56 protein-coding genes and 1 pseudogene (1 of these 57 cut by a window edge) are annotated in these 54799 nt (G+C 62.4%); 31 read left to right on the top strand and 26 right to left on the bottom strand.

Annotation, left to right across the window (positions count from 1 at the left end):
- The coding region (locus B5E41_RS17050; RefSeq protein WP_141098777.1) for a methyl-accepting chemotaxis protein at nucleotides 1-1520 on the top strand (1520 nt) is incomplete at its 5' end.
- A gap of 19 nt (nucleotides 1521-1539) precedes the next feature.
- Here B5E41_RS17050 and B5E41_RS17055 read toward each other — a convergent pair.
- Entirely contained in the window at nucleotides 1540-2511 is a 972-nt protein-coding gene (locus B5E41_RS17055; protein ID WP_088395328.1) for a glycerophosphodiester phosphodiesterase family protein, read from the bottom strand.
- A 119-nt stretch (nucleotides 2512-2630) separates the two neighbouring features.
- Here B5E41_RS17055 and B5E41_RS17060 point away from each other — a divergent pair, with 119 nt between their 5' ends.
- From B5E41_RS17060 to B5E41_RS17115, 12 genes are all read left to right on the top strand, one after another.
- Nucleotides 2631-3434, top strand: coding sequence for an alpha/beta fold hydrolase (locus B5E41_RS17060; protein ID WP_088395329.1), 804 nt, complete (start codon nucleotides 2631-2633; stop codon nucleotides 3432-3434).
- Between the two features lie 51 nt (nucleotides 3435-3485).
- Entirely contained in the window at nucleotides 3486-4496 is a 1011-nt protein-coding gene (locus B5E41_RS17065; protein ID WP_088395330.1) for a ligase-associated DNA damage response exonuclease, read from the top strand.
- Nucleotides 4497-4754: 258 nt separating this feature from the next.
- Nucleotides 4755-6380, top strand: coding sequence for a cisplatin damage response ATP-dependent DNA ligase (locus B5E41_RS17070; protein ID WP_088395331.1), 1626 nt, complete (start codon nucleotides 4755-4757; stop codon nucleotides 6378-6380).
- 119 nt (nucleotides 6381-6499) lie between these two features.
- Nucleotides 6500-7423, top strand: coding sequence for an alpha/beta hydrolase family protein (locus B5E41_RS17075; RefSeq protein WP_088395332.1), 924 nt, complete (start codon nucleotides 6500-6502; stop codon nucleotides 7421-7423).
- A 70-nt stretch (nucleotides 7424-7493) separates the two neighbouring features.
- Nucleotides 7494-7697, top strand: coding sequence for a hypothetical protein (locus B5E41_RS17080; protein ID WP_244425776.1), 204 nt, complete (start codon nucleotides 7494-7496; stop codon nucleotides 7695-7697).
- 55 nt (nucleotides 7698-7752) lie between these two features.
- Entirely contained in the window at nucleotides 7753-8451 is a 699-nt protein-coding gene (locus B5E41_RS17085; RefSeq protein ID WP_088395333.1) for a nucleotidyl transferase AbiEii/AbiGii toxin family protein, read from the top strand.
- A 98-nt stretch (nucleotides 8452-8549) separates the two neighbouring features.
- Nucleotides 8550-9356: a L,D-transpeptidase gene (locus B5E41_RS17090; protein WP_088395334.1), complete on the top strand. Its 807-nt coding sequence runs from the start codon at nucleotides 8550-8552 to the stop codon at nucleotides 9354-9356.
- 137 nt (nucleotides 9357-9493) lie between these two features.
- Nucleotides 9494-10228 carry a L,D-transpeptidase family protein gene (locus B5E41_RS17095; RefSeq protein WP_088395335.1) on the top strand — a complete coding sequence of 245 codons (735 nt, stop codon included), beginning with the start codon at nucleotides 9494-9496 and terminating at the stop codon, nucleotides 10226-10228.
- A 249-nt stretch (nucleotides 10229-10477) separates the two neighbouring features.
- Nucleotides 10478-10687, top strand: coding sequence for a cold-shock protein (locus B5E41_RS17100; RefSeq protein ID WP_011424508.1), 210 nt, complete (start codon nucleotides 10478-10480; stop codon nucleotides 10685-10687).
- Between the two features lie 168 nt (nucleotides 10688-10855).
- Entirely contained in the window at nucleotides 10856-11140 is a 285-nt protein-coding gene (locus B5E41_RS17105) for a cold-shock protein (protein ID WP_088395336.1), read from the top strand.
- Between the two features lie 55 nt (nucleotides 11141-11195).
- Entirely contained in the window at nucleotides 11196-11432 is a 237-nt protein-coding gene (rpsU, locus tag B5E41_RS17110; protein WP_011424510.1) for a 30S ribosomal protein S21, read from the top strand.
- Between the two features lie 140 nt (nucleotides 11433-11572).
- On the top strand, nucleotides 11573-11809 hold the full coding sequence (locus B5E41_RS17115; protein ID WP_088395337.1) for a hypothetical protein: 237 nt from the start codon (nucleotides 11573-11575) through the stop codon (nucleotides 11807-11809).
- A gap of 39 nt (nucleotides 11810-11848) precedes the next feature.
- Here B5E41_RS17115 and B5E41_RS17120 read toward each other — a convergent pair whose 3' ends face one another.
- The gene (locus B5E41_RS17120) at nucleotides 11849-12331 is read right to left on the bottom strand and encodes a MarR family winged helix-turn-helix transcriptional regulator (protein ID WP_088395338.1); all 483 of its coding nucleotides are present in this window, start codon (nucleotides 12329-12331) and stop codon (nucleotides 11849-11851) included.
- A 125-nt stretch (nucleotides 12332-12456) separates the two neighbouring features.
- Between B5E41_RS17120 and B5E41_RS17125 the strand changes: the two genes are divergently transcribed.
- Nucleotides 12457-12879 (top strand): organic hydroperoxide resistance protein, encoded by a 423-nt coding sequence (locus B5E41_RS17125; RefSeq protein WP_088395339.1) that lies wholly within the window; start codon nucleotides 12457-12459, stop codon nucleotides 12877-12879.
- 161 nt (nucleotides 12880-13040) lie between these two features.
- Here the strand turns inward: B5E41_RS17125 and B5E41_RS17130 are convergent, their stop codons facing one another.
- Nucleotides 13041-13556 carry a MarR family winged helix-turn-helix transcriptional regulator gene (locus tag B5E41_RS17130; protein ID WP_088395340.1) on the bottom strand — a complete coding sequence of 172 codons (516 nt, stop codon included), beginning with the start codon at nucleotides 13554-13556 and terminating at the stop codon, nucleotides 13041-13043.
- An 88-nt stretch (nucleotides 13557-13644) separates the two neighbouring features.
- Here B5E41_RS17130 and B5E41_RS17135 point away from each other — a divergent pair, with 88 nt between their 5' ends.
- Genes B5E41_RS17135 through B5E41_RS17145 form a run of 3 tightly spaced genes read left to right on the top strand, consistent with a single transcriptional unit; the run spans nucleotide 13645 to nucleotide 15715 of the window.
- Nucleotides 13645-14373, top strand: a complete 729-nt coding sequence (locus B5E41_RS17135; protein ID WP_088395341.1) for a DUF899 domain-containing protein — start codon at nucleotides 13645-13647, stop codon at nucleotides 14371-14373.
- Nucleotides 14374-14416: 43 nt separating this feature from the next.
- Nucleotides 14417-14884, top strand: a complete 468-nt coding sequence (locus B5E41_RS17140) for a DUF1579 domain-containing protein (RefSeq protein ID WP_088395342.1) — start codon at nucleotides 14417-14419, stop codon at nucleotides 14882-14884.
- Nucleotides 14885-14935: 51 nt separating this feature from the next.
- Entirely contained in the window at nucleotides 14936-15715 is a 780-nt protein-coding gene (locus B5E41_RS17145) for a VOC family protein (protein ID WP_088395343.1), read from the top strand.
- Between the two features lie 245 nt (nucleotides 15716-15960).
- Here B5E41_RS17145 and B5E41_RS17150 read toward each other — a convergent pair whose 3' ends face one another.
- The 3 genes from B5E41_RS17150 to B5E41_RS17165 all read right to left on the bottom strand — a co-directional run bounded on the left by B5E41_RS17150 (nucleotide 15961) and on the right by B5E41_RS17165 (nucleotide 21611).
- Nucleotides 15961-17481 carry an ABC-F family ATP-binding cassette domain-containing protein gene (locus tag B5E41_RS17150; RefSeq protein ID WP_088395344.1) on the bottom strand — a complete coding sequence of 507 codons (1521 nt, stop codon included), beginning with the start codon at nucleotides 17479-17481 and terminating at the stop codon, nucleotides 15961-15963.
- Between the two features lie 577 nt (nucleotides 17482-18058).
- Nucleotides 18059-19651 (bottom strand): ABC-F family ATP-binding cassette domain-containing protein, encoded by a 1593-nt coding sequence (locus B5E41_RS17160; RefSeq protein WP_088395345.1) that lies wholly within the window; start codon nucleotides 19649-19651, stop codon nucleotides 18059-18061.
- A gap of 403 nt (nucleotides 19652-20054) precedes the next feature.
- Nucleotides 20055-21611, bottom strand: coding sequence for a helicase HerA-like C-terminal domain-containing protein (locus tag B5E41_RS17165; RefSeq protein WP_088395346.1), 1557 nt, complete (start codon nucleotides 21609-21611; stop codon nucleotides 20055-20057).
- Between the two features lie 199 nt (nucleotides 21612-21810).
- Between B5E41_RS17165 and B5E41_RS17170 the strand changes: the two genes are divergently transcribed.
- The 3 genes from B5E41_RS17170 (at nucleotide 21811) to B5E41_RS17180 (ending at nucleotide 23174) form a co-directional block, all read left to right on the top strand.
- Nucleotides 21811-22203, top strand: a complete 393-nt coding sequence (locus B5E41_RS17170) for a DUF937 domain-containing protein (protein WP_088395347.1) — start codon at nucleotides 21811-21813, stop codon at nucleotides 22201-22203.
- 77 nt (nucleotides 22204-22280) lie between these two features.
- Nucleotides 22281-22736, top strand: coding sequence for an NUDIX domain-containing protein (locus B5E41_RS17175; protein ID WP_064801190.1), 456 nt, complete (start codon nucleotides 22281-22283; stop codon nucleotides 22734-22736).
- 120 nt (nucleotides 22737-22856) lie between these two features.
- Nucleotides 22857-23174, top strand: a complete 318-nt coding sequence (locus B5E41_RS17180) for a hypothetical protein (protein ID WP_064801192.1) — start codon at nucleotides 22857-22859, stop codon at nucleotides 23172-23174.
- Here the strand turns inward: B5E41_RS17180 and zwf are convergent, their stop codons facing one another.
- The 5 genes and pseudogenes from zwf to B5E41_RS17210 form a co-directional block, all read right to left on the bottom strand.
- Nucleotides 23175-24704 (bottom strand): glucose-6-phosphate dehydrogenase, encoded by a 1530-nt coding sequence (gene zwf / locus B5E41_RS17185; RefSeq protein ID WP_088395348.1) that lies wholly within the window; start codon nucleotides 24702-24704, stop codon nucleotides 23175-23177.
- 324 nt (nucleotides 24705-25028) lie between these two features.
- Complete coding sequence (gene tam / locus B5E41_RS17190) at nucleotides 25029-25799, bottom strand: trans-aconitate 2-methyltransferase (RefSeq protein WP_088395349.1); 771 nt, start codon at nucleotides 25797-25799, stop codon at nucleotides 25029-25031.
- 76 nt (nucleotides 25800-25875) lie between these two features.
- Nucleotides 25876-27156, bottom strand: a complete 1281-nt coding sequence (locus B5E41_RS17195; protein WP_088395350.1) for a hemolysin family protein — start codon at nucleotides 27154-27156, stop codon at nucleotides 25876-25878.
- 413 nt (nucleotides 27157-27569) lie between these two features.
- Nucleotides 27570-28035: pseudogene (locus tag B5E41_RS17200) on the bottom strand (cupin domain-containing protein).
- A gap of 290 nt (nucleotides 28036-28325) precedes the next feature.
- Nucleotides 28326-29369: a zinc-dependent alcohol dehydrogenase family protein gene (locus B5E41_RS17210; RefSeq protein ID WP_088395352.1), complete on the bottom strand. Its 1044-nt coding sequence runs from the start codon at nucleotides 29367-29369 to the stop codon at nucleotides 28326-28328.
- A 250-nt stretch (nucleotides 29370-29619) separates the two neighbouring features.
- Between B5E41_RS17210 and B5E41_RS17215 the strand changes: the two genes are divergently transcribed.
- Nucleotides 29620-30507, top strand: a complete 888-nt coding sequence (locus B5E41_RS17215) for a branched-chain amino acid aminotransferase (RefSeq protein WP_088395353.1) — start codon at nucleotides 29620-29622, stop codon at nucleotides 30505-30507.
- A gap of 304 nt (nucleotides 30508-30811) precedes the next feature.
- On the opposite strand, the gene B5E41_RS17225 is transcribed toward B5E41_RS17215, so the two are convergent.
- Complete coding sequence (locus B5E41_RS17225) at nucleotides 30812-31711, bottom strand: LysR family transcriptional regulator (RefSeq protein WP_088395354.1); 900 nt, start codon at nucleotides 31709-31711, stop codon at nucleotides 30812-30814.
- A 137-nt stretch (nucleotides 31712-31848) separates the two neighbouring features.
- On the opposite strand from B5E41_RS17225, the gene B5E41_RS17230 reads away from it, so the two are divergent.
- The 4 genes from B5E41_RS17230 to nadE all read left to right on the top strand — a co-directional run bounded on the left by B5E41_RS17230 (nucleotide 31849) and on the right by nadE (nucleotide 37168).
- Entirely contained in the window at nucleotides 31849-33075 is a 1227-nt protein-coding gene (locus B5E41_RS17230; protein WP_088395355.1) for an HlyD family secretion protein, read from the top strand.
- 99 nt (nucleotides 33076-33174) lie between these two features.
- Nucleotides 33175-34794 carry a DHA2 family efflux MFS transporter permease subunit gene (locus B5E41_RS17235; RefSeq protein ID WP_088395356.1) on the top strand — a complete coding sequence of 540 codons (1620 nt, stop codon included), beginning with the start codon at nucleotides 33175-33177 and terminating at the stop codon, nucleotides 34792-34794.
- A gap of 20 nt (nucleotides 34795-34814) precedes the next feature.
- A complete protein-coding gene (locus B5E41_RS17240; RefSeq protein WP_088395357.1) occupies nucleotides 34815-36020 on the top strand; it encodes an adenylate/guanylate cyclase domain-containing protein in 1206 nt (401 codons plus the stop codon).
- A gap of 314 nt (nucleotides 36021-36334) precedes the next feature.
- Complete coding sequence (gene nadE / locus B5E41_RS17250; protein ID WP_088395359.1) at nucleotides 36335-37168, top strand: ammonia-dependent NAD(+) synthetase; 834 nt, start codon at nucleotides 36335-36337, stop codon at nucleotides 37166-37168.
- A 9-nt stretch (nucleotides 37169-37177) separates the two neighbouring features.
- Here nadE and gstA read toward each other — a convergent pair whose 3' ends face one another.
- Nucleotides 37178-37861 (bottom strand): glutathione transferase GstA, encoded by a 684-nt coding sequence (gene gstA / locus B5E41_RS17255; RefSeq protein WP_088395503.1) that lies wholly within the window; start codon nucleotides 37859-37861, stop codon nucleotides 37178-37180.
- 116 nt (nucleotides 37862-37977) lie between these two features.
- On the opposite strand from gstA, the gene B5E41_RS17260 reads away from it, so the two are divergent.
- Nucleotides 37978-38589: a TetR/AcrR family transcriptional regulator gene (locus B5E41_RS17260; protein ID WP_088395360.1), complete on the top strand. Its 612-nt coding sequence runs from the start codon at nucleotides 37978-37980 to the stop codon at nucleotides 38587-38589.
- Here the strand turns inward: B5E41_RS17260 and B5E41_RS17265 are convergent.
- Nucleotides 38586-39827 (bottom strand): multidrug efflux MFS transporter, encoded by a 1242-nt coding sequence (locus B5E41_RS17265; RefSeq protein ID WP_088395504.1) that lies wholly within the window; start codon nucleotides 39825-39827, stop codon nucleotides 38586-38588. The genes B5E41_RS17260 and B5E41_RS17265 overlap by 4 nt on opposite strands.
- Nucleotides 39828-39940: 113 nt before the next feature.
- On the opposite strand from B5E41_RS17265, the gene B5E41_RS17270 reads away from it, so the two are divergent.
- The gene (locus B5E41_RS17270) at nucleotides 39941-40282 is read left to right on the top strand and encodes a nuclear transport factor 2 family protein (RefSeq protein WP_088395361.1); all 342 of its coding nucleotides are present in this window, start codon (nucleotides 39941-39943) and stop codon (nucleotides 40280-40282) included.
- On the opposite strand, the gene B5E41_RS17275 is transcribed toward B5E41_RS17270, so the two are convergent.
- From B5E41_RS17275 to B5E41_RS17285, 3 genes are all read right to left on the bottom strand, one after another.
- Nucleotides 40283-41014 (bottom strand): sulfite exporter TauE/SafE family protein, encoded by a 732-nt coding sequence (locus B5E41_RS17275; protein WP_088395362.1) that lies wholly within the window; start codon nucleotides 41012-41014, stop codon nucleotides 40283-40285.
- A gap of 59 nt (nucleotides 41015-41073) precedes the next feature.
- Entirely contained in the window at nucleotides 41074-41727 is a 654-nt protein-coding gene (locus B5E41_RS17280) for a class I SAM-dependent methyltransferase (protein WP_088395363.1), read from the bottom strand.
- 197 nt (nucleotides 41728-41924) lie between these two features.
- Nucleotides 41925-42251, bottom strand: coding sequence for a hypothetical protein (locus B5E41_RS17285; protein WP_088395364.1), 327 nt, complete (start codon nucleotides 42249-42251; stop codon nucleotides 41925-41927).
- Nucleotides 42252-42464: 213 nt separating this feature from the next.
- On the opposite strand from B5E41_RS17285, the gene B5E41_RS17290 reads away from it, so the two are divergent.
- Nucleotides 42465-43067 (top strand): superoxide dismutase, encoded by a 603-nt coding sequence (locus tag B5E41_RS17290; RefSeq protein ID WP_064801230.1) that lies wholly within the window; start codon nucleotides 42465-42467, stop codon nucleotides 43065-43067.
- Between the two features lie 135 nt (nucleotides 43068-43202).
- Nucleotides 43203-44048 (top strand): metallophosphoesterase, encoded by an 846-nt coding sequence (locus tag B5E41_RS17295; RefSeq protein WP_088395365.1) that lies wholly within the window; start codon nucleotides 43203-43205, stop codon nucleotides 44046-44048.
- 314 nt (nucleotides 44049-44362) lie between these two features.
- Here the strand turns inward: B5E41_RS17295 and B5E41_RS17300 are convergent, their stop codons facing one another.
- On the bottom strand, nucleotides 44363-45055 hold the full coding sequence (locus B5E41_RS17300) for a helix-turn-helix transcriptional regulator (protein WP_088395366.1): 693 nt from the start codon (nucleotides 45053-45055) through the stop codon (nucleotides 44363-44365).
- Nucleotides 45056-45185: 130 nt separating this feature from the next.
- Here B5E41_RS17300 and B5E41_RS17305 point away from each other — a divergent pair, with 130 nt between their 5' ends.
- Entirely contained in the window at nucleotides 45186-45821 is a 636-nt protein-coding gene (locus tag B5E41_RS17305; protein ID WP_088395367.1) for a LysE family translocator, read from the top strand.
- A 92-nt stretch (nucleotides 45822-45913) separates the two neighbouring features.
- Here B5E41_RS17305 and B5E41_RS17310 read toward each other — a convergent pair whose 3' ends face one another.
- The 6 genes from B5E41_RS17310 to B5E41_RS17335 form a co-directional block, all read right to left on the bottom strand.
- Complete coding sequence (locus B5E41_RS17310) at nucleotides 45914-46201, bottom strand: MurR/RpiR family transcriptional regulator (protein ID WP_088395368.1); 288 nt, start codon at nucleotides 46199-46201, stop codon at nucleotides 45914-45916.
- 103 nt (nucleotides 46202-46304) lie between these two features.
- The gene (locus tag B5E41_RS17315; RefSeq protein ID WP_088395369.1) at nucleotides 46305-47264 is read right to left on the bottom strand and encodes a sugar phosphate isomerase/epimerase family protein; all 960 of its coding nucleotides are present in this window, start codon (nucleotides 47262-47264) and stop codon (nucleotides 46305-46307) included.
- Nucleotides 47261-48265, bottom strand: a complete 1005-nt coding sequence (locus B5E41_RS17320) for a Gfo/Idh/MocA family oxidoreductase (RefSeq protein ID WP_088395370.1) — start codon at nucleotides 48263-48265, stop codon at nucleotides 47261-47263. The genes B5E41_RS17315 and B5E41_RS17320 overlap by 4 nt, the downstream gene beginning before the upstream one ends.
- Before the next feature lie 108 nt (nucleotides 48266-48373).
- The gene (locus B5E41_RS17325; protein ID WP_088395371.1) at nucleotides 48374-49297 is read right to left on the bottom strand and encodes a sugar ABC transporter substrate-binding protein; all 924 of its coding nucleotides are present in this window, start codon (nucleotides 49295-49297) and stop codon (nucleotides 48374-48376) included.
- 102 nt (nucleotides 49298-49399) lie between these two features.
- Nucleotides 49400-50410, bottom strand: a complete 1011-nt coding sequence (locus B5E41_RS17330; protein WP_088395372.1) for an ABC transporter permease — start codon at nucleotides 50408-50410, stop codon at nucleotides 49400-49402.
- The gene (locus B5E41_RS17335; RefSeq protein WP_088395373.1) at nucleotides 50410-51984 is read right to left on the bottom strand and encodes a sugar ABC transporter ATP-binding protein; all 1575 of its coding nucleotides are present in this window, start codon (nucleotides 51982-51984) and stop codon (nucleotides 50410-50412) included. The genes B5E41_RS17330 and B5E41_RS17335 overlap by 1 nt, the downstream gene beginning before the upstream one ends.
- Nucleotides 51985-52144: 160 nt before the next feature.
- Between B5E41_RS17335 and B5E41_RS17340 the strand changes: the two genes are divergently transcribed.
- Nucleotides 52145-53179: a LacI family DNA-binding transcriptional regulator gene (locus tag B5E41_RS17340; RefSeq protein WP_088395374.1), complete on the top strand. Its 1035-nt coding sequence runs from the start codon at nucleotides 52145-52147 to the stop codon at nucleotides 53177-53179.
- A 98-nt stretch (nucleotides 53180-53277) separates the two neighbouring features.
- On the opposite strand, the gene B5E41_RS17345 is transcribed toward B5E41_RS17340, so the two are convergent.
- Both B5E41_RS17345 and B5E41_RS17350 read right to left on the bottom strand, forming a co-directional pair.
- Complete coding sequence (locus B5E41_RS17345) at nucleotides 53278-54183, bottom strand: MBL fold metallo-hydrolase (protein ID WP_088395375.1); 906 nt, start codon at nucleotides 54181-54183, stop codon at nucleotides 53278-53280.
- A 118-nt stretch (nucleotides 54184-54301) separates the two neighbouring features.
- Nucleotides 54302-54799, bottom strand: the 3' portion of a protein-coding gene (locus B5E41_RS17350) for an NAD(P)-dependent oxidoreductase (RefSeq protein ID WP_088395505.1). The gene runs 111 nt beyond the window's last position; only the last 498 of its 609 coding nucleotides appear in the window; its start codon lies off the right edge, out of view — the gene reads right to left on this strand; the stop codon is at nucleotides 54302-54304.

Genomic DNA, 54799 nt, shown 5'->3' on the forward strand with positions numbered 1-54799 from the left:
TCGGCAAGGGCGGCAGGGAAATCTGGATCGAAGCCTCCTACAATCCCGTCTTCAGTGGCGGAAAGCCGTATAAGGTGGTGAAATTCGCGACCGATATCACCAGGCAGAAAATGCAAAGCGCCGAAGATGCCGGCAAGATAAGCGCGCTGTCGCGCGCCCAGGCGGTTATCGAATTCACGCCGAAAGGAGAGATTCTGACGGCGAACGAAAATTTCCTGTCGGCGCTCGGCTATCAGCTTGCCGAGATCCAGGGCCGCCACCATTCCATGTTCTGCGAAAGCGCCTACGTCAACAGTGAGGATTATCGACGCTTCTGGGAGCGCCTGTCAGCTGGCGAATTCGTGGCTGATGAATTTCTGCGCCTCGGCAAGGGCGGCAAAAGGCTCTATATCCAGGCCACCTACAATCCAATCCTCGACATGAACGGCAAGGTGTTCAAGGTCGTCAAATTCGCGACCGACGTTACCGCCCGCGTCAACAATGTCGATCAGCTGGCGTCGTCCTTGATGGCGCTGTCCGGCGGCGATTTGACCCAGGAAGTCGCAACACCATTCATTCCGACACTGGAAAAGCTCCGCACCGATTTCAACGCTGCGGTCAGCAAGCTGCGCACAGCGATGCAGGTTGTGGCGCAAAACGCAACGGGCATCGCTGCCGGAGCCCAGCAGGTTCGCGCCGCTTCGGACGATTTGTCGAAGCGTACGGAACAGCAGGCGGCTTCCGTCGAGGAAACCGCAGCCGCCCTCGAAGAGATCACCACGACGGTCTCCGATTCCAGCAACCGCGCCCAGGAGGCCGGTCAACTGGTGCGAAGGACGCGCGAGAACGCCGAGCGTTCCGGGGAGGTGGTCCGCAGCGCCGTCGATGCGATGGGCAAGATCGAGTCATCGTCGGCCGAGATCGGCAATATCATCGGCGTTATCGACGAAATCGCCTTTCAGACCAATCTCCTGGCGCTTAACGCGGGCGTCGAGGCGGCGCGCGCGGGCGATGCCGGCAAGGGTTTTGCGGTGGTCGCGCAGGAAGTGCGCGAGCTTGCACAGCGGTCGGCCAAAGCGGCAAAGGAGATCAAGGAACTCATCAGCGCCTCGAACGAGCATGTGAAGAGCGGGGTGACGCTGGTCGGCCAAACCGGCAAGGCGCTGGAAGAGATCGTCGCCCAGGTTCAGCAGGTCAACGGCAATGTTCTTGCAATTGTCGAAAGCTCGAAGGAGCAGGCGACGGGCTTGAAGGAAATCAATACCGCCGTCAACACCATGGACCAAGGCACGCAGCAGAATGCCGCCATGGTCGAAGAATCGACGGCTGCCGCCCATAGTCTCGCCAAGGAGGCTGACGCGCTATTCCAGCTGCTGGGGCAGTTCAATATCGGCAACGTGGCCTCGCGGCAATCGCGCCCCGCCGCGGCAACCGGCGCTTCCAGGCCCGTCGCCTCGGAACCGCGGGCAATGGCTGCGAAGGTGAGCGCTGCCTTCCATGGCAATGCGGCAGTCGCCGGCGGTAGCTGGGAGGAGTTCTGAGGCACGCTGCGGCGGCGCCTCATTTCATCAGCCGGCCGATCGCCTCGATCTCGTTTGTCCATATGCCTGCCGCATAGTTCTGCGGCAGGCGCGCCAGTTGCGCGGCATCGTCGATGCCGGTCGAAAAATCGCCGCCGCGATAGGGACCGAGCACGAAGACCTCCGTTCCCGCATCTTCCATCCGGTTGAGGAAGCGGTCCGGCCAGCCCCATAGCCACGGCGCGATATTAATTGGCACCAGCATCATCCGATGTTTGCAGGCTTCGGGCAGGAGGCCGGTCCAGCCATAGCCGAGATAGCCGAACAGGCAGCCCTTCAGGCTTTTGCGCGAGGCGGTTTTGACATCGGGTGTCAGCCGGCCGAGCACGTCGATCGGCTCGTCGCCGCCATGGACGATGATGCCGGCCCGCCGTGCGGCCGGAAGCCCGTTCAGCACGGCGGCGAGCTTTTCCCCCTCGTACGGATCGCGGCTCTTGATGTTGATGAGGAAGCGCCGATCCGGAAAGGTCGAAAGCACTTGCGCCAGCGTCGGCATCATGCCGACGCCCCGGCCGCGAAAGGGAAAGGTCTTGCCGCCGTCCGCGGTATAGCCGTAGCCGATGTCGAGCCTCCTCATCTCAGCCATCGAATGCTCGCGCGTCACGCCATGTCCGTCGGTGCGGCAGTCGAGCGTCCAGTCGTGAAAGACCGCGAATTCGCCGTCCGTCGTCGGATGCACGTCGATCTCGACGATATCGGCGCCGGCGGCGAAGCCCGCCTCCATCGAGGGTATAGTGTTTTCCAGATAGTTGTGTTTCGGCGCCAGCATGCGGCTCGCCGTGCACGTGTCGTTCTTCAGATCGGTCTCGTCGAAGCGCTGGGCGATGCCGCGATGGGCGAGCAGCACCGGCTTTCCCGGCCGATGCTCGGCAATGAGGCTGGTATTGTTGAGATAGATGCCGGCGGCTGCGAGCGCGATCGCCGCCGCGCAATAGAAAAGCTTCCTGCCCATCTCCGCTCCTCCTGATTGCATCGACGAAGGCAACAGCTAGAAAGCGATTCTGGTTGTTCTTGGGCTGTTTTCCGGCTTTTCTATGCGCGGGTTATTCGCTGGAAAGGATTGGCATTGTGGTGGAACGACAGGACGACGAACTCATCCATTTCGAAGCGCAAGGGGCCGCGCCGTTGCCGCCGGCTGCTGTCGAAGGCCATGTCGGGCGGGAGGGCGCCCGCATCTGGTATGCGAGCTACGGGACAGGCCCTGCCGTCATTCTGCTGCATGGCGGCCTCGGCCATAGCGGCAACTGGGGCTACCAGGTCCCGGCGCTGCTCGGCCGCGGCCGCCGCGTCGTACTGATCGACAGCCGCGGCCATGGCCGAAGCACCCGCGATGACCGTCCCTACACCTATGAGCTGATGGCTGCCGACGTGCTGGCGGTGATGGACGAACTGCGGCTGGAAACGGCGGCGTTCGTCGGCTGGAGCGACGGCGCCTGCATCGCGCTGATCCTCGCCATGACGGCGCCGTCGCGTGTCGAGGGCGTCTTCTTCTTCGCCTGCAACATGGATCCGAGCGGCACGCTGGAATTCGTTCCGACCGCGGTCATCGACCGATGTTTCGCTCGCCACGCCAAGGATTATGCGGCATTGTCCGCCACGCCGGACGATTTCAATTCGTTCGTCGAGGCGGTCGGCCTGATGATGCGAACCGAGCCGAATTATGGGGCGGAGGACCTCGGCCGCATCGGCATTCCGGTCGCGATCGTGCTCGGCGAATACGACGAATTCATCAAAGCCGAACATGCCGAATATCTTGCCGGCAGCATCCCGGACGCTCAGATGATCTACCTGCCCGGCGTCGGCCATTTCGCGCCGCTGCAGCGGCCGGCGCAGTTCAACGCCGCGATCTTATCCTTTCTCGACGGGATCAGGTGATGACGGTCACTTCCTCTGGCCTCGCGGCCATTTCCCGCTATCTCTTGGTCCATGAGAGCTGATGTGCTGCTTTATCCTACCCCGGAAGGGCTCTATTGCCCGGAAGGCGGCTTTTATGTCGATCCGGTGCGGCCTGTCGAACGGGCGCTCGTGACCCATGGACATTCCGATCACGCAAGACCGGGCCATGTGAACGTGCTCGCCACCCGCCAGACGCTCGACATCATGCGCCTGCGTTACGGCGAGGGCTTCTGCGCCAGCGAGCAGGTTGCCGGTTTCGGCGAGGAGCTGCTCATCAATGGCGTCAAGGTGAGTTTTCACCCCGCCGGCCATGTGCTCGGCTCGGCCCAGATCGCCATCGAGAAGAACGGCACCCGCATCGTTGTCTCCGGCGATTACAAGCGCCGCCCCGACCCGACCTGCGCACCCTATGTGCCGGTCGCCTGCGATGTCTTCATCACCGAGGCGACCTTCGGCCTGCCGGTCTTCCATCATCCAGATCCGATCGACGAGACCGGCAAGCTGCTGGCCTCGCTCCGGCAATTTCCCGAACGCACTCATCTGGTTGGCGCCTATGCGCTCGGCAAGGCCCAGCGCGTCATCCGACTGCTGCGCGATGCCGGTTATGCCGAGCCGATCTATATCCACGGCGCCATGGAAAAGCTCTGCGACTATTATGTCGGCCAAGGCATCGATCTCGGCGAGTTGCTGCCCGCGACGATCGAAAGCCGCGACAAATCCACCTTCCGGGGCGCCGTCGTCATCGGCCCGTCCTCGGCCTTTGCCGACCGCTGGGCCCGGCGCTTCAACGAGCCGCTGCCGGCCTTCGCCTCCGGCTGGATGATGGTGCGCCAGCGCGCTAAACAGCTCGGCGTCGAACTGCCGCTCGTCATCTCCGACCATTGCGACTGGCCGGAACTCACCGAAACGATCCGCGAACTGCGCCCGGCCGAGGTCTGGGTGACCCATGGCCGCGAAGAGGCGCTGGTGCGCTGGTGCCAGCTGCAGGGCATCAAGGCGAAACCGTTGCATCTGGTGGGCTATGAGGATGAGGCGGATTGAGATGAGCTGGAGCGTGCGTCAAAACCCCTCCCCAACCCCTCCCCACAAGGGGGAGGGGCTACCGCGCCGCGCTCGTCGCATTTTACGTCTGACGGCCCCGCATGCAGCGACGACACTTTGGGGCAAGCCGCGGCCACGGGTTAGTCCCTCCACCTTGTGGGGAGGGGTTGGGGAGGGGTGTTCTTCTCGCCAAGTTGGGGAGGGGCGTTCTTCTCGCCAAGTTGGGGAGTGGTTTTCCCCCGGAATACGGAGGCCCGCATGAAAGCCTTCGCCGACCTCCTCGACCGCCTGGTCCTGACCCCCAGCCGCAACGGCAAACTCAAGCTGCTGACCGATTATTTCCGCGACACGCCCGATCCGGATCGCGGTTACGGCCTTGCCGCCATCGCCGGCACGCTTGACGTGCGCAATGTCAAGCCCGCCATGCTGCGCGACCTGGCGCTGGAGCGCATAGACGAGGTGCTGTTCCATTATTCCTACGATTATGTCGGCGATCTCGCCGAAACCATTTCGCTTGTCTGGGACAATGAGCGGGATATCGACCGCTCGGCCCTGGCTCAGCCGCGCCTGGGTGAGGTCGTCACCCGCATGAACGGTCTCGGCCGTACCGAAGTGCGCGGCTATGTCCGCGATCTGCTCGACCGGCTGGATTCCTCCGGCCGTTTCGCCTTCATCAAGCTTGCGACCGGCGCGCTTAGAATCGGCGTTTCCGCCCGTCTTGCCAAGCAGGCGCTGGCCGATCTCGGCGGCAAGGACGTCACCGAGATCGAGACCCTCTGGCACGGCCTGCAGCCGCCTTACGAGACGCTGTTCCAGTGGCTGGCGGGCGGCGGCGACAAACCGGCCCTGGCTTCACCGGCGATCTTCCATTCCGTCATGCTCGCCAATGCGGTGGAGGAGGGGGACCTGACAGGTCTCGACCCGGCCGACTACGCCGCCGAATGGAAATGGGACGGCATTCGCGTTCAGCTTTCCCGCTCCGGCGACAGGCGCAAGATCTATTCGCGCTCCGGCGACGACATATCGGGCGCCTTTCCCGATATTCTCGAGGCGATCAATTTTTCCGGCGTCGTCGACGGTGAGTTGCTGGTCGGCGGCACCGCCCGCTCCAACAGCCCGACGCGCACCTTCTCCGACCTGCAGCAGCGCCTGAACCGTAAGACGGTGACGGCGAAGATGCTCGACGATTACCCCGCCTTTATCCGTGCCTACGACATGCTTTTCGACGGCGAGGAGGATATTCGCGGCCGCACCTATGTCGATCGCCGCGAGCGTCTTTCCGAGATCATCGACCGCGCGCCCCATGACCGGTTCGACCTTTCGCCGCTCGTGCCTTTCTCCTCATGGGAGGAGCTCGACGCTCTGCGCGCCGCCCCGCCCGATCCGGTCATCGAGGGCGTGATGATCAAGCGGCGCGACAGCATCTACCAAGCCGGCCGCATGAAAGGCCCCTGGTTCAAGTGGAAGCGCAACCCCTATAATGTCGATGCGGTGCTGATGTATGCCCAGCGCGGTCACGGCAAGCGCTCCAGCTATTATTCCGATTTCACCTTCGGCGTCTGGGCCGACGACGAGGACGGCGAACAGCTGGTGCCGGTGGGAAAGGCCTATTTCGGCTTCACCGATGCCGAACTCGAGCTGCTCGACAAGTTCGTGCGCAACAACACGACCGAGCGTTTCGGCCCGGTGCGCGCCGTGCGGGCCGACAGGGATTTCGGCTTCGTCGTCGAGGTGGCCTTCGAGGGCATCAACCGCTCGACGCGGCACAAATCGGGGGTCGCCATGCGCTTCCCCCGCATCGCCCGCCTTCGCCCCGACAAGCCACCTTACGAGGCCGACCGCCTGCGCACGCTGGTCGCCATGATCGATGCAAAGCCGGGTTGAGCATTGCGCTCCTGTGCAACAATGACGCAGGGCAATATTTTCAACATCATGTGTATTGGCGGCGCCGATTTTCCGATGCAAATCTGGCGTGCCGGGGGAAATGATTTAGGTGCTGCGTCATGAGCTCGCATGAACAAAATTCCTTTTTCCGCCAACGCCGCGCCGTCCTGGCGGGGCTTGCCGGCGCACTCGTCCTGCCGCGCATGGCGGCCGCCTTCGATGTCCCGGACGAGCCCCGCCTTGCCAAGCACGACTATGCCGCCGTCCGCCGCCGGTTCCGCACGAAACTCCTGCAGAAGGGGCCGGCGCCGGACAAATACGAACCGTTGACCGCGCCTGCCGACGCCGAGAAGATCTTCTACCGCTCCGGCTATGGCGGCGAACTGGAACTGGCGGCCTGGGTCTCCAGATACAAGCGCGAGCGCACCGCCAGGCCGGCCGTGCTCTTCCTGCACGGCGGCAATGCCATGGGCGTCGGCCACTGGCAGCTGATGAAGCCCTATATGGATGCGGGTTATGTCGTGATGATGCCGTCGCTGCGCGGCGAGAACGGCCAGAGGGGCAATTTCTCCGGCTTCTACGATGAGGTCGACGATGTGCTTGCCGCCACCGAGCGCCTGGCGCATCTGCCGGGCGTCGATCCCGGCCGCCTGTTCATCGCCGGCCATAGCATCGGCGGCACGCTGACCATGCTGGCGGCGATGAGCACCCAAAAATTCCGCGCCGCCGCGCCGATATCGGGCAATCCCAACGCCTTCCGCTTCTTCAGCCGCTACCCCCAGGACATCCGTTTCGACGACAGCAATGCGCATGAATTCGAGGTGCGTTCGGCGCTCTGTTACGCCCACAGCTTCAAATGCCCCATCCGGGTGGTTCACGGCACGGAAGAGTCGCATTTCAACGACCGCGCCGATCTGCTCGCCCGCCGCGCCCGCGCCGCGGGCATCCATATCGAAACCGACACGGTCACCGGCAACCACACCTCGGCGCTGCCGGCCGAGATCGAACAGAGCATCCGCTTCTTCCATGGAGTGGCGGCCTGATTTTTCGCCGCCGCTTCAAATGCAGGCCCATTGGGCCTATATTCCCCGTATGACGACGGACGCAGAGACCATGATCGTGCCGAACGACTTCCCCGAGCTGAAAGGGCTCGTCTGGAATCGTGACCCCGCGCGCGCGATACCTGCCTCGGAGGTTTTTGCGCTGTATGAACGCAACTGGCGTTTCGTCGATGCTAGCAGGCTGACTGAGCGGGAGAAGCGACTGATCCGCCATCTGACCGCCGCCTATGGCAACGGCGTCCTGCTCGTCTCCTGATTTTCCGTTTCTTTATCCTTCGTATTTAGGCTTGGGCGGAAACCAGGTGGCCATTATGGAATTCAGACGTCCCGAACATCGCACCATCGCTGCGGCCCTTCGGCTGATGCGGGCGGATTTTTTTCTGGCCAATAAGTGTTGGTTTGCCGGCGGAACAGCCATCGTCATGAATCTCGATGAATACCGGCTGTCGCTTGACGTCGATTTTCGCTGTGCGGATGGCGAAGGATATCGCGTCCTGCGCCTGGCGGCGATCGAAAGCGGAGCAGGAGCCTTTTTCGGAGAGCCGGTCACGACGCTCAGGGACTTCAGGACCGACCAATACGGCATACGTACGGTCCTTACTCTCCAAGATCAGGCTATTCGCTTCGAAATCGTGCGTGAGGCGCGGATCGCGCTTGAAGGCACTTTCGATTCGCGACTGAACGTTCCAATGCTGTCGCTGCCTGACATGTTTGCCGAAAAGCTGCTCGCCAACGCAGACCGCTGCCAGGACAGGACTGTCGCCTACCGTGATGCTATCGATCTGGGGATGCTTCTCACCCGCTACGTGGAGATTCCCACTGTCGCCGTTCTGAAGGCGACCGAAGCTTATGGCCAGGACATCGAACGCAAGATCGGCTGGGTCCTGGCGAAGCTTAAGGAAGAGACGGAATTGAGGTATGCCGCAAGCGTCCTGCAGATGGACGGCGATCTTGCCGTACGGGCAATTGGCGCCCTTCGCCGCGAAGCGCAACGGCTCTGGTCGGTTTAATCTCCCGGCTTTTCCCCCGACGCCAGCCTCGCGCCAGCCGCGGGTGCCATCCTGCCGGCAGATATCGCTGTCTTGCCGATCTTTGATAGGGTGGTCCCATGAATTTTCTGCGCCGGGTTTTCCCGATTGCCGGGCTTATGCTTGCCGTGGCGCCGCTCAGTGGCTGCAACATCCTGATCCCCGATGTCGCCGCCGATTCGCCCGCCCGCTTCGTCCAGGAAACCTCGCCGGTCTTCTACCAGCCGCCGGGCGTCGATCCGCGCCGGGTGCGGCCCATCCCCGATCAGCCGGTGCCGCAGACGCGCGAACTCTACAAGACCCAGTTCCACCAGACCTACGGCCTGCCGCTCACCAATCCCGTGCATATGGCGATGTATGGCGAGCAGCGCGACGAGGATTTCACCCTGCCGGCGATCCCGGTCAGCCGTGTGCAGCCGCAATTCCTGCGCCAGGAAGTCGACTACCAGACGACCGAGCGCCCCGGCACCGTCGTCGTCGATACCAAGGCACGTTTCCTCTATTTGGTCGAGCCTAACGGCAAGGCGATGCGCTACGGCGTCGGCCTCGGCCGCGATGGTTACGCCTGGTCGGGCCGCGGCGTCATCCAGTGGAAGCAGAAATGGCCGCGCTGGACGCCGCCGGTCGAAATGGTCTCGCGCCAGCCGGAAGTTCGCGCCTTTTCGGCGGAAAACGGCGGCATGAATCCCGGGCTTCAGAACCCGCTCGGCGCGCGCGCCATGTATATCTTCAAGGACGGCCAGGATACGCTCTATCGCATCCACGGCACGCCCGACTGGCAGTCGATCGGCAAGGCGACATCGTCGGGCTGCGTGCGCATGCTGAACCAGGACGTCGTCGACCTCTACGACCGGCTTCCCGCAAAGGCGGAGATCGTTGTGATGTAGCGCTGCAACAGCGCTCTTCATATCGTCGGTTCCACCAGGAACACGTCTGCGTGAAGCTATGGTTTATTTGGCGCAAGCCGATAGATTTCATGATGTCGTAATGGATTCCCGCATCAACAGGAAATCAGTCCCGCGTCATGAGTTCCGATAGACATCTTTCCCGCCGCAGCTTTCTCTCCCTTTCGGCACTGACCGCCGCCTCCGCGCTCACCGGCTGCGCCTCTTCCGCCAACACCGTGACATCGGGCGACACGTCGATCATCTACCGTTCGCCGGGCCGCCTGTTCCAGTCGCCGGCAGCCTCGAGCGTGCCGAGCGGCCCCGAGCTTGCCGTGATGTACGGCCCGATCGAAGACGGCGGCTTCCTCATTCCCGCCGTTCCCTATGAACAGATCGATCCACGCTACTATCGCCAGCGTGTCCTCGACCCCACCGGCCAGCCGCCGGGCACCATCGTCGTCGATACGCCGTCGCGCTTCCTCTATCTCGTCCAGGCCGACGGCATGGCGATGCGCTACGGCGTCGGCATCGGTCGCGAGGGCTTCGCCTGGCAGGGATCGGGCGTCATCCAGTGGCGTCAGAAATGGCCGCGCTGGAAGCCGCCGAACGAGATGGTCGCCCGCCAGCCGGAACTGGTCAAATATTCGATCGATAACGGCGGCATGGAGCCGGGCCTGAAAAACCCGCTCGGCGCCCGCGCCCTTTATATCTTCTCGAACGGCGAGGACACGCTCTACCGCCTGCACGGCAACCCCGACTGGCGCTCGATCGGCAAGGCCGTCTCCTCGGGCTGCGTCCGGCTGTTGAACCAGGATATCATCGATCTCTACGACCGCGTCCCAACGAAGGCGCCGATCGTGGTCTGGCAATAACTGCCGCTGGGGCGGCCGCGATCCGGCCGCCTCAGCTCGCTTCGTCGGGCATCTGTCGTCCGCCCGGAGAAGTTTTATTTTCGAGATAGCATTGCTTAATTCGATAAAGAGCCTACATGGGGCGTATCGAATATTGCTTGCGACCTTTGTCCGTGCGCTGAATGCGCTTCGTCAGATCTCTCTCAACATCGATATTGCCCGCGGACATCCTTCCCCGGGTGCACTCTAACGGTTGAAAAGGAGATCGTTATGAATTCAGGCGTCGTCAAGTGGTTCAATGGCACCAAGGGTTTTGGCTTCATCCAGCCCGACGATGGTTCCACGGATGTTTTCGTCCACATTTCGGCAGTCGAACGCGCCGGCATGCGCGAACTGACCGAAGGCCAGAAGGTCCGCTACGATCTGGTCCGCGACAAGCGGTCCGGCAAGAATTCGGCCGATAACCTTCAGGCCGCATGATTGTCGTTCGTCTGGGCTGACCACAGATTGCGGCGAGCTGACCACGGATGTACTGGCGGCGCGCTGACCATCAAAGGCAGCTTTGTGGCTGAATGACTGGAAGAGGTCGGGTTCAAGCCCGGCCTTTTTGTTTTGAAATTGAGCAGCCGAAGAGTTGAGGGACGCGGGATGAGCAGATCAAGCTATAAAGTCGGCGACATGATCGTGCTGAAGTCCGGCCTGACCCGCACGGCAAAGGCAGACAAGCGGTGCCGGATCGCCAGCATCCTGCCCAACGATCACGGGCACGTGCAATATCGCGTTCAGTTCACCGGCGAGAATTTCGAGCGCCGCATTACCGAGGACGATATCGACATCGGGGAATCGCCACGGCGGGCGGCACTCGAGGCGGCTGCCAAAGCCGATGACGCCGAGCCATGGCTGAAATTTTCGGGAATCCGCATGGGCAAGTAGCCCACCATTTTCACCATATGATAGCGGCCTCGCCGCCAACAGGAAGGATATTCGTTTGCAGGTACTCGTCAGGGATAACAATGTCGATCAGGCGTTGCGTGTGCTTAAGAAAAAGATGCAGCGCGAAGGACTTTTCCGGGAAATGAAAGCGCGCAGCGCCTATGAGAAGCCGTCGGAGAAGCGTGCCCGCGAAAAGGGGGAGGCCGTTCGCCGCCAGCGCAAGCTTGCCCGCAAGAAGCTGCAGCGCGAAGGCCTGCTGCCGGCGCCGAAAAAGGCTGTCCGCGCTCGCTGATCCGACCGTGGCATGCCGGCCGTGGTGTCACGGGCCGGTCGCCACATCTCGGCTTTGTGGAATCGCGTCCTGGCCGTAAAATGATGTTGGCAGCCGCAATGCAAGGATCAAACGCCGCCATCATCTGAGAAAGTGGGCACATGACCGCCACCAAGGGAGAATTCTTCAACCCCGCCAAGCTGTCGTCCCGCGACAAGGCGGAGGTCACCGATCACACGGCGCGCGCCATTATCGCAGCCGAAGCATCGGCCCGTGACAAGAAGACGGAGAAGCTGAGGGCGCTGCGTCTGCAGCAGGCCGCCGAAGAATCGGAAGCCTCACCTACGCCTGCAAAAAAGCGGCGCTCAACTGCGAAGGTCGCCAAGCGGCGCTCCTGATCCCGCCATAGCCGCCAATGGGCTCGGGGGCAGGGGCTTTCAGCCCTCGCCGGCCCGGCCGAGATTGACCCGCAGCCGGTGCAGCATGTCGCGCATCTCGGCCATTTCCTCGATCGTGCAGCCGGCGGCTTTCCCGATCGCCCTCATGATCGTATCGACCTCTCCCTTCATCGCTTCGCCCTTCGGCGTCAGCGACACGATCACCTGCCGCTCGTCGCGCAGATCGCGGATGCGCTTGATCAGCCCGCTCTGTTCCAACCGTTTCAACAGCGGTGACAGCGTGCCCGAATCGAGGTCCAACTGCTCGCCGATCGTCTTCACCGGCAGGGCGCTGCGTTCCCACAGCACCAGCATCACCAGATATTGCGGATAGGTGAGACCGACCCTGTCGAGGATCGGTTTATAGGCCCGGGTAAAAGCATGCGCCGTCGCGTAGACGGCGAAGCATAGCTGCTTTTCCAGCCGCTTCTCCTCCTCAGGTATCTCCATCGTCTTTGCCGTTAGCGCTTTCATATCCGTCATCCCCGAGGCTGCGATTGTCCTCTTTCCACCCGTGAAATGCAATTTGCAAAATTCACTTGTGTGCAATTTAATTGTGCGATAGTAAAAGGCCAACCCGATCGAAGGGCCAACCAAAGGAGATCGTCATGCCTATTCTTTATACAACCAAAGCCTCCGCCACCGGCGGCCGCGCCGGCCGCGCCGTTTCCGAAAACGGCGTTCTGGACGTGACGCTGACCGTTCCCAAGGAACTCGGCGGCGACGGCGCAACCGGCACCAATCCCGAACAGCTTTTCGCTGCCGGCTATTCCGCCTGCTTCCTCGGTGCCTTGAAATTTGTCGCAGGCCAGCAGAAGGTCAAGATTCCGGAAGACACGACCGTCTCGGCCAAGGTCGGCATTGGCCCGCGCGAAGATGGCACCGGCTTCGGCATCGAAGTGGCGCTGACCGTCACTATCCCTGGTCTCGAGCGTGAAACCGCCGAAAAACTCGCTGCCGCAGCCCACATCGTCTGCCCCTACAGCCACGCCATGCGCACCTCGACCGAAGTTCCGGTCACCGTCGCCTGATCCAGGCGCGCTGGGCAACAGCTGCGGGCGATGGCCTTCGGCTTCGGTTGGAGCCATCGCTTGTCTGCTGCTAACATCAACGTAGTACCCTAGCCTTGCCGGGGTCGAGCCATTTGTCTCGACCCCGGTCGGTGCCGGCAGGCGGATGAGGGGCGGCCGTCCTATTCGCCCATCGTCGGCCCATTGTGGCGCGACCGGCGAACGACCGGCTTCGGCGTCTCCCCCGTCATCCCCGACACCGTCTGCAAGTCCTGCCGCAGCCGCGCGGAGCTTCCGTCCGGCAGCTTTCGATCGAGCGCCGCATGAGTGTCTTTCCAGATCGGCAGCGCCCTTGCCAGCACCGTCCTGCCTTCGCCGGTGAGGGCAAGCAGCCGGCCGCGCCTGTCCTTCGGATTCTCCATCACGCTTACCCAGCCCTTGCGCTGCAGCGGCTTCAGGGCCGCAGTCAGCGTCGTCTGGTCCATGGCGAGGAGGGCTGCGACCGGTCCCATTGGCGGAGGCTCCGGCCGGTTGAGCGACATCATCAGCGAAAACTGCCCGTTGGTCAGCCCCGCCGGCCGCAGCGCGTCGTCGAATAGGCGGGCGAGCGCCCGCGCCGCCCGCTGCGCATGCAGGCAGAGGCAGGTATCGCGCACCAGCAGCGTTGTAGAGAAAGGAATTTCAACCGAATTTGACATGCTCTATTTCTATTGATATCAATGTAATTAGTCAAGGAGAAGGAGATGAGCCGGCTTCACCGGCCCGCGCCGGAGGAGGGCGCATCCCATGCAGAATGAGGTTGTTTCCCGCGAGAAATGGCTTGAGGCCCGCCGCGCCCTGCTCTTGAAGGAAAAGGAGGCGACGAGGCTGCGCGACAGCATCAACGCCGAGCGCTTGGCGCTGCCGTGGGTGAAGGTCGACAAGGATTATGTCTTCGACACGCCCGAGGGAAAGAAGTCGCTTGCCGATCTCTTCGATGGCCGCAGCCAGCTTTTGATCTATCATTTCATGCTCGGTCCCGACTGGCAGGCCGGCTGCCCCGGCTGCTCCTTCCTGTCGGATCACGTCGATGGCGCCCTGCCGCATCTCAACCATCACGACGTCACCTGGGTCGCTGTTTCGCGTGCCCCGCTCGAGAAGATCGCCGCCTACAAAAAGCGCATGGGCTGGAAATTCCCCTGGGTCTCGTCCTTCGGCAGCGATTTCAATTTCGATTATCACGTCTCTTTCAGTCCGGAGGACCTTGCCAAAGACAAAGTCTTCTACAATTTCACTTCTATCGAGCCGGCTGAGGCCCATGACGAACTGCCGGGCCTCAGTGCCTTCTACCGCAACGACAAGGGCGAGGTCTTCCATACCTATTCGAGCTATGCCCGCGGGCCGGAAGAACTGATCGGAACCCTGATGATCCTCGACCGCGCGCCGAAGGGCCGCAACGAGGAAAGCACCATGAATTTCGTGCGCCGCCATGACGAATATGAGGATGCTCCGAAGACATCGTCCTGCTGTCACTGAGCAATCAAACATCTGGGATATCGTCATTCGAAGGGAGAAGAGAATGATGAAGGCCGCCGAAGTACTGAAAGAGCATTCCTTTTTGGAAAGACTGGTCGGCGATTGGAGCGTCACCGCACCCGAGATGTCCGACGGCAACGACTGGAGGGAGACCGTCCGCTCGCTCCACGGCATCTGGTTTGTCGCCGAAGGGACCGGCCATATGCCCGATGGCAAACCGGCCACCACGATCCTGACGCTCGGCTACAACGCCGAAAAGAACAAATATGTCGGCAGCTGGATCGGCAGCATGATGGACTATATGTGGGTCTATGAGGGCGAGGTCGACGCCTCCGGCAATGTTCTCGACCTCTATACGACGGGACCTGACTTCAGCGGCGAGGGCCTCGCCGATTACCGCGAGCGGATCACCTTTATCGACGACCATCGCCGCACCTTCACATCCAGCGCCAGGCAGGCCGACGGCTCGTGGAAGCAGTTCATGGAAGCGCATTACACCCGCAGGATCTGACAATCACGGCGCCCCCAAGCGAAAAGGAGGCGTCAGAAGAGGGAGAGCATGATGTCCAAGATGCATGGAAAGTTCATCTGGTGTGAGCTGATGACCCCCGACACCTCAGCCGCCGCAAAATTCTACAGCTCCGTCGTCGGCTGGACCACCTCCGAAATGAAGGTGGAAGGCATGCCGACCTATACGGTCTTCGAGGCGAACGGTATCGGCGTTGCCGGCCTGATGGAGTTTCCGTCCGATCTCGCAGGCCAGGGCATACCGCCGAACTGGACGGGCTATGTCGGCGTCGACGATGTCGACCAGACGGCAAAGGATTTCGCCGCCAATGGCGGGGCGGTGCGCCGTCCGCCGCAGGACATCCCGACCATCGGCCGCTTCGCCGTGGTCGCCGATCCGCATGGCGCCGTCATTTGCATCATGACGCCGGCGCCGAGGGAGCAGACCCGGCCGGAACTGGCCCCCGACGCGCCCGGCAATATCGGCTGGCGCGAGCTCTACGCCGGCAACGGCAAAGAGGCGCTGGACTTTTATTCCAAGCGGTTCGGCTGGACGAAGGATAGTGAAATGGACATGGGGCCGATGGGCGTCTACTACATCTTCGCCCATGACGGCCGGCAGACCGGCGGCATGATGACCAAACCGGACAACCTGCCGATGACCTTCTGGTGCTACTATTTCATCGTGCCGGCGCTCGATGCCGCGATCGAACGCGTCACCTCAGGCGGCGGCAAGGTCGTCAACGGCCCGATGGAAGTCCCCGGCGGCAGCTGGATCATCCAGGCCACCGATCCCCAGGGGGCCTTCTTCTGTCTGGTGGCGCCGAAGCGGTAGTGATATTGGCGGTAGTACCGTAAGGCCCCCTCATCCGACCCTTCGGGCCCCCTTCTCCCCGATCGGTAGAAGGGGAGTTGCGGCAGCGGCCTCTTCTTGCCGCTGCCGTTTGCGATGGAGGAAACAGTACGGCAGATCCCTTCTCCCCATGGGGGTCCGAAGGACGGGTCGAGACCCGTGGCTCGACCCAGGCAAAGATGCCGGCAGGCAGATAAGGGGGCCACACGGCACGCCGCCGCCATCCATCACCCCGCCACAGAAGCAAAAAACCCCTCCGGGCTCTCCACCTCCACAAGCCGCTTCTTCTCGATCTGCCAGAAGCGGTTTCCCACCGCCCGCACGAAGCTGCGGTCATGCGAGACCAGCAGGCAGCTCGCCTCGTGCGCCATCAACTCATTCTCCAGCGCCTCCTGTCCCTCGATATCGAGGTGGTTGGTGGGCTCGTCGAGCAGATAGAAATTCGGCTCGGTCAGCCTCAGCACCAGCATGCCGAGCCGCGCCTTCTGGCCGCCGGACAGCTGGCCGATCGGTTTTGACTGCATGTCGATCGTTATGCCGGCTCCGGCGAGCAGCGCCCGCGCCCGCTGGTCGCCAACATCGAAGCGGCGGATGATCGTGCCGATCGGTGTGTCCTGGTCGGCAAGGTCGGCGAGCGCCTGGTCGCCATAGCCGAGAACCAGCGACGGCGTCGCCTTGATCCCGCTCGGCGCCGCCTCCGGCCTTTCGATCGCCTGCTTCAGCATCGTCACCAGCCGCGACTTGCCGGCGCCGTTGGGGCCGAGAAGTACGATGCGGTCATCCTGGCAGATAAATTGCCGGCCGGTCCTGAAGAGCAGCGTTCCATCCGGCGTCGTCACCGCGGCATCCTCCAGCGTCAGCAGCACCTTGGCATGCGTGCCGCGGTTGGCAAGCCGGATAGCGCCGGCCGAGCGTTCCAGATGTGCCGGTTTTGCCGCATCCTCCAGCTTCTCCGCCCGCTGCTTCAGCTGCTTCGTCTTGACGACGAGCAGGTCGCTGCCGGAATTGATCCCGATGTTCTTGAGCTTGGCCGCCTGCTTGCGCAATTGTTCCGCCGTCTTCATGTCGCGCTCATAGCGCCGCGCTTCGGCGGCGTCGATCTCGTCAAGAGCGGCGCGTGCGCTGCTATAGGGGAGTGCAAAGGCCGGCGATTGCTCCGGCCGCAGGAACAGCGTCCTGTTCGTCGTCGCATCGAGGAAGGCGCGGTCGTGGCTGGAGAGGATGACCGGCACGTCACGCGGCAGCGCATTCAGCCAGCTTTCCAGCTGCGCGATCTTTTCGAGGTCGAGATGGTTGGTCGGCTCGTCGAGCAGCAGCACGTCTGGCTCGGTGACCCAGCTGCGGGCGATCATCGCCAGCCGCCGCCAGCCGCCGCTCAACTGCTTCAGCGGTCGGCCGCGCATCACCTCCGGCACTTCGAGCGATTCCAGCACGACATCGACGCGCCAGCTCTCGCTTTCGGCCTGATCGGCCGGCAGCGCCTGCAGCACGGCATCGTAAAACGGCGTCTCGAACAGGGCGGCCGGCACATTCTGGGCGACATGGCCGATGGTCAGCCCGCGCGCCTTGGTGATCTCGCCCGCGCTCGGCTCCAGCGCGCCGGTGATGCAGGCAAGGAGCGTCGATTTCCCCCGGCCGTTGGCGGCAACGAGGCCGATGCGGTCGCCTGAATTGACGACGAGGTTCAGCTTCGAAAACAGCGGATTGCCCAGCGTCACGCCGAGATTGCGGATATTGATGAGGGTCATGATCTTCTCTGGTCTTGACCGGGAAACGCGATCCGGGGCGTTCAGCCATCACGGGATTGCGCCTATCGGGCCCGGGAAGTTACAGGGATGGACGCGAACCGTGGGATACGGCGCGCCACATTGGCCACGAAGGGCAGACCAGGAAGAGATTTCGGAAACGGTCTCTGGTCAGCCCTGCAAACGCATTTGCAGGGCGTTGACGGGACCACGCTGGCGATGATGCCGGAAATAATAGTGCATAGCGTGATCCTCCTTTCTCGAAAGGGTTGCAGGATGGAAATACCACTGCCGGCAAAATGAGGCAAGGGAGGCATCATCAGCCGCCGCTGAGTGGAGCGGTGGCGCTGGTGCCCGGTGCTCACGAGAGCCTCATCCTGAGGTGCCCCGCGGGGGGCTGGAAGGACGAGGCGGGTGCACCGGCGTCAAAGGGATGCAAGAAGCAGCGTTACGGCGTGCTTCGCGGCTAGCCCTTTCGGGCTTCGCACCTCAGCATGAGGGACGTTGGAGGATGCCGTGCTCTCATAAGCGGGTGGCGAATGGAGAGGTGTCGACGGAAGGCGCTGCTGTTGTCCCGAAATCACCCAGCCACATCGCCCGGCAATTCCAGCCGCCGCGTTATCCCGATGCTCTCGAGAAACATCTCGTCATGGCTGACGACGATCAGCGCCCCGTCATAAGCCCGCAGCCCCGCCTCGACCGCTGATATCGAGTCGATGTCGAGATGGTTGGTCGGCTCGTCGAGGATCAGCAGCGGCGGCGGTGCGGCGCCGAGCGTGCAGGCAAGGCCGGCGCGCAGCAATTGCCCGCCGCTGAGGGACGAGACGGTCTGCAGCGCGGCATCGGCCCGGAACATGAAGCGGGCCAGCGCGGCCCGGCAGGTGTTTTCATCCGCTTGCGGATTGATCCGGCGGAAATTGTCACGGATCGAGGCTGACGGATCGAGAAGGCCGACTTTCTGGTCGAGCATCGCAAAACCGGTCATCACCGCGACCGTGCCGGTCCAGGCTTTCAGCTCGCCGGTAATGAGTGCGAGCAGCGTCGTCTTGCCCGAGCCGTTCGGCCCGGTGATGGCGATGCGTTCCGGTCCCGTCACGTCGAAGGAGAGATCGCCGATGACGGGTTCATCAGGCCGGTAACCTGCCGTCACGCCGTCGATCTTCAGCACGATCTTGCTGGCCGGCAGCCCCGTCGGCGGCAGGTTTACCGATAGCGGCTGCAGGATCTCGATCTTCTCGCGCGCCGCCTTGGCCTCTTCGAGCGCCTGGGCGCGGCGTCGTTCGGCAAGACGCGCATTGTCGCCGCCGGTGGTTTCGCTCCGCTCCTTCATGCCGCCGAGCATGATGCGCGGGATGCCGCCCTTGGCGGCCATCTTCCGCCCGGCGCTGTCCCTGTGTGCCTGGCGCTCCACGTTCGCCTGCGCCTTCCTGGCAATCTCCGCCGTGCGCTTTTCGGCATCGGCAAGATCATGCCGGGCGGCGGCAAGCTCGAGGGCCTTGCGCTCGCGGTAGTGGCTCCAGTTGCCGCCGTAGCGTGTCGCGCCGAGCGAGGTCAGTTCGACGATCTGATCGACGCTTTCGAGCAATTCCCGGTCATGGCTGACGATCACAGCGCCGGCCCGCCAACCTGAAATCAGCGTGATCACCGCTTCGCGGCCTTCGCGGTCGAGATTGTTTGTCGGTTCGTCGAGCAGCAGGAAATCCGGCTCGCTGAAGATGAGCGCGGCAAGCGCGGCGCGTGTCCGCTGCCCGCCGGAGAGTGCGGCAAGCAGCGTCTGCGGCTCCGCGTCGAGTCCCGTCCGGTTGAGCGCGGTTGCGATGCGTGCCTCCAGCGCCCAGTCCGCCGAGGCAAGCTCGTCGGCCGTTGCCGCGCCGGCTTCGGCACGACGCAGAAGCTCGAGCGTCGCGGCCACGCCGAAGAGATCGGCGATGGTTTCGTCAGCAGCGACCCGAACGCTTTGACGCAGCACCCCGACGCTGCCGCTGACGGCTACTGTTCCCGACTGCGGCCGGATCTGACCGGAGATGAGCTTTAGCAGCGTCGTCTTGCCGACGCCGTTGCGCCCGACGAGACCGCTGCGGTCCCTGCCGAAACTGAGATCGAGATCGGAAAAAAGCGGCCGCCCGTCAGGCGTGGCCCAGGAAATTTGCGAGAGAGTGATGGATGCAGGCATGGATATGGATTTCCCCGTTGGCAAGGCGAACTGGCATTGCGATCGGGTTGAAATCCATTGCGGCACACATCCTGTTGAAATGGTCGATGCCGGGTAATTTAAGGAAGAAAGGCTGAAGGTTCAAGGCGGGGCAGGTATTCAGGGAAAGGCATGATCGTGCCAGCCTTACCCGGGGCAAAGGAAGGCAGGAATTCGGCGCCCCCTCATCTGCCTGCCGGCATCGTCTCCCCGCCGAGGGCAGAAGAGATATGTGGCGATGTTCTGCCCTGTTAAATCACCTATCGTCTACACAAAATCTCTCGGCCTGCTTCCCTTCTCCCCAGCGGAGAGAAGGTGCCGGCAGGCGGATGAGAGGGCCTGGCGTAGATGGAGAACCGGCTCCCGAAACAGTTAGATTGCAATTCTACCGCTTCAGGCTCCCCAATATCCCCCGCACCAGCGCCCGGCCGACCTGGGTGGCGACCGTGCGCGCCACGCTCTTCATCGCCGCTTCCACCACCGTTTCCCGCTGGTAGCCGGATCGACCGCGCGATTGGCCGCGGCCCTGGCGGTTGTCGTCATCGCCGCCAAAGCCCGGCAGGTTCCAGCCGGAGGTCGTGCCCGGCTGTTCGGCCGCTTCCTCCTGCGCCCGCTTGGCGGCCTCGGCTTCCGCCGCCTTTTTGGCGCGCGCCGCCAGCATCTCGAAGGCGGATTCGCGGTCGACGTCTTCGTCATAGATGCCGAGAACCGGGCTTCTGTCCATCACCTGCTGGCGTTCGCCGTCGGTGAGCGGCCCGACGCGGCCCGACGGCGGGCGGATCAGCGTGCGCTCGACGATCGACGGCGCGCCCTTGGCCTCCAGCGTCGAGACCAGCGCCTCGCCGGTGCCGAGATTGGTGATGACGGTGGCGCAGTCGAAGGCCGGGTTGGGGCGGAAGGTATCGGCCGCCGTCTTCACCGCCTTCTGTTCGCGCGGCGAATAGGCGCGCAGCGCATGCTGGGCGCGGTTGCCGAGCTGGGCGAGCACCGTTTCCGGCACGTCGAGCGGGTTCTGCGTGACGAAATAGACGCCGACGCCCTTGGAACGGATCAGCCGCACCACCTGCTCGACGCGTTCGACCAGAACCTTCGGCGCGTCGTTGAACAGCAGATGCGCTTCGTCGAAGAAGAAGACGAGCTTCGGCTTTTCCGGATCGCCCACCTCAGGCAGTTCCTCGAACAGCTCCGACAGCAACCAGAGCAGAAAGGTGGCGTAAAGGCGCGGGTTCATCATCAGCTTGTCGGCGGCAAGCACCGAGATCTGGCCGTAGCCGTTGTTGCTGGTGCGCATGATGTCGGAGATCTTCAGCGCTGGCTCGCCGAAGAAGTGCTCGGCGCCCTGCTGTTCGAGCACGAGCAGCGCCCGCTGGATCGAGCCGACCGAGGCCTTGGAGATCAGGCCGTACTGGCTGGAAAGCTCGGTGGCATTCTCGCCCATATAGTTCAAAAGCGAGGTGAAATCCTTGAGATCGAGCAGCGGCAGGCCGGCCTGATCGGCGATCTTGAAGGCGATGTTGATGACGCCTTCCTGCGGTTCGGAGGCATCCATCAGCCGCGCAAGCAGCAGCGGCCCCATTTCGGCGACGGTGGTGCGCACCCGGTGGCCCTTCTGCCCGAATAGATCCCAGAAGATCACCGGAAACTGGTCGAATTCATAATCGCTGAAGCCGATCTGCTCGGCGCGCTTGGTGAGAAAATCCTTGGGCTCGCCTTTGGCGGCGATGCCGGAAAGATCGCCCTTGATGTCGGCGGCAAAGACCGGAACGCCGGCCCGGGAAAAGCCTTCCGCCAGCACCTGCAGCGTCACCGTCTTGCCGGTGCCGGTGGCGCCGGTGACGAGGCCGTGGCGGTTGCCGAACTTCAGATCCAGATATTCCGGCTTGTTGATGCTGTCGTCGGGATTGCGGCTCGCGCCGATAAAAATCTTGCCGTCCTCGATCATCCCCATGCTCCCTTCGGCTCTGCCGCCGTTTGTGAGAAGGCCGGGCTTGCGCTGCCTTCATCGAACCATCGTTTCCCTGTTATAAGCAGGCAGGCAGATGCGGACAACTGTTCGCATGGGAAGCGAAATCGCTGGCTTGAGTTGTACTCCAATCTCGAATAACGTTGACGTTAACGTCAAAATAATAGGAGGGCTGAGAATGAATGAAATTGTGACTGATATCGCCGATCGCGTGGGTATTTCCCCGGAGCAGGCGGAGAAGGCGCTCGGCATGATGCTCGGCTTCCTGCAGCGCGAGGCCGCCGACGGTCCGGTGGCCCGGATGATCGAGGCGATTCCGGGCGGCGCCGATCTTGTCGCCCAGTTCAATGGCGCAGGTGCCGGCGGCGGCGGTCTGCTCGGTGGGCTGATGAGCTCGCTCGGCGGCGGCGGCATCATGGGTCTCGGCCAGCAGTTGATGGGCGAGGGCCTCGGAATGGGCGAGATCACCTCGCTCGCCAAGGAAACCATCGCGATTGCCAAACAATATGCCGGCGAAGAGGTCGTCGACGAAGTCGTCGCCTCCGTCCCCGGCCTCAGCCAGTTCGTCTGAACGACGGCGGAAAACAGGAGCCTCGCGGTATTCGCTGCGAGGCTTTTCTATTTGTCCGCGCCCAGAAGGAGAGCCGCATGACCGTCTGGCGCCCGCCGCAGCAGATCAGGGTGAAAGTGATCGGCCTTGCCTGGCGAGAGAACCGGTTGCTCGCTGCAGAAGTGGAAGATGACAGCGGCCGCATCAAGGGTGTCCGGCCGCTCGGCGGCTCGATCGAATTCGGCGAGACACGCGAACAGGCCCTGCACCGCGAAATCCGTGAGGAGATCGAGACGGAAATCCGCATCGTCGGCCCCTGGCATCTTCTCGAAAACATCTTCGAACACCATGGCGCAATCGGCCACGAATTCATCTTCGCCGCCGATATCGAGCTGGCCGACAAAACCCTCTACGATCGCGATGAGATCCGTTATTCCGAGCTCGACGAGACGGCGGCGACGGCACGCTGGTTCGGCCGCGACATGCTGCGTGATGCCGGGCTCGATCTTTATCCGACTGGCCTCGAGAGGGTGCTGTCGCGCTGGCTTGATTGAGTCCCGGGGACGTTTTTAATCTGCTCGCCAAACTTTGATCGTCCGGGCCTGCCCGATAGGGAACAAGGGGCGTAGAATGGCTGTTTCTGCCGCATTGCCGACATCAGAAGGAACAGCATCATGCGCAGGTTCATTGCAGCAACGTCGATCGCTCTCCTCAGCCTTTCCGCCCCGGTTCTGGCCCAGTCGAACATGGGCATGGATGCCAGCGGCCGCATCGACGGCACGCCGCCGCTCGGCACCGCGCCGGGCGCCGAGCCGCAGACCGGGCTGGTCATCCCGCTCGACTCGATCGAAACCGGCAGCGTCGTCAACAGCGCCCCGAGCGGCCGTGTCGACTGGGCGCGCTGCCCGCCGCGCAAGGCCCGCGGCGCGCTTGCCACGCAGGGCGGCAATAGCGGCGCCTCTGTCAGCCCGGCATGCCGCGAAGGTCAGTAATTAGGCAAGCCTCTCTTTGCCGTTCTGGCCATCCTGGTGCAGGACGACGCCGAGTTCGTGCCATTTGCGCCCGTCGCGCTCGATGAGCGCGTCGGCGCAGGCCGGTCCCATGCTGCCCGGCGCGTAAGCTTCGGGTGTGCTCGTATCCCCGGCCCAGATGTCGAGGAAGGGCTGCACCGCCGCCCAGCCGGCCTCGATGCCGTCGGCGCGCTGGAACAGCGTCTGGTCGCCGATGAAGAGATCATAGAGCAGTGATTCATAGCCGGTGGTCTTACCGATATCGAACTTGTCGGCATAGCGGAAGTCGAGCGACACCGGCGTCGTATCGACCGAAAGCCCCGGCGACTTGATCGAGATCTCCATGCTCATGCCCTCATCAGGCTGCACCTGGATCACCAGCCGGTTCGGCGGCAGGCGGCGATTGACCTCGGTCTCGCGGAACTGCGCGAAGGGCACCGGCTGGAAGGTGATGACGATCTCGGTGTCGCGCGCCGTCAGCGCCTTGCCGGTTCTCAGATAGAAGGGCACGCCGGCCCAGCGCCATGTATCCGCATAGAGCTTCAGCGCCACATAGGTCTCGGTCCGGCTGTCGGGCGAAACGTCCTTGGTGTCGCGATAGGCCGGAAGATCGACGCCGTTGAGCGGGCCTGCGGTATAGGCGCCGCGCACACCATGCGTCTTTGCCTCCTCGGGCGTATAGATGCGCAGCGCCTTCAGCACCTTGCTCTTCTCGTTGCGGATCGCCTCGGCATCGAAGCTGTTCGGCGGTTCCATGGCGATCATCGCCAGCAGCTGGAAGAGGTGGTTCGGCACCATGTCGCGCAGCGCACCTGTCGCATCGTAGAATTTGCCGCGGCTGCCGACATCGACGATCTCGGCGGCGGTGATCTGCACGTGGTCGATATAGCGGCTGTTCCACAAGGACTCGATGATCATGTTGGCGAAACGCGCCGTCATCAGGTTCTGCACCGTCTCCTTGCCGAGGAAATGGTCGAGCCGGTAGACTTGGCTTTCGTCGATCTGGGCGAGAATCTGCGCATTGAGTGCCCGGGCCGAGGCGAGATCGGTGCCGAACGGCTTCTCGATGGCGACGCGGCGGAAGACGCCCTCGCTTTCATCGGTCAGCCCATGAGCGGCAAGCTTCTCGACGATGGTCCCGAAGAAGGACGGCGGCACCGCCAGATAGAAGGCGGCATTGGTGTTCCGCCCCAGCCGCTTGCCGATCTCGACGAAAACATCCTCCTTGGTGAAATCTCCGGCCATATAGGAAATGCGTCCGCGCAGGCTTTCCCATGCCTCGTCCTTGACCGTCTGCTCCTCGCCGTTCAGATGCTCGAGGAAGGCATCGAGCCGGCCGCGCAGGAACTCGTCGTCACCCGCTTCGATGCCGATGCCGAGGATGTGGAGATCGTCGCCGACGAGGCGCTGGCGCGTCAGGTTGATGATCGCCGGCACCAAGAGCCGGCGCGTCAGGTCGCCCGTGGCGCCGAAGATGACGAGAGTGACCGGCGGGGTAGGGGCAGCGTGCATATTGTCATCTCCTGGTTCTTCCGGCCGACTATAATGCGTGCCGCTTTGGCCGCAACATAGGCGGCGAGGGGTAACAGGCATTTGACAGTATCGGGTGCGGGCGTTCAGGGCTACGAAGGCTCATCCGGCTGACTCAAAACCCCTCCCCACAAGGGGGAGGGGCTTAGACGTTGCACCGCCGCATTTCCTTTCACCGTTTCATCCGTAGAAAGGATTGATGCGTGCCACAGTCGGTCGCCACGCGTTAATCCCTCCCCCTTGTGGGGAGCGGTTGGGGAAGGGTCTTGGAACGGCATAAAACGGAGTGTAATGATCAGTGTCCGCTTACCCCTTCACCGCCACGATGAAGATCCTGGGAAACCGCAGCAGCACCCGTCCGTCCGATAATTTCGGATAGGCCTTTTCGATCCGTTCCAGATAATCGGCTAGAAAAGCCTCGCGGTGTTTTTCGCCGGCCCGAGCGAGATAGGGCATCAGTCCGGTGCCTTTCACCCATTCGACGATATCAGCCGCGTCTGCCATCGGATGATTGTAGATCGTGTGCCAGATATCGACGCGGGCGGCCTTGGCGATCAGCCTGGAGTAATAGCTGGACGGGGGAGCCAGCGGCTGGCGGCGCACGCTCTTTTCCTCGAAGGCGGCCTTCCACGGGCCGGCATGGGCGGTCTCTTCCATCGCCAGATGCGAGGGTTCGCCGAGATTGTCGGGCATCTGCACGGCAAGAACGCCGCCTTCGGCAAGCCCGTCCATCAGCCGCTCGAAGATATCGAGATGATCGGGCAGCCATTGGAAGACGGCATTGGCAAAGAGAAGATCGGCGGGCTCCGTCGGCTGCCAGCTGCCAAGATCCGCCTCGACGAAGGCGGTGCCGGGAAGCCGCTTGCGGGCCGCCTCCAGCATGTTGATGTCGCTGTCGAGGCCGGAGACGCCGCCAGCCCCATAACGCGCGATGATGAGCTCGGTCGAGTTGCCTGGGCCGCAGCCGAGGTCGACGGCGCGGCGAAGGCTTTGCAGCGGCACCTGCGCCAGAAGATCGCGTGCCGGCCGCGTGCGCTCGTCTTCGAACTTCACATATTGGCTGGCGGACCATGCCATGGCGATACCTCCTGATGTCGAGCCACGTCTTCCATGTGGCAGATGCGGATCGTGTCGATGTTGCGCCCAGTCGCGTTCAGTCGCGAACTTCAGAGACAAGGATTTTGTCCACGCGCCTGCCGTCGAGATCGACGACCTCGAAGCGCCATCCATCTCTCGTGAAGCTCTCCCCCAGGTCCGGCAGATGTTTCAGCTCCTCCAACACCAGGCCGGCCACGGTCTGATATTCGAGATCGTCCTCGAGCTTGAGGTTCAGGAACTCGGCGAATTCGTCGATAGGCGTCCAGCCGGAGACGAGATAGGAACCGTCGTCTCGACGAGCGATGGCCTGCTCATCGACCGGTCCCTCCTGCATCGCGCCCATGATCGCTTCCAGAATGTCGCCCGACGAGACAATCCCTTCGAAATGGCCGTATTCATCAAACACCAGCACCATGTGAACAGGCGATTTCCTGATCGCTTCAATGACGTTGGTAGCGGTTGCAAGGTCCGAAACGACCGGGATGTCCTGTGTCAGAGCCTTGATGTCGGCGCTGCCGTGTTCGGACATCGAGTCGTAGAAATCCTTGACCGGAAGGATGCCGATCACCTCGTCGGAACTGCCTTTGCGAACCGGCAATCGAGACCTCTTCGTCCGGTGCAGCTGCGCCCGGATTTCATCGAGGCTGTCGTCGATATCGATAATTTCGACGTCCCGCCGCGGCGTCATCAGCGCTCGGGCGGTGCGGTCCGCCAGCCGCATGACGCCGGAGATCATCGCGGACTCTTCGCTCTCGATGACGCCCGCCGACTGCGCCTCGGCCAGAACGGTCTTGATCTCTTCGTCAGAGACGTTATCGCCGGCTTTTCCTGTCTGGCCGAGCAGCTTGAGCATCAGATTTCCCGAGGCGTTGAGAAGCCAGACGAGAGGCAGCGCAATTTTTGAAAGCATCGCCATGGCGGGTGCGACCCTCGCCGCAACCGCTTCGGGTTCCCGCAATGCGATCTGCTTTGGAACAAGTTCGCCGACGATCAGGGAGAGATAGGTGATAGCCACGACGACGGAACCGACGCCGATGGCGTCAGCAGCCGTCGATGACATCCCCTGCGCCTCCAGCCATGCTGTCAGGCGGCCGCCGAGCGTGGCCCCTGAGAAAGCGCCGGAGAGAACACCGACCAGCGTGATGCCGATCTGAACCGTGGAGAGAAAGCGACCGGGGTTTTCGGCAAGTTTGATGGCTTGAGCTGCACCCTTGCTCCCATTGTCGGAGAGAACCTTCAGGCGTGCCGTTCGAGAAGACACGACGGCGAGCTCAGACATGGCGAGCACACCATTCAGGATGGTGAGAAACGCCACAATGCCAATTTCCAGAAACACAGGGACCCTATTCGTTGAGGTTTTAATGCCGCATACGGCAAGGCGGCGGGGCTTTCGCAGAGACGCTATATATGCGCATCACCCATCGGCAAAGCTTTCTGTGAACTCGGCTGGGTACGAGGCGAGGCAGACATCGCAACACCGTCTACAATCGGCGCCGGCATCTTCTGCGGCGGCTTTCCGGTTTGAGCGGGCGGAGCTTGTACTGGATGGGTCGCTATCAGGCATGGCGCAATTTTGGCGGTGAAAAGGGCCCGGCGCAAGAGGCGCTGGGCGAATTCCCTATAACGTCTTGATGTGACAGTTTCGAAAACGGCGGCGAACATGCCTTCTGGCTGGGAATTTCGGGGCAATTCACATGTCTGCGTGATGCCGAAGACGCTCGAACGCACCGGCATCACGCTCTCGAACCGTCAGGCCGCCAGAATGGTGATCCCATAAGCATTGGCGGCGGCCGTCAATCCGGGCGATGGTCTCGGGCGAGGGGGCTTTCAGCGGCTCGCTCGTGCCTTCCGCTTCGATGAATTCGGCCATGTCGCGATCGACGATCGCCGAAAACACCGCCGGAACGGTTCCGCGGTTGGCATAGCCATGCACCATGAAGGGCGCGATCGTGACGATGTCGCCAGCACCTGCCTCGATCTCTTCCGGGCCGTTATCAGTCAGCCGCCAGATCGTCAAACGACCCTCGAGAATGCGGAATACTTCCGGGCTTGCATGCGCATGTCTCGGCGTCCGGCTGCCGGGTGGTACGGTGACGTCGAAAATGTTGAGCCAGGTTCCGCGGATACGGATCTGTCGTTCGATGCGGTCGCCGAGGACGAAAAAGCGTTTCGCCTCTTCGCCGGCAGGCTTTGTCACAAATGAGTTGGACATCATGTCTCTTTCTTCTTCTTACAGGCTCTTTCCAGCGGGCGCAGCCGTTAGACCTTTGCGCGACCTTTGACAACCGCCCCGTTGCGGGGGCAGATCGCCGAATCACGCGACAACATACGCCTTATCATGGCGTCGCGGCTGATATCGGTGTGGCCGGCAACTTCCGCAAGGCCCGGCAACGCCTCGCCGGCTGCGTGGAAATGACCCGGATCCTGTAATGCCGCCGACACGGAAGCGGCGCATAGACCAAGGCGAACCTTCCGGCCGCCACCGGCCGGCAGGGCCCCGTTTCCTCACGAAAACCGCGTAATCACGCTGGTCCCCGTGCCCTCGGCCTTGTCGAGCGCCATCAACGCCGGTACGGCCTCCTCCAGGCTGATCCGCCGTCCGATCAGCTTCTGCGGCGCGATCTTGCCGGCTGCCAGCATCGACAACATGGCGTCGTAGCGCCAGGCCTGCATGCCGTGGCTGCCGTAGATTTCGAGCTCGTTGCTGATCACCTGGGCCATCGGGATTTGCGGCGTGGCATATTCGCCGAGCATCAGCCCCACCTGGACATGCCGGCCGCGCCGGCGAAGGTTCTTGATCGAGTTGAAGCATGTGGCGGGATGGCCGAGCGCGTCGATCGAGACATGCGCGCCGCCCTTGGTGATCTCGCGCACCGCCTCGGCCACGTCGGCAACGCTTGAGGCATTGACCGTCGCCACCGCCCCGCACTCTCTGGCGAAGGCGAGTTTCTCCTCCGATATGTCGATGCCGATCGCATTGGCGCCTAGCGCGGTGGCGATCATGATCGCCGACAGGCCGACGCCGCCGCAGCCATGCACGGCGATCCATTCGCCGGGACCGGTGCGCGCATGGTCGGCGACGGCGCGAAACGAAGTGGCGAAGCGGCAGCCGAGGCTTGCCGCCGTCGCATCCTCGATCGTATCGGGCAGGTGCACCAGATTGGTGTCGGCATAATCGATCGCCACATACTCGGCGAAGGCGCCCCAATGGGTGAAGCCCGGCTGAAACTGGTTCGGGCAGACCTGCTGGTTGCCGGAATGGCATTCGCTGCAATGGCCGCAGCCGGAAACGAAGGGCACGGTCACCCGGTCGCCCACCTTGAAGCGCATCACGCCGCGGCCGGTGGCGACGACCCGCCCGGCAAGCTCGTGTCCCGGCACATGCGGCAGCCGGATATCGGGATCGTGTCCCATCCAGCCGTGCCAGTCGCTGCGGCAGAGGCCGCTGGCACCGACGGAGATGACGACGCCATCCTCCGTCGGGGTCGGATCGGGCAAGGTGCGGATTTCGGGCGCCTGCTCGAAGGCTTCATAATACATGGCTTTCATCGGCGTTCTCCCTTGCTGCTGTCCGGCGATTTCTCCCGATGATCGCATGCGCCAGCCCGCCATTCCAACAAAGATTCGATCATTTTTGCTGATGCACCCATCGCTCACGCCGCAGGTGTCGCGCACGAATGTTGCGGCCGGACGCCGTCACCCGGCATTTTCTTGCTTCCGTATTTCCGGCCGGGATTTGTTCTTGACCCGGCTTGCAAGCGAGGTTTTTGCTTTCCCGAATTCTGAAGGGAGAGCAGCAATGGCCGTCGATACATCACCGCGTTCCACCACCTGGACTCACGTCGACGGGGAATGGCTTCCCGGCAATCCGCCGCTGATCGGGCCGACCTCGCATGCCATGTGGCTCGGTTCCACGGTCTTCGACGGCGCCCGCTGGTTCGACGGCATCGCGCCCGACCTCGACCTGCATTGCCAGCGCATCAACCGCTCGGCGCTCGCCATGGGGCTGAAGCCGGTGAAGTCAGCCGAGGAGATTGCCGCACTCGCCTGGGAAGGCGTTGGAAAATTCGACGGTGCGACGGCGATCTACATCAAGCCGATGTATTGGGGCGAACATGGTTCGCCCGGCAGCATTGTCTCCGTCGATGCGGAATCGACCCGCTTCGCGCTCTGCCTGTTCGAGGCGCCGATGGGCGGTCATGGCGGCACCAGCCTCACCGTCTCGCCCTATCGCCGTCCGTCGCCGGAAACGGCAATGACCGAGGCGAAGACAGGCTCGCTCTATCCCAATAGCGGCCGCATGATCGCCGAGGCCCGCAGCCGCGGCTTCGACAATGCGCTGGTGCGCGATCTGAACGGCAACGTCGTCGAGACCGCCTCCTCGAACGTCTTCCTGGTGCGCGACGGCGTGGTGATGACGCCGGCCGCCAACCGCACCTTCCTCGCCGGCATCACCCGCGCCCGCGTCATCGGCCTGCTCCGCAAGGCCGGTTTCGACGTCGTCGAAGCAACCCTCTCGGTCGAGGATTTCCTCGCCGCCGACGAAATCTTCACGACAGGCAACTATTCCAAAGTCGTCGGCGTCACTCGCCTCGACGGCCGCAATTTCCAGGAAGGTCCCGTCACCCGCAAGGCGCTGGAGCTCTACATGGACTGGGCCCACGGAAGAAGCGAGAGCGAAGAGTGAGGGTGAGCAGCGGTTCGGCGCAGCCGAAGCAATCGATCCAGTGAATCGATTGCAGCTGCGAACGCCCGGAGCGCAAGCGCAGGGCCGGGGCGGTTCCGCCGGCAGAATTGAGATCGGGGATACCCCCCTCTGCCCTGCCGGGCATCTCCCCCACAAGGGGGGAGATCGGCAAGAAGCGATACTTCGCCCTAAGTTCACGATTCATGTGACGGCCAGTTGTTTGGGGAGGCCATCGCGCCCAGCCAATCTCCCTCCTTGTGGGGGAGATGCCCGGCAGGGCAGAGGGGGGTGCCATCCCACCCCCTCAGATCATCCGCTTCCGATGTTCCGCAAATCTCTCCGCCAAGAGATCGATAAACAGCCTTACCTTGGTCGGCAGATGGCTGCGGTTGGGGTAGACCGCGTTGATGGTGAATTCCACCGGCCGATAATCCGGCATGATCCTTATCAGCCGTCCTTCGGCGATGTCGTCGAACACGACGAAGCTTGGCGCCAGGAAGAGGCCGCGTCCGTTCAGCGTCAGGAAGCGCAGCATCTCGGCATTGTTCGAGACGACGTTGCCGCTGACTTTGACGCTCTCCTGCCGGCCGTCGCCATCCTCGAAGCGCCACTCATCGCCATAAGGGTAATAGGCGTATTGCAGGCAATTGTGATCGACGATCTCGGCCGGCTTCAGCGGGAGCGGATGGCTGTCGACATAGGACGGCGAGCAGACGAGCATATGGCGCCAAGGCGTCAGCTTGCGTGCGATGAGCGACGAATCCGGCGGCAGGGTGCGGATGACAAGGTCGTAGCCGTCCTCGATCATGTCAACCATCCGCTCGCCGACGCTGAAATCGACTGAGATCGATGGGTAGAGCTCCATATATTCGCTGAAGACAGGCAGCAGGAAACGCACGATGGAACCGCTGGTATAGACCTTCAGCGTGCCGCGCGGCGTCGTGCTCAACGCGCTTGCCGTCCGATCCGCTTCATCGAGTTCGGCGAGAATCTGCGCCGAGCGCTCATAATAATATTTGCCGGTTTCGGTGAGGCTGACCTTGCGCGTGGTGCGGTTGAGCAGCCGAACGCCGAGCCGCTCCTCCAGCGATTGCACATGATTGCCGACCATGGTGACGGACATGTTCAGCCGGCGCGCGGCCGCGGAAAAACCGCCGCATTCCACGACGCGGCCAAAAACTGCAAGGCTTGTCAGCCGATCCATATTGCCCTCGGATTATCCGCTGAGAGTTGATGATCCTTCCCGATTTAAGCAGATTATCAAAGTGAATGGCAGAGCGCATTTTCCTTCGCATCGAACAGGCCTCGCCTAAGCGGGGCGACAGACGAAGGAAAAGGACGATGGTCGAGCTACCCCGCAAGCAGGTTTTCGAAAGTGCTGGAGAGGCCGAGCGGATCTTGGCCGAGGAGGCCGCCAGGGCGCCCGCCGCCGAGGCACCCGCAACACCCGAGACCGGAACCCCGGTCGCGCAAGCGCCTGAAAAGACCGGCCGCCGGATGCTCAAGCGTGCGGTCATCGCCGCAGCACTGCTTGCCGGCGCCGCGTTCGCGGGCGATTTCGGCTATCGCTACTGGACGGTTGGCCGTTTCATCGAATCCACCGACGACGCCTATGTGAAGGCGGACTACACCACTGTCGCGCCAAAAGTTGCCGGCTATATCAAACAGGTTCTGGTCAACGACAACGACCAGGTCAAATCAGGCCAGGTTCTCGCCCGCATCGACGACCGCGATTTCCAGGCAGCGCTTTCGCAGGCGAGAGCCGACGTCAAGGCAGCCGAGGCCGCCATCACCAACATCGACGCCCAGATTGCCTTGCAGCAGTCGGTCATCGAACAGGCGAAAGCTACGGTCGACGCTTCGCAGGCCTCGCTGGACTTTGCCGTGTCCGATGCCGCCCGCTCTGCTCGCCTCATCACCAACGGCGCCGGCACCCAGTCCCGTGCCGAACAGAGCCAGTCGACCCGCGACCAGGCCGCTGCCGCCGTCGAACGCGACCGGGCAGCGCTCGTCGCGGCAGAGAACAAGGTGCCGGTGCTCCGGACTGAGCGGGAACAGGCGGCGGCCCAGCGCGATCGGGCTGCGGCCGCCGCGCACCAGGCCGAACTCAACCTCTCCTACACGGATATCGTCGCCGCCGTCGACGGCACGGTCGGCGCCCGTTCGATCCGCGTCGGCCAGTATGTCACCTCGGGCACGCAGTTGATGGCAGTCGTGCCGCTGCATGCGGTCTATGTCGTCGCCAATTTCAAGGAAACCCAGCTGACCCACGTCCGCCCCGGCCAGCCGGTCGAGATCAAGGTCGACAGCTTTCCCGACACGGCGATCAGAGGCCATGTCGACAGTGTATCGCCGGCCAGCGGCCTCGAATTTTCGCTGCTGCCGCCGGACAATGCCACCGGCAATTTCACCAAGATCGTCCAGCGCATCCCGGTCAAAATCGTCATCGACGATGAGGCTTTGAGCGGCCTGTTGCGCTCCGGCATGTCGGTCGAGCCCGAAATCGACACCAAGGCTGCCCAGACCGAGGCAGCGACAGGTGAGGGAACATCCGGTCACGCCGGATGATCCTGCCCGTTTTTGTCGAATTGTTCCCGATCATTCCCGAATGATCGCCCGTACCTCGTCATGAGAAGGCTTTCCGCGAGAGCCGGAAAGAGATCAGCCATGGCCACTCTTCAGATTGCCGCAAACAGCAATTCAGCTGTGCGTCCCGCCATCGCGGCGCCCGCCCAACCCGCCGCCATCAGCCCGCTGCGCATGTGGATGGCCGTCGTCGGCTCCACGCTCGGCGCCTTCATGGCGGTGCTCAATATCCAGATCGTCAATGCCTCGCTTGCCGATATCCAGGGCGCCATCGGCGCCGGCACGGATGACGGCGGCTGGATCTCGACCTCCTATCTGATCGCCGAGATCGTCGTCATTCCCCTGAGTGGCTGGCTGACGCGGGTCTTCTCGCTTCGCAACTACCTGCTCGTCAACGCCATCCTCTTCCTGATCTTCTCGGTCGCCTGCGCCTTCGCGGCCAATCTGCAGCAGATGATCATCCTGCGCGCCATCCAGGGCTTTTCCGGCGGCGTGCTGATCCCGATGGCCTTCACCATCATCATCACGCTTCTGCCCAAGGCCAAGCAGCCGATCGGCCTGGCGCTCTTTGCCCTTTCGGCCACCTTCGCTCCGGCCATCGGCCCGACGATCGGCGGTTACCTCACCGAGAACTGGGGCTGGGAATACATCTTCTACGTCAACCTGGTGCCGGGCGCGCTGATGGTCGGCATGCTCTTTGCTTCGCTCGACCGTGCGCCAATGAACCTGAAGCTGCTCGCCAAGGGGGACTGGCCGGGCATCGTCACCATGGCGATCGGCCTGGCAGCCCTGCAGACCGTGCTGGAAGAGGGCAACAAGGAGGACTGGTTCGGCTCCGATTTCATCCTCCGCCTGGCGGTTGTCGCTGCCGTCTCGTTGACGCTGTTCATCGTCATCGAGCTGAGGACTGCCCATCCGCTCCTCAATCTGCGCCTGCTGCTGCGCCGCAACTTCGGCTTCGGCATCGTCGCCAATTTCTTGCTCGGCATTGCGCTTTATGGTTCGGTCTTCGTGCTGCCAATCTATCTCACACGCATCCAGGGCTATAATTCCGAGCAGATCGGCATGGTCCTCGCATGGACCGGCATTCCGCAGCTGCTGCTCATCCCGATGGTGCCGCGCCTGATGAAACGGTTTGACGTCCGCCTGCTGATCGCCATTGGCTTCGCCCTCTTTGCCGCCTCGAATTTCATGAATGTGCATATGACCGGCGATTATGCGAGCGACCAGCTGTTCTGGCCGAACATCGTGCGCGCCGTCGGCCAGGCACTCGTCTTCACACCGCTTTCGGCGATCGCCACGTCAGGCATCGAGCAGGAGAATGCCGGTTCGGCCTCGTCCCTCTTTAACATGATGCGCAATCTCGGCGGCGCCGTCGGCATTGCCTCGCTGCAGACCTTCCTGTCGAAGCGCGAGCAGTTCCACTCGAACATCCTGACCAACTCGGTCTCCGTCTTCGAGGAAGCGACCCGCGATCGCATCGCCAGGCTGACGGCCTATTTCATGAACCACGGCGTCAGCGACCAGGCGCTCGCCAGTCACAAGGCTGTCGTTGCCATCGCGCTCAAAATTCGCAAGCAGGCCAATATCATGGCCTTCAGCGACACGTTTTTCCTGCTCGGCGTCGCCCTCGTCGTCGCCTTGCTGGCAAGTCTGTTGCTTCGCAAATCCGGTCAACTCTCCGGCGGCGGCGCGCATTAGAGCATAAGGAGGAGAACGCCATGACGTCCGCAATTCACGCTCCCGATCTCGATCGCTTGCAGCGACAGGCCGCCGGCAACGCCGTCAGTGCCGGCGCGCTGCTCTCGATCATCGAATGGCTCTCCGGCGACGAATGCCACGCGCTCGACGAAGCCGGACTCGTCTCCGGCCTCGGCCGCCGGCTTCAGGCCCTCGGCCTGCCGGTCGACCGGCTGACCCTGCATCTGATGACGCTGCATCCCGAGCTCGTCGGTCGCACCATTGCCTGGGCGCCGGGAGAGCCGGTCGAGATCCACGACCGCGAACATGGCGCACGGGTCGCGATTTCAAACACGCCGCTGCGCAAGGTCATGGAAACCCGGGAGCCGCTCGTCGTCGGCCCCGGCGAAAGCGTGCATGGCCGCTGGCAGCATATCGACGTCTTCGCCGATCGCGGTCTGATGCAGCTTGTCATCGCGCCGCTCTGCAATATCGACGGGCCGGTCGGCGCCGCCGTCTTCGGCACGAGGCGACCGGTCGGCTTCACAGCCTCCGAACGTCAGGTGATCGAGCGCATTCTGCCGGCGCTGCGAAACACCAGCGAGCTGCGCATTCTTCGCCAGATCGAACTCAGCCTGCTCGACACCTATGTCGGTCCGCTGACCGCAAGCCGGATCTTGGCCGGCCGCATCCGCCAGGGCGAAATCGAATCGATGGAGGCCGCCCTGCTGCTTTGCGATCTGCGCGGCTTTACCGAGCTGTCCAATAAACTCGCCGGCAGCACCGTTCTTGGGCTTCTCAACGCCTATTTCGACCGGGTCGTCCCGGCGATTACCCGGGAAGGCGGCGAAGTGCTGAAATTCATGGGCGACGCCGTGCTTGCCTTCTTTCCCGGTTACGCTGCGGCCCATGCCTGCGGCGCTGCCCTGGCATCGGCCCGCGCCATCCTCGATGAGATCGACCATTTCCAGTACGAAGGCATCGGCGTGAAGGCCGGCATCGCCCTGCACTATGGCGAGGTCAGCTACGGCAATGTCGGTTCAGGCCGGCGTCTCGATTTCACCCTGATCGGCCGCGACGTTAACCTGGTCAGCCGCATCCAGACCGCCTGCAGTGAGTTGGGCGAGGTGTTGCTGATGTCGGAGCCGTTCCGCGAGAAAGCCGGGGCAGGGGATGTGATGTCGGTCGGGGTGCATAGGCCGAAAGGTTTTGCCGAGCCAGTGGAGCTGTTTACGATCGTGCGGTAGGTGTAAGCCCACCCCCCCTCTGCCCTGCCGGGCATCTCCCCCACAAGGGGCGAGATCGGCTGGGCGCGACGGTTTCCCCAAACAACTGCCCGTCACACGATTCGCAAATTGAGGGCGAGGCATAGCTTCTTGCTGATCTCCCCCCTTGTGGGGGAGATGCCCGGCAGGGCAGAGGGGGGTGCGACACCCGACGAGATACCAACCCCACCCTCCCTTGCATAAAACGCATGGCAGGTCTGCCCGAAACGGCTTCGTCTTCCCCCATCTTTTCGCCATAGTGGCGCCGGAATTCCGTAGGCCGGGAGGAGGAGCTTATGACTGTGCTGTTCGACGAACAAGGCGAGATCATCCGCCAACTGGGTGTCGCCGCCGAGATCGACCCTGAGCGGGAGATCGAACGGCGAACCGCTTTCCTCAAGGATTATCTCGTCGGCTCGGGCATGCGCGGCTACGTCCTCGGCATCAGCGGTGGCGTCGATTCGCTGACGGCGGCTTTGCTGGCTCAGAAGGCCGTGCGCGAGCTGCGTGCTGGCGGCCACGCGGCCGAGTTCATCGCCGTACGCCTTCCCTATGGCGTCCAGGCGGACGAGGCCGATGCGGAGAGGGCGCTTGCAACGATCGGTCCCGACCGCTCGATGGCGGTCAACATCAAGGCGGCGGCGGATGCGATGCTGGCGGCGGCACAAAACGGCGGCCTCGCTTTCGCCGATGCCGGCCGGCAGGATTTCATTCTCGGCAACATCAAGGCCCGCCAACGCATGATCGCCCAGTTCGCTTTGGCCGGCGCGCTCGGCGGCCTCGTCATCGGCACCGATCATGCCGCCGAGGCGGTCATGGGTTTCTTCACCAAATTCGGGGATGGCGCCGCCGACATCCTGCCGCTCGCAGGCCTCAACAAACGCCGGGTGCGCCTGCTGGCAAAGCGGCTCGGTGCGCCTGATGAGCTTATCTTCAAGGTGCCGACCGCCGATCTCGAAGACCAGCGGCCGCTGCGCCCCGACGAGGAGGCCTATGGCGTTTCCTATGACGAGATCGATGATTTTCTCGAAGGCAAGCCGGTCGGCGAGATTGCCCGCCGCCGCATCCTTGCCGCCTATCGGGCGACCGCCCATAAGCGCGCGCTGCCGGTGGCCGTCAACGCGCTCTGAGGGGCGCGCTCAGGGCTGCACCGGCGAACCCGTCCAATTCGACGAGGCGAGATAGGCATTCGGCGCAAAATAGACGCCGTCAACGTCGAAGGCTTCGAGATCTTCGGCCCGCAGCGCTTCGCGCACCTTCGGGCGGGCCGCCACGCGGGCCATGAAACCGTGCAGCGCCGGCCATTGCTTGAGATTGATCTGTGTCCAGGGCGACCAGTTCAGGCAGACGAAGAGGTAGGCGTCCGCCACGCTGAAGGCCTCGCCGGTCAGGTAGGGTCCGGCAAAGCGGCCGCTCAGCCAGGAAAGCCGCTTTGCGACCTGGGCGCGGATCTGCTCATGCACGCTGGCATAAGCCGGGTTGAACAGCAGTACCATCGGCTTGTGCAGTTCGGCGGATATGAAATTCAGATAGGATTGCACCTCGTTACGTCTGATATTGCCGACCTCGGGCAGCATCGCTGCGCCTTGCGGCACGCTGTCGGCGATGAACTGTGCGATCGCCGGTCCCTCGGTCAGCACCTTGCCGTCGTCGAGCATCAGCGCCGGCACATAGCCGTTGCCGTTGATGGCGAGATAGTCCTTGCCGTCGCTCGTCCGGTGGGTCTCCCTGTCGACCTCGACGAGCTCGATATCGAGCCCGAGCTCCCGGCAGACGATATGCGGTGAAAGCGAGCAGGCCGCGGCGTTCATATAGAGTTTCATGGCAATTTCCTCTCTCATGCAGGCGGTCGACGCCGCCTGTTCGGTATCATTGAACATCTGTACTGTTTCGCATAAAATAGCCTTCGTCAAGAATTTAATGCGAAACGGTACAAAATATGAAGGATGAGAAGAAGCGCGGCCGCCCGAGGGCTTTCGACGCCAAGGCCGCGCTCGGCAAGGCGAGGGACGTCTTCTGGGACCGGGGCTTTGCCGCCGCCTCGCTCGATAATCTGAGCGCTGCGACCAACCTCAACCGCCCGAGCCTCTACGGCGCCTTCGGCGACAAGGAGGATCTCTATCTCGATACGCTGGAGGCCTATCGGCAGGACGGCATGAATGTGCTGGCGGAGGCGCTCGATCAGTCACTTCCGCTGCGCGACAATCTCGCCCGCGTCTACGCCGGCGCCCTGAATATCTATCTGCATGGCGAAACCGCCGCCCGCGGCTGTCTGCTGATCGGCACGGCGACCGTCGAAGCGGTCGAGCGTGAGCGGGTGCGCGAGGTGCTCGGCCGCAGCCTCAGCGATTTCGACGGCGAAATCGAAAAGCGCATGCGCCTTGCCGTCGAACGCGGCGAGCTTCCCGAGAGCGCCGATCCGCAGATGCTGGCAAGGCTCGCCTCGGCCGTCATGCATTCGCTGGCCGTGCGCGCCCGCGCCGGCGACAGCCGCGAGACGCTCGAGGCGATCGCCCGCTCAGGCGTCGATCTGATCTGCGGACGTTCCTAAGCTGAGCTTGGTGCCTTCTGATCCCGCGGCCGCACCAACCAGGCATAAGCGGCGCCGGCGAGAAGCAGCACCGCGGTGCCGAGGAAAACCGCCCGCATGCCGATATGGCCGCCGACAAAGCCGCCGAGGATGGGACCGGCCACCTGGCCGATATATTGCGAGGACACGGACAGGCCGAGAATGCCGCCGGCCGCGCTGTCCGGCACGCTGTGGCGGATGACGGCGGTAATACAGGGCAGGAGCCCGCCTAGCGCGGCCCCCATCAGGAAACGCAGGACGATCAGCTGCCAGGAGCTGGTGACCAAGGCCTGCGGAATCAGCAGCAGCCCGGCGACGGCGAGCGCGCCCGATATGACCGGCCAGTGGCCGATCCTGTCGGCCAGCCTGCCGAGCCAGGAGGCGGAAAGAATGCTGCCGAGCGCGGCCGCCGACATGACGAGACCCGAGATCATCGTCACCTCAGTTGCGACAGGCACGATCTGCGCGACATAGACGGTGATGATCGGTTCGATCGACATATTGGCGAACATCAGCAGCATGCCGGTCGCCAGCATGGCGACGACAGGGCCTTTATCGGGAATGGATATCCAGCCGCCGCTGGCCTTGGCTGCCTTCTTGCGGGCGGGCGACTTCTCCTCCCTGATCAGCAGGGCGGTGGCGAGAAAGGCGAGGAAGATCATCGCCCCGGCCGCGAGAAACGTGCCGCGGATGCCGATAACAGGCGGCAGCACCCCACCGATCAGCGGCCCGACAAGATTGCCGGCCATGATGCCGGAAGAAAGCACGCCGAGCGCCCAGGCCGAGCGTGCCCTCGGCGTCTGCGTCGCCACCAGCACCATCGAGCCGGAGGAGTAGCCGCCGGCAAGCCCAACGAAGAGGCGCAGCGCCACCAGCTGCCAGACATTGCCGGCCATGCCCATCAGCGAGATCGCCAGCGTCATGCCGAGGCTGGCGCGCACCAGCATCAACTTGCGGCCGTAAATATCGCCGAGCCGCCCCCAGAGCGGCGCGACGAGCGCGGCGGCCAGGAAGGTGGCGCCATAGGCGATGCCCGACCATTGCACGATCGCCGCATGGTCGGCCACGCCGAGCTCCTCGACATAAAGCGGCAGGAAAGGCAACAGCAGCGTCATCGCCACGATGGTGGTGAAGGAGCCGATCAGCGAGACGGCGAGGTTGCGCTTCCAATGGATCGAGCCTGCCTTGACGCTCGTCGCGTCCAATTGCGTATCGGTCATTCCTGCCTCGGCGTCGATCACGCGGCGCAATTGCGCCGAAACTGGATCATTTGAGGTAAATGTGCTAGATGTACTGATTGCGTGATGCAATCGGTTAATCGGAGGATAGTGCCATGAACGATATGCGCACGAAGCAGCAGACCGTCCGTGATCTCTACGCCGCCTATCTCGAAAACCGCAAGGATATTGTCGGCGCCATGCTGACGGAGGACTTTACCTTCTCCAGCCCGCACGACGATCATATCGACCACGCGACGTATTTCCAGCGCTGCTGGCCGAAGGAGCCGTTCTTCCGCGCTATTCATATCGAATTCCTGGCGGTCGACGGCGATGAGGCCGCTGTCCGCTACCGCGCCGAAAAACTCGACGGCGGCAGCTTCGGCAATATGGAGAGCCTGCGTTTCCGCGGCGGCAAGATCGCCTCGGTAGAGGTCTATTTCGGCCGGAATCTGTAATTAGAAGATCCGCAGCGCCGACGTCGTGATGATGACCATCGAGACCGCCACCATCAGCGGCCGCACCGGCAGCCGCTTGACCAGGATGGCGCCGAAAGGAGCGGCGATGACGCCGCCGATGATCAGGCCGATTGCCGAATTGAGCTCCGACCAGCCGAGCGTCAGGATGAAGGTCAGCGAAATCGTCAGCGTTACCGCAAATTCGGTGAAGTTAGTCGAGCCGATCACCCGCTTCAGATCATGGCCGCGCCCGATCAGCGTGCTGGTGACGACAGGTCCCCAGCCGCCGCCGCCGATCGCATCGAGCATTCCGCCGCAAAGTCCGACAGGCGGCACCACCCAGTCGCGCACTTCGCGCCTGGATGGCGGCCGGAACGCCTTGTAGAGGATCAACAGGCCGATGGCGAGCAGATAGGCCGACACGAAGGGCGCGATCACCTTGCCGTCGATATTGGCCAGCAGATAGGCGCCGATCGCCCCGCCGATCATGCCGGCAGGCGCCAGCCGCGCCACCAGCCGCCAGTCGACATTGCGATGATAGGCATGCGAAATGCCGGATGCTGCCGTTGTGAACATTTCCGTCACATGCGTCATGGCGCTGGCATTGGCCGCCGGCACTCCGAAGGCCAGCAGGCTCGTGGTCGACAGCACGCCGAAGGCCATGCCAAGCGCGCCGTCGACGATCTGCGCGCAGAAGCCGACGGCGATGAAGAAGAAGATATCCGATGTCATATAGTCCCCTCAGACGAACGATAGCATCAGAATCCGCGATGCGTGAGACACTTTTGACCTCACGCCGAAAGTCCGCGCTGCTTCAGCCGGACGATCTTGAAAAAGCCGTTCGGAAAGACCGGCAGAATATCGGTCGTGGAAAAATCGCCGCGACGTTCGGCCCAGGCGAGGATGCGGTGGATGCGGAAGGCGGAGGACCAGCCGATGTGGCGCACCAGCGGCGCCACCGCCGCCTCGATTGCCCCCTGCAGCCCGGCGCCATCGCCGAGCTTGCTGGCGAGGATGATCTCGCCGCCCGGCCGCAGCACCCGGGCGCATTCGTCGAGCGCCCGCTCCGGCTCGGGAATCAGCGTGATGACAAAGGGCAGGCAGACCGCGTCGAAAGACTGGTCGGCGAAGTTCAGCGCGTGGGCATCCATTACCTCGAGCGCCTGCACATGCTGGAGCTTCTCGCGCCGCACCTTTTCGCGCGCCCGTGCGATCATATGTTCGGAAATGTCGATGCCGGTCACCCGGCAGTGGCTGGGATAGTGGGCGAGCGTCAGACCGGTGCCGACTCCGATTTCAAGAATATCGGTGCCCGCCGCGGCGGCAAGCGCGGCAAGCTTGCGGTGTCCGTCGCGCAGGATGCCGCGATAGACGCGATCATAGACCGGTGCCCAGCGCTGATAGATTTTCTGCTGATCTTCCGCCCGGTTGCGAAGCTCCGACATGCCTGAACCTCCCTGCGCATGAACCCGAGAATCGGAATCGATTTTCGGCAAGGATCATGCGTTTATCGCAAACATAGAGCGCCTTAGCGCCTCTCACAGAGGCGCGGCGCTCTAAAAACCCGGGACTTCAACTCCTGAGAGTGGAGTTGGGTTCCGCTCGGAATGTGACTGAAGTCACAAACCGTCACGGTGGGCAGCTATTTCGCCGGCGTGAACCCGAACTTCTCAGCATCCATCGCGCTGCCGATCTCGACCGATTTCTCCTGCTTGTCATAGACGCAGATCTGGACGATGAGCCCCTTGGCCCCCTTCGGCTTTCCCGTCATTAGGGCCAGCCCGTAATGCAAGGTGCCGAAGGGATCGACGGCGGCCTTCGGCTTCTCGATCGCGACCGCCGCCTTCCTGCACTTGGCTTCCACGTCGGCGGCCAGCTGTTTCCAGGCCTCGTCCGAAGAGGCATGCGCCGCAGGGACAAGAAACGGAAGCGCGGCAATGGCGAGATGCGGGATTATATTCCTGTTCATGTCGGATCTCCATTGGTGTCGGTCGCCGGTGAAGCGGTTTTCGGGGCGGTATGCCGGGCGATTTTCCGCGCCCGAATCCCGCCCTGAAACTGAGGCAAATTTTCCTCCGTCCGGTCGTTTTTTGATATTTCGCCGGTTGCCTCTCCCCCGTTCCCCTCCTATGTTCCGCCTCACCTGCCGATGACGCAATCTATTGCCAAGAGGAGATCTGACATGGCTTTCGAATTGCCTGAACTTCCCTATGATTACGAAGCGCTTGCCCCGTTCATGTCGAAGGAAACGCTGGAGTTTCACCACGACAAGCACCACAAGGCCTATGTCGACAACGGCAACAAGCTCGCCGCCGAAGCCGGCCTTGCCGATCTCTCGCTCGAAGAGGTCGTGAAGAAGTCCTTCGGCACCAATGCCGGCCTCTTCAACAACGCCGCCCAGCACTACAACCACATCCATTTCTGGAAGTGGATGAAGAAGGGCGGCGGCGGCAACAAGCTCCCGGGCAAGCTGGAAGCGGCTTTCGCCTCCGATCTCGGCGGCTACGACAAGTTCAAGGCCGATTTCGCCAATGCCGGCGCCACCCAGTTCGGCTCCGGCTGGGCCTGGGTTTCCGTCAAGAACGGCAAGCTCGAAATCTCCAAGACCCCGAACGGCGAAAACCCGCTCGTTCACGGCGCCACCCCGATCCTCGGCGTCGACGTCTGGGAACACTCCTATTACATCGACTATCGCAACGCCCGCCCGAAATATCTCGAGGCCTTCGTCGACAGCCTGATCAACTGGGACTACGTCCTGGAGCGCTACGAAGCAGCCACGAAGTAAGCGGTGCGAGGCTGCCGCCATTGGCGGCGATCTCTCAGCTACCTTGATTTGCACCCGGCGTTCCCCGAACGCCGGGTGTTTGTTTTCACATCCCGCCGTCACATCCCTGTCACCGGCCGATCCTAACCACGCCTCATGTCCATGTCCGCTCATCCTGTCTTCCGCTTCGGTATCATTGCCGATCCGCAATATGCGGCCATTCCTCCGCATGCGGCCATGGACCGCTACTATGCCAACAGCCTCGCCAAGGTCGCCGAGGCGATCGAGGTCTTCAACGGCTGGGAGTTGAGCTTCGTCATGACGCTCGGCGATGTCATCGACCGTGGCTTCAAGAGCTTCGACGAGATCCTGCCGGTCTATGGGAGGCTCAGGCACGAGGCGCTCTTCCTGCTCGGCAACCATGATTTCTCCGTCTCCGCGGGGCATCTGTCCGAAGTCGCCACCCGTCTCGGCATGCCGTCGCCCTATTACAGTTTCTCGCGTCACGGCTGGCGCTTCATCGTGCTCGACGGAAATGAGGTCAGCACCTTCGCTCCGCCGGAAGGCCACCCACATCGCGCCCTTGCCGCGCAAATGCTGGCCGAGCTAGAGGAGAAAGGCGCCAGGAATGCGCATCGCTGGAATGCCGCGCTGAGCGACGTGCAGTTCGCCTGGCTGGCCGATGAAATCGGCAAAGCGGCCGAGGCCGGCGAAAAGGTGATCGTCATGAATCACTATCCCGTGCATCCGCCCAGCGAGCACGGCATGTGGGACAGCGAGCGCGTCGTCGCGCTGCTCGCCTCGCAGGCCCATGTCATCGCCTATCTCAACGGCCACGACCACGTCGGCAATTACGGCAAGGCCGGCGCCTGCCACTTCGTCAACTTCAAGGGAGTGGTCGACACCAAAAGCGAAAACGCCTTCGCCATCGTTGAGGTCCATGCCGACCGCCTCGAAATCCGCGGATTCGGTCGGGAAGAGAGCCGGACGCTGGCTCTATAACAGGAACAAAACCAAGGTATGCGGGGCGCCTCTCCGACGAAGCGCTCAACGCTCCAACGGTGAGTTTGGCGGAACGCAATCCCACCCTCCGTCATCCTCGGCCTTGAGCCGAGGATCCATGCCCGCTGCTGATAGAGACGAAGGTGGATCCTCGGCTCAAGGCCGAGGATGACGGAGGAGAGGGCAGATGTCGGCAGTCCTTTGGCGGACGTCGAAGAACTGCCAGGCACAAGGGCGCTTCCCCGGACCGCATGACACTGACCTCCTGCTCGGGTCTTAAACGCCGCCAGACGTGTTCGCACAATGCCTGCCCATCACCCCGCCACAGCCTTCTCCGCCCACCCGCTCGTCCACAATTCCCGCAGCCTGTCGCCGTCGCCCTTGAAGAAATCCTCGCTCGCCGCGCAGCGCTCCACCCGGTCGCTGCGGAAATTGCGGATCGCCTGGCGCAACTCGCACCAGGCGACGATATTGGCGGTCTGCGAATAATAGATCAGCGCGATCGGCTGGATCGTCCGCTCGCTTCCGCGGCCGAGTTCGTCGCGGTAGGCGAGCATCAGCTTGCGTTCGTCGCGGATCGCCCGGCGTACGATCGCAAGGTCGAAGCCGGCCGGCTGTGCGGTCGAGCCCCAGGCATAGAGCGCCTTGGTGTCCATCGCCTGGCGCAGCGGCGCCGGCACGGCGCCTGATATCTTCTGGTTGACCCGGCGCCCGGCCTGCTTCAGCTCCTCGTCGGCGGTGCGTTCGAGCAGAGCCAGCGACAGCACGATCGCCTCCATCTCCTCGATCGAAAACATCAGCGGCGGCAGGTCGAATCCCGGCCGCATGATGTAGCCGATGCCGCGCTCGCCTTCGATCGGCACGCGCATCGCCTGGAGTGCGGCGATGTCGCGATAGATCGAGCGCACGGTCACCTCGAGCGTCTCGGCCATAACAGCCGCCGTCAACGGTTTTCTGGCGAGCCGCAGGATCTGAATGATCTCGAAAAGCCGCGAGGCCTTGCGCATTTTGCCTCTCCCATCCCTTACGCTCCTGACAATACACTGTCAGTTGGGTTTGCGTATAGAGCCGCCTATCGGATTGAAATCTATCGGGGTGTTTGAAAACGGCCCTCGGAACGACAAGGCGGTAACTGACATGAATTACCACGAAAACCTCTGGCTCTTCTTCACCCTTCTCTTCGGCATCATCATCGTGCCCGGCATGGACATGCTCTTCGTGCTCGCCAACGCGCTGACCGGCGGTATCCGCCGGGGGCTGGCGGCGACAGGCGGCATCATGGCCGGCGGCGCCGTGCATTCGGCCTATGGTGCTGCCGGCGTCGGTGTGCTCGTCACCATGCTGCCGCAGCTGTTCAACGTGCTGCTCTTTGGCGGCGTCGCCTATATGATCTGGATCGGCATTTCGCTGATGCGCAGCTCAATCACCGTCGAGGCGGTCGGGCCGGCAACGGCGGGCTCCGGCTGGCGCGCCTTCCGCCAGGGCGCCGTCACCTGTCTGGTCAATCCCAAGGCCTATATCTTCATGTTCGCCGTCTATCCGCAGTTCCTGAAACCGGAATATGGCCCAGTCTGGATGCAGGGCCTGATCATGGGCGCCATGACGATCGCCACCCAGTTCGCCGTTTACGGCACGCTGGCGATGACCGCCGGCCGCAGCCGCGATCTTCTTGTCGCCAATCCCGATGCCACGGCCTTCGTCGGGCGTTGCGCCGGACTGCTTCTGGTCGCGGTCTCCACGCTCAGCCTCTGGCAGGGTTGGAAAAGCGCCTGAGCCTCGAATTCCTGCCGCTTCAGGCCGGTTGTCGAGCACCGTCGCTGCATCTGCCGATTGAGGTCGATGCGGCAGCGGAGGTCGCTGCATCTTCAGCGATGACTTGCGACAGTGCTGCGGAGATGTTCTCTTATCATCGCGCGAAACTCACCGAATGTCTGGAACCCAATGTGCCGTACAAGCCGATGGACCGTTGCTGGAGAAACGCGGCACCTGCGCGCAACCGCGGCAGCACTTTCAAAGGCCGTTATGTCAGGTTTTTCCAGGATCTCCCTTGCGACCCGTTCGAGGCTGCCGGGAAATACGAGCTGCCGGCCGGCAATCTGGTGCTTGAGTTCTTGCAGTGTTGAAGGAGGAGGAGAGTCCCGATCCTTTAGCATCGCACGCACTTTCAAAAGAGCCACCTTCACGCAATCTCGGTCGAAGCCTGCACAGAGGCGGCGCCTCGCATGAGGTGCGCGAAGTGGACGCGTTTCGCTCCGACTAAATCGCCTGCGGCTTGAAATCGCTGGCAGCGACCGGCATCACGCCCTGCAACAGAGCGACGGACTTCTCCAGCCCTTCGAGGCTGTTCAGAAGCACATCCTCATGCTCTATCGAGAGCCAGCCATCGTAACCGGCCATCTTCAGCCTGTAGCAGAACTGTCTCCACCATTCTTCGCCATGGCCGAAGCCGAGCGTGATGTAGGACCAACTGCGTGCCGGAATGTCCATCAGGCTGCCGTTCTCCAAAAGGCTGGTGACGGCCTGTCTTGGAGCGTTGAGGAAAGTATCTTTGGCGTGAACATGGTATAGAGCGTCGCCGAGCGCTTCTGCGGCCGCAAGGGGATCGGCGCCCATCCAGAAGAGATGTGACGGATCCAGGTTCGCTCCGACGATCGGGCCGACAGCTTCGCGCAGCTTCAGCAGCGAGGGGACGTTATAGACGCACTGATTGCCATGCAGTTCCAGCGCGATGCGTTCCACACCGTGATCCCTGGCGAGCGCCACGATCTTGGTCCAGTAGGGGAGGAGCTTCTCCTCCCACTGGTAGCGAAGCATCGCCTGCGTCTCCGGCGGCCACGAGGAGACCACCCAGTTCGGCATCGTATCGACGGCATTCCCGGCTGGAAGTCCCGACATCGCGCAGACCGTCTTGATTCCCAGTTCGCCGGCTGCGCGGATCGTATCCTCAAGGCCCTGTCCCTGGGCAAGATCGGTCGGGTGCAGGGGATTTCCGTTTGCGTTCAGGCTTATCACTTCCAGTTCGCGATCGGCTAAGGCTCCGAGGAATGACTTCTGCGCGTTCTTGTCCCGCAGGATCGTCGTGAGATTGAAATGCGGCGCCGTCGACCAGCCGCAGGTGTTGACCTCGACGCCGGAGACGCCCAGTCTTTGAGCGTGATCCAGCATCGCCTCGAAGGGCATGCCGCCGAGGCTGTCTGATACGAATCCAAGCTTCATGCGTAAAACTCCGGTTTGGCAATCATTTCGACGGGGATCTTGCGGCCGTCGTTCAAGGCTCTGACGCCGGCTTCGGCGACCCTTGCGGCGCAGTATCCGTCCCAACTGCTCGACGCGATGTGCGGGAACACTCCGGTTTCGACGAACCGAACGAACGCGCGGTTCTGGCGGCGGTAGGCTTCGGCGTAGCGGCCGCGCCAATCCGCCTCGTAGCTTGTGCTTTGGCCGAGCTCCCGGTCGACGCGGGTGTAGTTGACGGCGTTCATGGCGATGGTCGCCTTCTCGCCAACCAGTTCGGCACGGACGTCGTATCCGTAGGCTGCGTTGTTGTTGATCTCGATATTAACGAGTTGATCATCGGCGGTTTCGAGCACCATATAGACCGGTGCGACCAGCGCGTCGGACCGCTTCGGCTGGAAGGCGGAGATCGATACGTATTCCGTGTCGAGGACGTGTCGGACGACATCGAACTCGTGCGGGGCGGAATTGGTGATTGCCATCGCTCCGGTGAAGTCCGACGCGGGCGTCGCGACATTACGATGAAAGTTGTGCATCATCAGGGCGCGGCCAATCGCACCGTGCTCCAGAGCCTGCTTCATTTCCACATAGGATTGATCGAAGCGGCGCATGAAGCCGAGCATGATGAACTTCTTTCCCGCGGCTTCTTCCGCCTGCATGATCTCCAGGCACTCTTTCGAAGATTGCGACAGCGGCTTTTCGCAGAGAGCCCGTTTGCCGGCTCTTATGCAGGACAGCGACAGGGGCGCGTGCGTGAAATCGGGGCTTGCAATGATGACCGCATCTACGTCCGGGCGAGCGGCGACCCGGTCGGGGTCAGAGGCGACATCGTGAGCGCTGTAGGCGTCCGCTACCTTGCGGGCGCGATCCGCATCCATGTCGCAAACGACCTGGAGGCTCGCCCCCGGCAGATCTTCCGCGACGATTCTCGCATGATCGGCTCCCATCAGTCCTGCCCCGATGACGGCGATCCTTATTGTCATTTCGATATTTCCTGTCGTTAGAGAACCAGAGATTTGCGGCAGGCATTGCGCCTCCTCGTGCCAAATGCGCGCCGGGAACCCCATCCCGGCACGCACCCTTGGGAGGGCTTACTTCTTGGCGTATTGATCGACGTTGTCCTTGGTGATCGAAGCAAACGGCACCAGCTTTTCGGCCGGAGCATCCCCGCCCTTTTTCAGGCCTTCCACGACCTCGAAGGCGGCCTTGGCCTGGCCTGCTGCGTCCTGGAAGATGGTCTGCGACATGGTGCCGGCCTTGATCGCATTCAGAGCATCGGCCGTACCGTCGACACCGGAAATCATCACGCCCTTGAGGCGATCAGCACCCTGAAGTGCTTCGAGCGCGCCGAGCGCCATCTGGTCGTTGGCTGCGACGATTGCATCGAACTTCGGAAAGCTTTGGATCCAGTCTTCCGTAACCTTCATGCCTTCAGCGCGGTCGTAATTGGCCGAGAGGCTGGCGAGGGTGGTCACGTCGGACCGGCCGAGCGCATCCTCGAAGCCCTTCTTGCGTTCCTGCGTGTGCGAGAGCCCCGGCGTGCCTTCGAGGTAGAGGATCTTGGCGTCCTTCGGCAGATGTTCTTTCATGTATTCGCCCTGAAGACGGCCGGCATCGATATTCTTCGAGCCGACGAACGTGTACTTGCCGCCTGCCGATTGGATGCCGAGAGCGATGACGGGAATGCCGGCCTGGTTCGCCTTCTCGACCCCCGGTACGATGCCCTGATAGTCGACCGGCACGACAACGATCGCATTGACTTTCTGCGCGATGAAGTTGTCGATCTGATCGAGTTGCTTGCTGACGTCGTTGTTGGCGTCGGAGAAGTTCACTTCGACTGCCGGGTCGGATTTCGACGCCTCGATGAAGGCATTCTTGCGCGCCATGACGAAGACGTCCGTATCCGCCATATTGGCGTAACCGACGACGAATTTGTCTGCGGCGAATGCGGCGCCGGTGGAGATGGCGGCAAGGGATATGGCGCAGGCGAGAGCGAGTTTGGAAATGGCTTTCATAGGGTCCTCCCATTGAGTTTCAGGTTCATTCCGGATGCGAGAAATTTCCCGCCGACAAAGAGGTGGTTCGGAAGCAGGCGCTAGCCCGCCGAAGAACATCGGTCATGCCTTCTTTTTGCTGCGGGCAGACTTGGTCCAGACATCGAGGATCACGGCGATCGCGATGATCAGACCCTTGATGATCTGCTGCCAGTAGGAGCTGACATTCATGAGATTGAGCATATTGTTGATGACGCCGATGATCATCGAGCCGATGATTGTCCCGGTAATCGTTCCGGTGCCGCCCATCAGGCTGGTACCGCCGACGACGACCGCGGTGATCGCATCGAATTCATAGCCGACGCCGCCGGCCGGCTGACCGGAATTGATGCGAGACATGAGGACGATGCCTGAGACGGCGCACAGAATGCCGTTGAAGATGAAAGCCTTCACGACGATGCTGTCTGGATTGATGCCGGAAGCGCGAGCGGCACGCTCATTGCCGCCGACCGCGTAGACGTATCGGCCGAACTTGGTCTTGTTGAGAAGAATCCAGGAAATGACGATGACGATCGCGAGGATGAGCACGGAGATCGGAACTGGTCCAAGCGAGCCTTGCCCAATCACTCTGAACTCGCCCAAGCCCGTCACGGGTGATCCACCCGTATAAAGGAGCACTGCGCCGCGTGCGACCGTCGTCATCGCCAATGTCATGATGAACGACGGGATGCGGAAGAAGGTGATGACGAAGCCATTGATGATGCCGGTCACCATGCCGACTGCTACGCCGGCGACGGCCGCGAGGATGACGCTGCCGGTGATGGCCATCACACTCGCGGCGATGACACCACAGAGCGCCAGAACAGATCCCAGCGACACGTCGATGTGTCCCAGAATGATGATGAAGGTGACGCCGCATGCGAGAAGGCTCACCACGACGACCTGACGCAGGACATTGGTCAGGTTGGCTTCCGTCAGGAACGTTGGGCTTAATATCGACGCCAGGATGCAGATTCCGACGAAGATGAGGACCGTGCCGTACTTCCGGTAGATCTGGGAAAAGCTCATGTTGCGAGAGCCTGGAATGACCTGGCCTTGTCGTTTCACGGCCGCGTCTGCGCGTTCGATACTCATCAGTGTCCTCCCGTGGCGAGGCGCATGATGCTTTCCTGAGTGGCCTCGTTTCTTGTTAGTTCGCCGGTGACCCGGCCTTCGCTCATCACCACCACGCGATCACTCATGCCGAGGATCTCGGGCAGTTCGGATGAGATCATGATGATCGCGAGCCCCTGACGAGCGAACTCGGTCATCAGTCTGTGAATTTCGGATTTCGATCCGACGTCGATGCCGCGTGTGGGTTCATCGAGAATGAGCAGCTTCAGATCGCCCAGCAGCCATTTCGCCAGAACGATTTTCTGTTGATTGCCGCCGCTGAGGTTCTCCACGATCATTGCCGTATCGGGCGTCTTGATCTGGAGCATCTTGATCATGCGCTGGGCGGCTGTCTCTTCCTGCCGCTCGCTGATGAAGAGGTTGGACGCGAACTTCTTGAGGTTCGCGAGCGAGATGTTCTCGCCGACGGATCGGCAAAGCACCAGACCTTCCGCCTTTCGATCCTCCGAGACCATGGCGATGCCGTTGGCGATGGCATCCTTGGGCGACGCGAGCTTGAGCGGCTTTCCATTCAGGCGGACGACGCCCGCGTCCGCAGCGTCCAAGCCGAAGATGACCCGGGCTACCTCGGTCCGCCCGGCGCCGATCAGGCCGGAAAGGCCAACGATTTCGCCGGCGCGCACCTCGAAGCTGACACTTTCGAAGCTGCCGTCACGAGAGAGGTTCTCGACGGAAAGGACGATGTCGCCGATCGGCACTTCTTCTTTCGGAAAGATGCTGGATATCGTGCGGCCAACCATCTGCGAGATCAGCTTTGCCGGCTCATATTCGCTCGCCGGGGCGGCAGCGACGAATTGGCCATCACGCATCACCGTGATGTCGTCGGCGATCTGGAAGATCTCGTCCATCTTGTGGGTGATGTAGATGATCGCCACGCCTGCTGCTTTAAGGTCCGCGATCTGCCTGAACAGCATCGCAACTTCCGTGTCGCTGATCGCCGACGTCGGTTCGTCCATGATCACGAGCGAGGCTTCGCGCGAAATCGCCTTGACGATCTCGATGAGCTGCATCGTTGCGATGGACAGATCGCGCATTTTGGTTTGGGGACTGTATTTCAGGCCCAGACGGTCGAGCAGCGCCTGCGTATCTGAATTCATGCGATCGAAATCGACGAACCGGGACAAAACGCCCGTCCTGGTATAAGTGGGTTCGCGGCCGAGAAAGATGTTTTCGGCGATGGTCATGTCGAGCACGGGGCTGAGCTCCTGGTGGATCATCGAGATCCCTCGCTCCAGCGCGGATGCAGCGCTCTGGTGATCGAGCTTTTCGCCCCTGAAAAAGATCTCTCCGCCGTCGATCGCGTAGATACCGCTCAGGATCTTCATAAGCGTCGACTTGCCCGCGCCATTCTCCCCGACGAGGACATGGACCGTGCCGGCACGAACCTTCAGGCTCATGCCATCGAGGGCGAGAACGCCAGGGAAGGCCTTGGTGATTGAGCGCATTTCAAGAACGACGCCGGCTCCGGTATCCATAGGCGTGCGATGGCCTTCGCCGCCCGAAAGCGGCGCCACCTTTTGCAAGGTCGCAGACATGAGAGTATTTCCTCCAGATGAAAGGGCTCTCCCAAGCCCTCCTGCCAAACCGGCTCTTACTGGAAGATGAAATCGCGAAAATTCCGCAAACTGTCAACGAACTGGTAGATTTTTCTCCCAAAACCTCTCATAGATACCGTCACAATATGAGAGGTCTGGTATGTCTCGCCCAACGATCCCTGACTTGGCAAAGGCCGCGAATGTAAGCATTTCAACGGTCGACCGCGTGCTGAACGGTCGCGATCCCGTCCGTCCACAGACGGCCGAGCGGGTTCTTAACGCCGCTCGGCAGATCGGCTTTCACGGGGTGACCGCCATCGCTCGCCGACTCGAGCACGACAAGCCGGTGATCAAATTCGGTTTTCTTCTCAAGCAGTCTCACCGCAAGCTCTATCAAATGTGGAGCGACATTCTCGTTGCGGCGACCGAGGCGTTTCCCGACGCCCATGGAAGGGCCATCGTCAGATTCATGGACGACCTAGCGCCCGACAAGGCTGCCGAGGCGATCTACGCTCTCAGTCGCGAAGCCGATGTCATTGGAATGATCACCTCCGACCACCCGCAGGTGAACCACGCCGTCGATGGCCTGGCATCGGAAAACATTCCTGTGGTGACCATGATTTCCGATATTTCCACCGCCTCCCGCGCTGGATTTGTCGGCAACGACTGCGTCAAAAAGGGCCGCACGGCCGCCTGGTTCATAGCCGGGCTGAACGGCAATGGCGGCAAGGTTTCCGTCTTCGTCGGAAGTCACCGATACCTGGCTCAGGACCTGAACGAAATGGGCTTTCGGTCATATTTCCGGGAGACCGCGCCGGGCTTCCAGATGCTGGAGACCATTGCCACTCTCGAAGAACCCGAAATCGCCTATGAGGCGACGCGCCGCCTTTTGCAGACAGAGCCGAATTGGGTCGGGCTCTACGTTGCCGGCGGCGGCATTACGGGTGTGATGCGAGCCCTTCGGGAGGATGGTGGGCCGGCAGCCAAACGCCTGGTGGTTATAGCACACGAGCTCACGAACGAAACGAGAGCCGGTCTTGCAGAGGGGCTGATCAAGGTCGTTCTGTCTCATCCGGCAAAGCTGCTGGGGGAGACCCTGGTGCGCGCGATGGCGGAAGCGCTCAGTGCTGACCGCTCCCCAACCGTTTCGCAGCACATTGTGCCATTTGAATTCTACAACGCCACGAATATTTGAAGTTTCCTCGCCATCAAGGCAAAGCGCCGCCGGATAGCGCGCCGCCACTCCGGCACGGCGACTCGCGGCTCCGACAGCCGCGAGCTTTGCCGCTTTTCTCACTGGCCCCAGGTCATTTCGCCCTTGGCGACTTTCGCCCCTAATTCCAGCGAAACCGGCATGGCAGCGTCGGGATAGAGTTTCTTCATCGCTGCGATCAATGCGTTGGAGTCTGCGGCCTTGGCTGCCTCGGCGTCAAAGGCTATCAGGTGATCGCGCGTGTAGCTGACGCCGGACGCATCCATCGGCCATGTCGGGGTGCCATGACCCGATACGACGATCTTGGGCTTGCGGGCGAGGATGCCGTCAAGTGCTGCGCGCCAGGCCTTTCGCTCTTCGGCTGTCGGAAGGTCGGCGACCCAGGGATACATGCCGCCGAAGACAGGGACGCCGCCGAACACGGCGCTGAGCGACGGAACCCATATATAGCGACCGCGATCCTTCAGACCTGGCGCGGTGACGATCTCGAGCTTCTCGCCATCGACTGACAGCGTGTTGATATCGCTGGCCTCCGGGAAAATCAGTTCGGCCACCGACTTCGGACCGTTGTCGCCCAGAACAGGCGACCAAGCCTTGATCTTGCCTTCGGCCTTTTCCCGCATCAGGGCGACGGTGTCGCGCGCTGCAAGGATGCGGGCATCCGGGAAGGCCTGATGGACGGGTGCGAGACCGAAATAGTAGTCGGGATCGTTGGCGGTGATATAGATCGTCGTGAGCTTTTTGCCGCTGGCCTTGATGGCATCGGCGACGATCTTGCCGTCCGAATAGCTGAAGCTCGAGTCGATGAGGACTGCCTCCGTCTTCCCGGTCACAAGGACCGGGGCGCGCAGGAAGCCCGCTTCGGTCGTCCTGAACGCCGTCCATGACAGTGGAGACTTCTCCTGCGCCACGCCGGATGTGGCGAGCGGGATCATGATGACCGCTGCTGCGGCGATCGTCTTGAGGGTGGTGCGTCTGTTGATCATCGTAGATTTCCGAGGTTTGTGGGATGAGCCTACCTTCGAGGCAGAGGGGATCTGCCGCAGCCGACACCCGGACGGCGTCGACCACGCTGCGGCATGGATTCGGTTTGGGGAGATCGGATTAGTAGCCGACGGTGAACCGCTGCCTAACGTGGGCCGGGGCTTCGATCTCGTCAACGAGCGCAACGGCGAAGTCCTCGAAGGAAATGCTGCTGCCGTGTTCGTTCGTCAGCAATTCGTCCTTGCCGAGGCGGAAGCTGCCGGTCCGCTCGCCGGGGACGAATGCGGCCGAAGGGGACAGGAAGGTCCAGTCGAGGTCGTTTTCACCTTTGAGCTTGTTCAGGTAGTCGACGCCGCCCTGCGCTTCGGATTTGTAGATTTCCGGGAATTTGGGCGTGTTCACCAGTAGTACGCCTGGAGCGACTTCGAGGCTGCCCGCCCCGCCAACGACATAGTAGCGGCGAACGCCGGAGGCCTTGACGGCGCCGATCAGCTTATCCGGATCACTGGCGGAGAAATGCACCGAGCTGATGACGGCGTCATGCCCCTCCAAGACCTTTGCTAAAGCTTCAGGCTGAGCAATGTCGGCGGAGGCGGCGGTGACGTTCGGAAGAGATGC

The organism is Rhizobium esperanzae (assembly GCF_002204185.1).
Lineage (GTDB): Bacteria > Pseudomonadota > Alphaproteobacteria > Rhizobiales > Rhizobiaceae > Rhizobium > Rhizobium esperanzae.

Bases quoted from the DNA above. Each gene is read 5' to 3' on its own strand.
- B5E41_RS17260 (WP_088395360.1), top strand. From the start codon at position 37,978: ATGAAGGATGAGAAGAAGCGCGGCCGCCCGAGGGCTTTCGACGCCAAG.
- B5E41_RS17225 (WP_088395354.1), bottom strand. From the start codon at position 31,711: ATGGATCGGCTGACAAGCCTTGCAGTTTTTGGCCGCGTCGTGGAATGC.
- B5E41_RS17070 (WP_088395331.1), top strand. From the start codon at position 4,755: ATGAAAGCCTTCGCCGACCTCCTCGACCGCCTGGTCCTGACCCCCAGC.
- B5E41_RS17330 (WP_088395372.1), bottom strand. From the start codon at position 50,410: ATGAGTATCGAACGCGCAGACGCGGCCGTGAAACGACAAGGCCAGGTC.
- B5E41_RS17130 (WP_088395340.1), bottom strand. From the start codon at position 13,556: ATGTCAAATTCGGTTGAAATTCCTTTCTCTACAACGCTGCTGGTGCGC.
- B5E41_RS17215 (WP_088395353.1), top strand. From the start codon at position 29,620: ATGGCCGTCGATACATCACCGCGTTCCACCACCTGGACTCACGTCGAC.
- B5E41_RS17145 (WP_088395343.1), top strand. From the start codon at position 14,936: ATGTCCAAGATGCATGGAAAGTTCATCTGGTGTGAGCTGATGACCCCC.
- B5E41_RS17120 (WP_088395338.1), bottom strand. From the start codon at position 12,331: ATGACGGATATGAAAGCGCTAACGGCAAAGACGATGGAGATACCTGAG.
- B5E41_RS17140 (WP_088395342.1), top strand. From the start codon at position 14,417: ATGATGAAGGCCGCCGAAGTACTGAAAGAGCATTCCTTTTTGGAAAGA.
- B5E41_RS17160 (WP_088395345.1), bottom strand. From the start codon at position 19,651: ATGCCTGCATCCATCACTCTCTCGCAAATTTCCTGGGCCACGCCTGAC.
- B5E41_RS17230 (WP_088395355.1), top strand. From the start codon at position 31,849: ATGGTCGAGCTACCCCGCAAGCAGGTTTTCGAAAGTGCTGGAGAGGCC.
- B5E41_RS17275 (WP_088395362.1), bottom strand. From the start codon at position 41,014: ATGACATCGGATATCTTCTTCTTCATCGCCGTCGGCTTCTGCGCGCAG.
- B5E41_RS17115 (WP_088395337.1), top strand. From the start codon at position 11,573: ATGACCGCCACCAAGGGAGAATTCTTCAACCCCGCCAAGCTGTCGTCC.
- B5E41_RS17085 (WP_088395333.1), top strand. From the start codon at position 7,753: ATGGAATTCAGACGTCCCGAACATCGCACCATCGCTGCGGCCCTTCGG.
- B5E41_RS17285 (WP_088395364.1), bottom strand. From the start codon at position 42,251: ATGAACAGGAATATAATCCCGCATCTCGCCATTGCCGCGCTTCCGTTT.
- B5E41_RS17335 (WP_088395373.1), bottom strand. From the start codon at position 51,984: ATGTCTGCGACCTTGCAAAAGGTGGCGCCGCTTTCGGGCGGCGAAGGC.
- zwf (WP_088395348.1), bottom strand. From the start codon at position 24,704: ATGCACGCTGCCCCTACCCCGCCGGTCACTCTCGTCATCTTCGGCGCC.
- B5E41_RS17315 (WP_088395369.1), bottom strand. From the start codon at position 47,264: ATGAAGCTTGGATTCGTATCAGACAGCCTCGGCGGCATGCCCTTCGAG.
- B5E41_RS17235 (WP_088395356.1), top strand. From the start codon at position 33,175: ATGGCCACTCTTCAGATTGCCGCAAACAGCAATTCAGCTGTGCGTCCC.
- B5E41_RS17325 (WP_088395371.1), bottom strand. From the start codon at position 49,297: ATGAAAGCCATTTCCAAACTCGCTCTCGCCTGCGCCATATCCCTTGCC.
- gstA (WP_088395503.1), bottom strand. From the start codon at position 37,861: ATGAAACTCTATATGAACGCCGCGGCCTGCTCGCTTTCACCGCATATC.
- B5E41_RS17265 (WP_088395504.1), bottom strand. From the start codon at position 39,827: ATGACCGATACGCAATTGGACGCGACGAGCGTCAAGGCAGGCTCGATC.
- B5E41_RS17150 (WP_088395344.1), bottom strand. From the start codon at position 17,481: ATGACCCTCATCAATATCCGCAATCTCGGCGTGACGCTGGGCAATCCG.
- B5E41_RS17175 (WP_064801190.1), top strand. From the start codon at position 22,281: ATGACCGTCTGGCGCCCGCCGCAGCAGATCAGGGTGAAAGTGATCGGC.
- B5E41_RS17340 (WP_088395374.1), top strand. From the start codon at position 52,145: ATGTCTCGCCCAACGATCCCTGACTTGGCAAAGGCCGCGAATGTAAGC.
- B5E41_RS17105 (WP_088395336.1), top strand. From the start codon at position 10,856: ATGAGCAGATCAAGCTATAAAGTCGGCGACATGATCGTGCTGAAGTCC.
- B5E41_RS17125 (WP_088395339.1), top strand. From the start codon at position 12,457: ATGCCTATTCTTTATACAACCAAAGCCTCCGCCACCGGCGGCCGCGCC.
- B5E41_RS17100 (WP_011424508.1), top strand. From the start codon at position 10,478: ATGAATTCAGGCGTCGTCAAGTGGTTCAATGGCACCAAGGGTTTTGGC.
- B5E41_RS17080 (WP_244425776.1), top strand. From the start codon at position 7,494: ATGATCGTGCCGAACGACTTCCCCGAGCTGAAAGGGCTCGTCTGGAAT.
- B5E41_RS17170 (WP_088395347.1), top strand. From the start codon at position 21,811: ATGAATGAAATTGTGACTGATATCGCCGATCGCGTGGGTATTTCCCCG.
- tam (WP_088395349.1), bottom strand. From the start codon at position 25,799: ATGGCATGGTCCGCCAGCCAATATGTGAAGTTCGAAGACGAGCGCACG.
- B5E41_RS17270 (WP_088395361.1), top strand. From the start codon at position 39,941: ATGAACGATATGCGCACGAAGCAGCAGACCGTCCGTGATCTCTACGCC.
- B5E41_RS17290 (WP_064801230.1), top strand. From the start codon at position 42,465: ATGGCTTTCGAATTGCCTGAACTTCCCTATGATTACGAAGCGCTTGCC.
- B5E41_RS17320 (WP_088395370.1), bottom strand. From the start codon at position 48,265: ATGACAATAAGGATCGCCGTCATCGGGGCAGGACTGATGGGAGCCGAT.
- B5E41_RS17075 (WP_088395332.1), top strand. From the start codon at position 6,500: ATGAGCTCGCATGAACAAAATTCCTTTTTCCGCCAACGCCGCGCCGTC.
- B5E41_RS17180 (WP_064801192.1), top strand. From the start codon at position 22,857: ATGCGCAGGTTCATTGCAGCAACGTCGATCGCTCTCCTCAGCCTTTCC.
- B5E41_RS17295 (WP_088395365.1), top strand. From the start codon at position 43,203: ATGTCCATGTCCGCTCATCCTGTCTTCCGCTTCGGTATCATTGCCGAT.
- B5E41_RS17090 (WP_088395334.1), top strand. From the start codon at position 8,550: ATGAATTTTCTGCGCCGGGTTTTCCCGATTGCCGGGCTTATGCTTGCC.
- B5E41_RS17165 (WP_088395346.1), bottom strand. From the start codon at position 21,611: ATGATCGAGGACGGCAAGATTTTTATCGGCGCGAGCCGCAATCCCGAC.
- B5E41_RS17345 (WP_088395375.1), bottom strand. From the start codon at position 54,183: ATGATCAACAGACGCACCACCCTCAAGACGATCGCCGCAGCAGCGGTC.
- nadE (WP_088395359.1), top strand. From the start codon at position 36,335: ATGACTGTGCTGTTCGACGAACAAGGCGAGATCATCCGCCAACTGGGT.
- B5E41_RS17135 (WP_088395341.1), top strand. From the start codon at position 13,645: ATGCAGAATGAGGTTGTTTCCCGCGAGAAATGGCTTGAGGCCCGCCGC.
- B5E41_RS17065 (WP_088395330.1), top strand. From the start codon at position 3,486: ATGAGAGCTGATGTGCTGCTTTATCCTACCCCGGAAGGGCTCTATTGC.
- B5E41_RS17305 (WP_088395367.1), top strand. From the start codon at position 45,186: ATGAATTACCACGAAAACCTCTGGCTCTTCTTCACCCTTCTCTTCGGC.
- B5E41_RS17055 (WP_088395328.1), bottom strand. From the start codon at position 2,511: ATGGGCAGGAAGCTTTTCTATTGCGCGGCGGCGATCGCGCTCGCAGCC.
- B5E41_RS17300 (WP_088395366.1), bottom strand. From the start codon at position 45,055: ATGCGCAAGGCCTCGCGGCTTTTCGAGATCATTCAGATCCTGCGGCTC.
- B5E41_RS17280 (WP_088395363.1), bottom strand. From the start codon at position 41,727: ATGTCGGAGCTTCGCAACCGGGCGGAAGATCAGCAGAAAATCTATCAG.
- B5E41_RS17210 (WP_088395352.1), bottom strand. From the start codon at position 29,369: ATGAAAGCCATGTATTATGAAGCCTTCGAGCAGGCGCCCGAAATCCGC.
- B5E41_RS17310 (WP_088395368.1), bottom strand. From the start codon at position 46,201: ATGCTAAAGGATCGGGACTCTCCTCCTCCTTCAACACTGCAAGAACTC.
- B5E41_RS17095 (WP_088395335.1), top strand. From the start codon at position 9,494: ATGAGTTCCGATAGACATCTTTCCCGCCGCAGCTTTCTCTCCCTTTCG.
- B5E41_RS17240 (WP_088395357.1), top strand. From the start codon at position 34,815: ATGACGTCCGCAATTCACGCTCCCGATCTCGATCGCTTGCAGCGACAG.